This window comes from Nitratidesulfovibrio sp. (genome assembly GCF_040373385.1).
Taxonomy (GTDB): domain Bacteria; phylum Desulfobacterota; class Desulfovibrionia; order Desulfovibrionales; family Desulfovibrionaceae; genus Cupidesulfovibrio.
The window spans coordinates 7538-65208 of record NZ_JBDXXH010000001.1 but is presented as its reverse complement, the minus strand read 5'-3'; the positions used below and the strand labels follow the sequence as shown (position 1 = coordinate 65208).

Annotated in this window: 45 protein-coding genes and 1 pseudogene; 19 read left to right on the top strand and 27 right to left on the bottom strand. The window is 67.1% G+C overall.

The window, feature by feature from the left end:
• Positions 1-69 precede the first annotated feature (69 nt).
• On the top strand, positions 70-849 hold the full coding sequence (gene cobI / locus ABWO17_RS00260; protein WP_353114908.1) for a precorrin-2 C(20)-methyltransferase: 780 nt from the start codon (positions 70-72) through the stop codon (positions 847-849).
• A 104-nt stretch (positions 850-953) separates the two neighbouring features.
• Here the strand turns inward: cobI and ABWO17_RS00255 are convergent, their stop codons facing one another.
• The 8 genes from ABWO17_RS00255 to ABWO17_RS00220 form a co-directional block, all read right to left on the bottom strand.
• Entirely contained in the window at positions 954-2999 is a 2046-nt protein-coding gene (locus ABWO17_RS00255) for a methyl-accepting chemotaxis protein (RefSeq protein ID WP_353114906.1), read from the bottom strand.
• Between the two features lie 263 nt (positions 3000-3262).
• On the bottom strand, positions 3263-3940 hold the full coding sequence (locus ABWO17_RS00250; RefSeq protein ID WP_353115926.1) for an ABC-type transport auxiliary lipoprotein family protein: 678 nt from the start codon (positions 3938-3940) through the stop codon (positions 3263-3265).
• 50 nt (positions 3941-3990) lie between these two features.
• Positions 3991-4914: an MlaD family protein gene (locus tag ABWO17_RS00245; protein ID WP_353114904.1), complete on the bottom strand. Its 924-nt coding sequence runs from the start codon at positions 4912-4914 to the stop codon at positions 3991-3993.
• A 1-nt stretch (position 4915) separates the two neighbouring features.
• Positions 4916-5734, bottom strand: coding sequence for an ABC transporter ATP-binding protein (locus ABWO17_RS00240; protein ID WP_353114902.1), 819 nt, complete (start codon positions 5732-5734; stop codon positions 4916-4918).
• Position 5735: 1 nt separating this feature from the next.
• Entirely contained in the window at positions 5736-7040 is a 1305-nt protein-coding gene (locus tag ABWO17_RS00235) for an ABC transporter permease (protein ID WP_353114900.1), read from the bottom strand.
• Positions 7041-7421: 381 nt separating this feature from the next.
• Positions 7422-7694, bottom strand: coding sequence for a hypothetical protein (locus ABWO17_RS00230; RefSeq protein WP_353115924.1), 273 nt, complete (start codon positions 7692-7694; stop codon positions 7422-7424).
• 366 nt (positions 7695-8060) lie between these two features.
• Positions 8061-8492: a hypothetical protein gene (locus ABWO17_RS00225; protein WP_353114898.1), complete on the bottom strand. Its 432-nt coding sequence runs from the start codon at positions 8490-8492 to the stop codon at positions 8061-8063.
• 197 nt (positions 8493-8689) lie between these two features.
• The gene (locus tag ABWO17_RS00220; RefSeq protein WP_353114896.1) at positions 8690-8923 is read right to left on the bottom strand and encodes a hypothetical protein; all 234 of its coding nucleotides are present in this window, start codon (positions 8921-8923) and stop codon (positions 8690-8692) included.
• A gap of 181 nt (positions 8924-9104) precedes the next feature.
• Between ABWO17_RS00220 and ABWO17_RS00215 the strand changes: the two genes are divergently transcribed.
• The gene (locus ABWO17_RS00215; RefSeq protein ID WP_353114894.1) at positions 9105-9464 is read left to right on the top strand and encodes a hypothetical protein; all 360 of its coding nucleotides are present in this window, start codon (positions 9105-9107) and stop codon (positions 9462-9464) included.
• On the opposite strand, the gene ABWO17_RS00210 is transcribed toward ABWO17_RS00215, so the two are convergent.
• Positions 9461-10873, bottom strand: a complete 1413-nt coding sequence (locus tag ABWO17_RS00210; protein WP_353114892.1) for a sigma 54-interacting transcriptional regulator — start codon at positions 10871-10873, stop codon at positions 9461-9463. The genes ABWO17_RS00215 and ABWO17_RS00210 overlap by 4 nt on opposite strands.
• A 205-nt stretch (positions 10874-11078) precedes the next feature.
• Between ABWO17_RS00210 and ABWO17_RS00205 the strand changes: the two genes are divergently transcribed.
• The 4 genes from ABWO17_RS00205 (at position 11079) to ABWO17_RS00190 (ending at position 14821) form a co-directional block, all read left to right on the top strand.
• Positions 11079-11747 (top strand): hypothetical protein, encoded by a 669-nt coding sequence (locus tag ABWO17_RS00205; protein WP_353114890.1) that lies wholly within the window; start codon positions 11079-11081, stop codon positions 11745-11747.
• A 225-nt stretch (positions 11748-11972) separates the two neighbouring features.
• A complete protein-coding gene (locus ABWO17_RS00200) occupies positions 11973-12359 on the top strand; it encodes a Rid family detoxifying hydrolase (RefSeq protein WP_353114888.1) in 387 nt (128 codons plus the stop codon).
• A 294-nt stretch (positions 12360-12653) separates the two neighbouring features.
• On the top strand, positions 12654-13655 hold the full coding sequence (locus ABWO17_RS00195; RefSeq protein ID WP_502914843.1) for an HD-GYP domain-containing protein: 1002 nt from the start codon (positions 12654-12656) through the stop codon (positions 13653-13655).
• Positions 13652-14821, top strand: a complete 1170-nt coding sequence (locus tag ABWO17_RS00190; protein ID WP_353114884.1) for a GGDEF domain-containing protein — start codon at positions 13652-13654, stop codon at positions 14819-14821. The genes ABWO17_RS00195 and ABWO17_RS00190 overlap by 4 nt, the downstream gene beginning before the upstream one ends.
• A gap of 212 nt (positions 14822-15033) precedes the next feature.
• Here ABWO17_RS00190 and ABWO17_RS00185 read toward each other — a convergent pair whose 3' ends face one another.
• From ABWO17_RS00185 to ABWO17_RS00175, 3 genes are read right to left on the bottom strand one after another with little or no spacing between them, the layout of a single operon-like run.
• Positions 15034-18150, bottom strand: a complete 3117-nt coding sequence (locus ABWO17_RS00185) for an efflux RND transporter permease subunit (protein WP_353114882.1) — start codon at positions 18148-18150, stop codon at positions 15034-15036.
• Positions 18147-19475, bottom strand: a complete 1329-nt coding sequence (locus ABWO17_RS00180; RefSeq protein WP_353114880.1) for an efflux RND transporter periplasmic adaptor subunit — start codon at positions 19473-19475, stop codon at positions 18147-18149. The genes ABWO17_RS00185 and ABWO17_RS00180 overlap by 4 nt, the downstream gene beginning before the upstream one ends.
• Positions 19472-20488 carry a CerR family C-terminal domain-containing protein gene (locus ABWO17_RS00175; protein WP_353114878.1) on the bottom strand — a complete coding sequence of 339 codons (1017 nt, stop codon included), beginning with the start codon at positions 20486-20488 and terminating at the stop codon, positions 19472-19474. Before ABWO17_RS00175 ends, ABWO17_RS00180 begins: the two co-directional genes overlap by 4 nt.
• Before the next feature lie 800 nt (positions 20489-21288).
• Here ABWO17_RS00175 and ABWO17_RS00170 point away from each other — a divergent pair.
• The 6 genes and pseudogenes from ABWO17_RS00170 (at position 21289) to ABWO17_RS00145 (ending at position 26590) form a co-directional block, all read left to right on the top strand.
• Positions 21289-23235 carry an NADH-quinone oxidoreductase subunit 5 family protein gene (locus tag ABWO17_RS00170; protein ID WP_353115922.1) on the top strand — a complete coding sequence of 649 codons (1947 nt, stop codon included), beginning with the start codon at positions 21289-21291 and terminating at the stop codon, positions 23233-23235.
• Positions 23235-24082 (top strand): annotated as a pseudogene (locus ABWO17_RS00165) (respiratory chain complex I subunit 1 family protein). Before ABWO17_RS00170 ends, ABWO17_RS00165 begins: the two are co-directional and overlap by 1 nt.
• 15 nt (positions 24083-24097) lie before the next feature.
• Positions 24098-24571, top strand: coding sequence for an NADH-quinone oxidoreductase subunit B family protein (locus ABWO17_RS00160; protein ID WP_353114876.1), 474 nt, complete (start codon positions 24098-24100; stop codon positions 24569-24571).
• 125 nt (positions 24572-24696) lie between these two features.
• Positions 24697-25089 (top strand): NADH-quinone oxidoreductase subunit C, encoded by a 393-nt coding sequence (locus tag ABWO17_RS00155; RefSeq protein ID WP_035066792.1) that lies wholly within the window; start codon positions 24697-24699, stop codon positions 25087-25089.
• Between the two features lie 12 nt (positions 25090-25101).
• Positions 25102-26178, top strand: coding sequence for a hydrogenase large subunit (locus ABWO17_RS00150; RefSeq protein ID WP_196610833.1), 1077 nt, complete (start codon positions 25102-25104; stop codon positions 26176-26178).
• Between the two features lie 16 nt (positions 26179-26194).
• The gene (locus tag ABWO17_RS00145; RefSeq protein WP_353114873.1) at positions 26195-26590 is read left to right on the top strand and encodes a 4Fe-4S dicluster domain-containing protein; all 396 of its coding nucleotides are present in this window, start codon (positions 26195-26197) and stop codon (positions 26588-26590) included.
• Positions 26591-26859: 269 nt separating this feature from the next.
• On the opposite strand, the gene ABWO17_RS00140 is transcribed toward ABWO17_RS00145, so the two are convergent.
• Together ABWO17_RS00140 and ABWO17_RS00135 are read right to left on the bottom strand one after the other, a co-directional pair.
• Positions 26860-27495 carry a flavin reductase family protein gene (locus tag ABWO17_RS00140; protein ID WP_353114871.1) on the bottom strand — a complete coding sequence of 212 codons (636 nt, stop codon included), beginning with the start codon at positions 27493-27495 and terminating at the stop codon, positions 26860-26862.
• A 94-nt stretch (positions 27496-27589) separates the two neighbouring features.
• Positions 27590-27895, bottom strand: coding sequence for a putative quinol monooxygenase (locus tag ABWO17_RS00135; RefSeq protein WP_353114869.1), 306 nt, complete (start codon positions 27893-27895; stop codon positions 27590-27592).
• Positions 27896-28231: 336 nt separating this feature from the next.
• On the opposite strand from ABWO17_RS00135, the gene chrA reads away from it, so the two are divergent.
• Positions 28232-29449: a chromate efflux transporter gene (gene chrA / locus ABWO17_RS00130; RefSeq protein ID WP_353114867.1), complete on the top strand. Its 1218-nt coding sequence runs from the start codon at positions 28232-28234 to the stop codon at positions 29447-29449.
• Between the two features lie 147 nt (positions 29450-29596).
• On the opposite strand, the gene ABWO17_RS00125 is transcribed toward chrA, so the two are convergent.
• The 3 genes from ABWO17_RS00125 to ABWO17_RS00115 form a co-directional block, all read right to left on the bottom strand.
• Positions 29597-30637 (bottom strand): zinc dependent phospholipase C family protein, encoded by a 1041-nt coding sequence (locus ABWO17_RS00125; protein ID WP_353114865.1) that lies wholly within the window; start codon positions 30635-30637, stop codon positions 29597-29599.
• A gap of 298 nt (positions 30638-30935) precedes the next feature.
• Positions 30936-32405, bottom strand: a complete 1470-nt coding sequence (locus ABWO17_RS00120; RefSeq protein ID WP_353114863.1) for a phospholipase D-like domain-containing protein — start codon at positions 32403-32405, stop codon at positions 30936-30938.
• A 127-nt stretch (positions 32406-32532) separates the two neighbouring features.
• On the bottom strand, positions 32533-32958 hold the full coding sequence (locus ABWO17_RS00115) for a universal stress protein (protein ID WP_353114861.1): 426 nt from the start codon (positions 32956-32958) through the stop codon (positions 32533-32535).
• A 393-nt stretch (positions 32959-33351) separates the two neighbouring features.
• Here ABWO17_RS00115 and ABWO17_RS00110 point away from each other — a divergent pair, with 393 nt between their 5' ends.
• A complete protein-coding gene (locus ABWO17_RS00110) occupies positions 33352-35979 on the top strand; it encodes a sensor domain-containing protein (RefSeq protein ID WP_353114859.1) in 2628 nt (875 codons plus the stop codon).
• 260 nt (positions 35980-36239) lie between these two features.
• Here the strand turns inward: ABWO17_RS00110 and speB are convergent, their stop codons facing one another.
• The 7 genes from speB to speA all read right to left on the bottom strand — a co-directional run bounded on the left by speB (position 36240) and on the right by speA (position 44116).
• A complete protein-coding gene (speB, locus tag ABWO17_RS00105) occupies positions 36240-37109 on the bottom strand; it encodes an agmatinase (RefSeq protein ID WP_353114857.1) in 870 nt (289 codons plus the stop codon).
• A gap of 317 nt (positions 37110-37426) precedes the next feature.
• Complete coding sequence (locus tag ABWO17_RS00100; protein ID WP_353114855.1) at positions 37427-37636, bottom strand: hypothetical protein; 210 nt, start codon at positions 37634-37636, stop codon at positions 37427-37429.
• Between the two features lie 216 nt (positions 37637-37852).
• Positions 37853-39082: a carboxynorspermidine decarboxylase gene (nspC, locus tag ABWO17_RS00095; RefSeq protein ID WP_353114853.1), complete on the bottom strand. Its 1230-nt coding sequence runs from the start codon at positions 39080-39082 to the stop codon at positions 37853-37855.
• 86 nt (positions 39083-39168) lie between these two features.
• A complete protein-coding gene (locus tag ABWO17_RS00090) occupies positions 39169-39858 on the bottom strand; it encodes a hypothetical protein (RefSeq protein ID WP_353114851.1) in 690 nt (229 codons plus the stop codon).
• Positions 39842-40381, bottom strand: coding sequence for a hypothetical protein (locus ABWO17_RS00085; RefSeq protein ID WP_353114849.1), 540 nt, complete (start codon positions 40379-40381; stop codon positions 39842-39844). Before ABWO17_RS00085 ends, ABWO17_RS00090 begins: the two co-directional genes overlap by 17 nt.
• A gap of 173 nt (positions 40382-40554) precedes the next feature.
• Entirely contained in the window at positions 40555-41745 is a 1191-nt protein-coding gene (locus ABWO17_RS00080; protein ID WP_353114847.1) for a saccharopine dehydrogenase family protein, read from the bottom strand.
• A 451-nt stretch (positions 41746-42196) separates the two neighbouring features.
• A complete protein-coding gene (gene speA / locus ABWO17_RS00075; RefSeq protein WP_353114845.1) occupies positions 42197-44116 on the bottom strand; it encodes a biosynthetic arginine decarboxylase in 1920 nt (639 codons plus the stop codon).
• A 937-nt stretch (positions 44117-45053) separates the two neighbouring features.
• Between speA and ABWO17_RS00070 the strand changes: the two genes are divergently transcribed.
• The gene (locus tag ABWO17_RS00070) at positions 45054-46199 is read left to right on the top strand and encodes a GGDEF domain-containing protein (protein WP_353114843.1); all 1146 of its coding nucleotides are present in this window, start codon (positions 45054-45056) and stop codon (positions 46197-46199) included.
• Between the two features lie 195 nt (positions 46200-46394).
• Here ABWO17_RS00070 and ABWO17_RS00065 read toward each other — a convergent pair whose 3' ends face one another.
• Both ABWO17_RS00065 and ABWO17_RS00060 read right to left on the bottom strand, forming a co-directional pair.
• Positions 46395-47960, bottom strand: coding sequence for a leucyl aminopeptidase (locus tag ABWO17_RS00065; protein WP_353114841.1), 1566 nt, complete (start codon positions 47958-47960; stop codon positions 46395-46397).
• A gap of 362 nt (positions 47961-48322) precedes the next feature.
• The gene (locus ABWO17_RS00060) at positions 48323-49642 is read right to left on the bottom strand and encodes a malic enzyme-like NAD(P)-binding protein (protein ID WP_353114839.1); all 1320 of its coding nucleotides are present in this window, start codon (positions 49640-49642) and stop codon (positions 48323-48325) included.
• A 178-nt stretch (positions 49643-49820) separates the two neighbouring features.
• On the opposite strand from ABWO17_RS00060, the gene ABWO17_RS00055 reads away from it, so the two are divergent.
• Entirely contained in the window at positions 49821-51185 is a 1365-nt protein-coding gene (locus ABWO17_RS00055) for a TrkH family potassium uptake protein (protein ID WP_353114837.1), read from the top strand.
• Between the two features lie 36 nt (positions 51186-51221).
• On the top strand, positions 51222-51887 hold the full coding sequence (locus tag ABWO17_RS00050; RefSeq protein WP_353114835.1) for a potassium channel family protein: 666 nt from the start codon (positions 51222-51224) through the stop codon (positions 51885-51887).
• Positions 51888-52773: 886 nt separating this feature from the next.
• On the opposite strand, the gene ABWO17_RS00045 is transcribed toward ABWO17_RS00050, so the two are convergent.
• Entirely contained in the window at positions 52774-53652 is an 879-nt protein-coding gene (locus tag ABWO17_RS00045) for a DMT family transporter (RefSeq protein WP_353114833.1), read from the bottom strand.
• 346 nt (positions 53653-53998) lie between these two features.
• Between ABWO17_RS00045 and ABWO17_RS00040 the strand changes: the two genes are divergently transcribed.
• The gene (locus tag ABWO17_RS00040) at positions 53999-54652 is read left to right on the top strand and encodes a septal ring lytic transglycosylase RlpA family protein (protein ID WP_353114831.1); all 654 of its coding nucleotides are present in this window, start codon (positions 53999-54001) and stop codon (positions 54650-54652) included.
• A 467-nt stretch (positions 54653-55119) separates the two neighbouring features.
• Positions 55120-57318, top strand: a complete 2199-nt coding sequence (locus ABWO17_RS00035) for an EAL domain-containing response regulator (RefSeq protein ID WP_353114829.1) — start codon at positions 55120-55122, stop codon at positions 57316-57318.
• The last annotated feature ends 353 nt before the right edge of the window (positions 57319-57671 follow it).

Here is a 57671-nt window from a genome sequence, read left to right as displayed (position 1 = left end):
TCCTGCCCCAGGCTTGCCCCACGGCTTGCCGGACACGGACCGACCGCGCATAGCCCCAAGAGGTTTTTCATGCCCGCCTTCCACGATACTTCCCGGCCCGCCTGCGGCACCCTGTTCGGCATCGGCGTCGGCCCCGGCGAACCGGACCTGCTGACCCTGCGCGCCGTCAACGCCCTGTCGCGGGTGCACGTGGTGTTCGCCGCCGCATCCACGCGCAACGACTACTCGGTGGCGCTGGACATTGCCCGGCCCCATCTGCCCGCCGACGTACGCATAGAGACGCTGGGCTTTCCCATGACCCGCGACAAGGCAGCCCTGGCCGCCGCGTGGGAGGCCAACGCCCACGCCGTGGCCGACACCCTGCGCAAGGGCGAGGACGCCGCCTTCCTGACTCTGGGCGACCCGCTGATCTATTCCACCTTCGGCTACCTGCTGCGCACCCTGCGCCGGGTGGCCCCGGACCTGCCCCAAGACGCGGTGCAGGTGGTGCCGGGCGTCACCTCGTACCAGGCGGCGGCCGCCCGCACCCGCACCATCCTGTGCGAGGCGGACGAAACCCTGCTGCTGGTGCCCGGCGTAAACGGCACGGACAAACTGGCCGCCGACGTGGCGGGCGCGGACAACGTGGTGATCCTGAAGGCGTACCGCAAGTTTCCGGAAATCCGCCGGGTGCTGACTGACCAGGGCGCGGCGGAACAGGCGGTGTTCGTCTCGCGCCTGGGGCTGCCGGGCGAAGTCATATCCCCTACCCTGGCCGATGCCCCGGACGCGCCGCACTACCTGACCCTGCTGCTGGTGCCCAAGGCCCGCACCGGTGCCGATTCCGGGGACGATACCGGCGAGGCATAGCCTTTCCCGACTCCCCCCCCAATCCGCCATGAACGTCAACGGGCCGCCCGGCATAGCCGGACGGCCCGTCCCTTTGCATCAATATATAAGGCGCAGCGCGCCGCCTACCCCCGCTTCAGCTGCTCCACCAACTGCTGCAGTTCCTGCCCCATGCGGGCCAACTCGGCCACGGCCTGGGACGACTGCCCCATGACCTCGGCCGTCTCCGCCGCGATGCGGTTCACCTCGTCCGTGCCCCGGTTGATTTCCTCGCTGGCCGCGGACTGCTCCTCCGCCGCCGTGGCAATGGCCCGCACCCGGTCGGCGGTTTCCTGCACCACGTCCACAATCACCCGCAGCGCATCCCCGGCCATGGTGGCAAGCTCGGTGCTGCGGCCCACGGACATGGACGCTTCTTCCATGCCCCGCACGTTCTCGCGCGATGAGCCCTGGATGGCCCGCACGGCATCGCCCACCTCTCGGGTGGCGTTCATGGTCTTTTCCGCCAGCTTGCGCACCTCGTCGGCCACCACGGCAAAGCCGCGCCCGGCATCGCCTGCCCGCGCCGCCTCGATGGCGGCATTCAGCGCCAGCAGGTTGGTCTGGTCGGCAATGTCGCTGATCACGTTCAGAATCTGCCCGATGGACTCGGCCCGGTCGCCCAGTTCGTGCAGGCTGCCCCGCAGCAGGGCGGTCTTGTCGTTGACGTCCTCTATGGCCTCCACCACCGAATGCACGATGCCCTCGCCGTCTTCCGCCTGGCGGCGGGCCTTTTCCGCATTGTCGGCGGCAGACGAGGCGTTGCGGGCCACCTCCATGACCGTGGAATTCATCTCCTCCATGGCCGTGGCGGTCTCGCCCGTGCGTTCCCGCTGCACGTCGGCACCCCGGCTGGCCTGCTCGATCTGGGCGGCCAGTTCCTCGGATGCGGATCCCACCCGGTCCACGATGACCTCCAGCCGCGCGGCGGCCTGCTGCATGCCCTCGCTCTTGGCGCGTTCCGCCTCGGCGCGGGCTGTCTCGGCCTCGGCCATGGCGCGTCGGGCCTGCGCCCCCTGCTCCTCGGCCTCGCGGGTTTTCTGCTCCGAGGTGGCGATCATGTCCTTCAGCCGGTCCACCATGGTGCGCAGGGCATTGGCCAGCGTGCCTATCTCGTCGGACCGGGCCACGTCCAACTGCCGCGACAGGTCGCCCTCTGCCACGGCGCTGGCAAATTCCACGCCCTTGCCCAGCGCGTTCACGATGTTGCGCACGATGAAAAAGATCACCGTGCCCACCAGAAGCAAGATGATCGTTGTGGCGGCCACGCTCACGTTGCGGATGGCGGCCACCGGGTCGCTGACGTCGCTTTCGTCCACGGTAACGCACATGATCCACTTCGTGGATGGTTCTTCCGCGAAGTACGCGTACTTGGTAATTCCCTGCCACGGATAGGCGATGCTGCCCGTACGCTGGGCCAGCACCTTCTTGCCCCAGTCCAGTTCGCTGATGTCGGTCTTGAGGATCAGCGAAGGATCGGGGTGGGCGATGAGCTTGCCGCTGCCCGCCACCAGAAAGGCGTAGCCGGTCTTGCCGATCTTAATGGGATTGATGAATTCCTTGGCGTACCTGCCAAGATCCACCGAACCGTAGACCACGCCCGCCACCTTGCCGTCCACCTTGAGGGGCGCGGCCACCACGACAACCGGTGTGTTGGTGGTCATGCTCATGAGCGGCTCGGACACGGTGGCCTCGCCCTGCATGCCGCGCTTGAAGTAGTCGCGGCTGGCGCGGTTCTCCTTGCCCACGGATTCGTCCAGGTTGCTGGCCGCCACGATGCCGTCCGGCCCCAGCACGTTGACCACCTGATACACGTCATAGGTGGCCACCACCTGGCGCAGGGCCTCGTTGGCGCGCCGCACCGCAGCGGCCTTGTCGCCACCGGGGGGCACGCGCAGCACGTCGAGCAGAACGTTGCGGGTGGCCTGGGTGGCGATGTCATCGCGCTGGTCCTGCACGCGCCTGCCCAGTTCACCCATGGCGGCGCGCACCATCATTTCCGACTGGGCATTGATGGCCTGATGCAAGGCGTCTTCCGACACGGAGTACGACAGCCACGAGGACACGACCATGCCGACGAGCACCAGCCCCAGCGTCGGCACGAGGAAACGGTTGCGAAGATTCCAGCCCATGGACCACCTCGCCTGTTGCAGCCCTCCCCCGAGAGCGGCACAGCAAAACCAGAGGGTGCAAGCGTAGCACGCTGTCCATATTGGCGATAGTCCCACGCCGCAAAAAATACCGCGCGGGAAAAGGAACGGGGCCGGACACGCCCGGCCCCGATGACATGCGGAGATGGAGAGGGAATACAACGGCGGAAAAACCGGAAAGGTCGGCAGCCACGGCATCCCGACCCGGTGCGGAAACGGCGGAAACCGCCCGGCCGGGCACCGCGTCAGGAACGTGCGGCAGCCATGGCCTCAAGGCTCCAGGCGGTGGCCCGCGCCAGCACGTCGCCCATGGCCGTCTCGAAGGCTGCGGCCACCTGCGTCAGGGCGGACCCTGCGGCGGGGCAGTCGCGCCCGATGGCCGTAAAGGCCACGATGCGCCCGGTCTTCAGGTCCACCAGGCGCAGGGCCAATTCCACCTCGATCAGGGGCGCGGCCCCCTCGCCCATGCGGGTGTTGAAGCGGCGCAGGTCGGTCATCAGCCGGTAGTCGGGGTAGATGCCCGCCGATTCCTCTGCCGCGCCGTCCAGCCGTCCGTTGCGTTCAAAGGCTTCCACCAGCAGCCGCTGCACCAGGCGGGGGGCGGGGCTGGTCCACTTGGCCTCGGCGTACTGGCGCACCTCGCGCCCGGTCGCGCCCCCCAGCACCAGCACGATGCGGTCGGTATCCAGCATGCGGCTGGTTTCCGGCAGGGACACGGCCAGTTGCAGATGGATGGGACCGCCCGCGCCCGGGCCGGGCATGGCGGGGGACAGCAACAGGTGGGTGGGTGCGGGGCCGGGGTCCAGCACACGGGCGCAGCCGGGCAGCACCGCCAGCAGCAGGCCAAGCAGCGGCAGCCACAGCCACTGCCCCCGACGCGCGGAGCGGAACACGCCCGCAACGAATGCGCGCAAAAGGGACATGCACGGCGGGAACACGCACGAAACCGGCGGGCACGGGAAGGTGGCGGGCATCATCGGGCATCATACTCCGGTACGGGGTTGCCGAACAGGAAGCGGCGGGGGTCGCTTTCCACCTTGTGGGCCAGCCGATCCAGCGTGGCCATCAACTGACGCGCCTCGGCCAGCAGGCGGCGCATGTCTTCCAGCCCCTCGCCCGTGAATTTGGCCACGCCGGGCTCGGCGCGGGCCACCATGCCGTCCATGCGCCGGGCCATGTCGCCCACGGCGCGGGTGGAATCGCGCAGGTCGGTGCGCAGGTAGTCGCGCACATCGCCGGTGGCCCCTTCCAGCCCGGCGGATGCGTTGGCCAGGCGCCGGGTGGTCACGTCCAGGTTGCCGATGATGCGGTCCATGGTGTCGGCCCGCGCGGCCAGCCGCGCGGTGAGCACGTCCAGCGATTGCAGGGTCTGCGCCAGCGCCCGGCGGTTCTCGTCGTCGGCCATGCCCGCGATGCGCTGGACAAGTTCGCGGCTGTCGGAAACCACGGCGGGCAACCCGGCGAACAGGGCCTCCAGCCGCGAAAGCTGGGCGGGAATCACCGCCACCTCTTCGCCGGGGCTCGCCTTGAGCAGCGGGCTTGTGGCCGTGCCGCCGGAAATCTGCACCACGGTCACGCCGGTAATGCCGCGCGCCTCCAGCGAGGCCATGGAGTCTTCGCGCACGGGGGTATCGGCTGCGATCTCGATGCGCACCTTGACCCGGCCAGGGTCGGTGGGGCTGATGGTGATGGCCTTCACCGAGCCCACCTTCACCCCGTTGAACAGCACGTCGTTGGCCACGCTGAGGCCGGAAACGTGCCCGGTGAAATTGATGTCGTACTGCACGAGGTCCACGCCGCTGCCGCGCCCGGCCGTCCACAGGATGAAGGCCAGCGCCCCCACCACGGCCATGAGCGTGAACACCCCGACCAGCACGTAGCTTGCCCTGATCTCCATGTCATCTCCCTTGGGCCGGGGCATGCCCGGCATGCCCCGCGTGGCCCGACACTTCAGCCACACCGGCGGCCACGCGCCCGCGCGGCCCCGTGAAATATTCGCGCAGCCACGGGTGGTCCACCCGCAGCAACTCGTCGATGGCCCCCACGGCGTAGATGCGCCTTTCGGCCAGCACGGCCACCCGGTCGCACACGGCATACAGCGAATCCAGGTCGTGGGTGACCATGACCACGGTCAGCCCCAGCGCATCGCGCAGGTCCGCGATCAGCGCGTCGAAGGACGCCGCGCCGATGGGGTCGAGCCCGGCCGTGGGTTCGTCCAGGAACACCACCGCCGGGTCCATGACCAGGGCACGGGCAAGCCCCGCGCGCTTGCGCATGCCGCCGGAAAGTTCGGACGGATATTTCAGCGCCGCCTCGGGCGCCAGGCCCACCATGCGCAGCTTCAGGGCGGCCACGTCGTCCATGGTTTCGGGCGACAGGTTGGTGAATTCGCGCAGGGGCACCTTGATGTTCTCGATGACCGACAGCGACGAGAACAGCGCCCCGTCCTGAAACAGCACCCCCCACTGGCGGCGCACGGCACGCCGTGCGCTCTCGTCGGAATGGGTGATGTCCACCCCCAGCACGCGCACATCGCCCGCCTGGGGGCGGCGCAGGCCAAGGATGGTGCGCAGCAGCACGGATTTTCCCGAGCCGGACCCCCCGATGAGTCCCAGCACTTCGCCGGGCCGCACGTCCAGGTCCAGGTTCTCGTGCACCGTCAGCGAGCCGAAGCGGTTGGCGATGCCGCGCAGCGAGATTATGGGAGTGTCCGTCACCCTACACCCCCAGCGACATGAACAGGATGGCGAAACCCGCGTTGGCCACGATGACCAGGAAGATCGATTCCACCACCGCCTGGGTAGTCAACCGCCCCACAGATTCCGCGCTGCCGGTCACCCGAAAGCCCTGGAAGCACCCCACAATGCCGATGATCAGCGCAAAGAACGGGGCCTTGACCAGCCCGGTCACGAAGTTGGCCAGCCGGGTGATCTCCAGGAAGCGCACGGCGAACGCGCCGGGCGAGATGCCCAGTGACAGCCACGAGGCCACCCCCCCGCCCAGCACGCCCATGAAATCGGCAATGAAGGTGAGCACCGGCAGCATCAGCACCAGGGCCACCACGCGGGGAATCACCAGCACCTCCATGGGGTCCAGCCCCATGGAGCGCATGGCGTCCACCTCTTCGTTGGCCACCATGGCCCCGATCTGGGCGGTGAACGACGAGCCGGAACGGCCCGCCACGATGAGCGCCGTCAGCAGCACGCCCAACTCGCGCAGGGTGGAAACCTCTATCAGGTTCACCACGAACACCTGCGCGCCGAAGCGGGTGAACTGCTCCGACCCCATGTACGCGGTCACCAGCCCAATGAGAAAGGTCAGCAGGGCCACGATGGGCACGGCCTGGATGCCCGTCTGCTCCATGTGGTGCACGATGGACACCCAGCGCAGCCGCCATGGCCTGACCGCTGCGGCGGCCAGCGAGACCAGGAACATGCCCAGAAAGCCCGTGATGGCGCGCACCTGCTCCAGTTCCTCGACGATGGACGCGCCAATGGCGTTCAGCGCGCCCAGCACCGGGGATACCCGGCGCGCGCGCGGCACCGCGGAAATGTCGATGGCCCGTACCCGGTCCAGCAGCATGGACTGGCCGGGGTCCGGCACATGCCACACCACGTGCGCCCCCGCCGCCGCCATGCTGGCCGCAGCCCGGCACAACAGCTGCGCCCCGGCGGTGTCCAGGCGGGATACCTCGGTCAGGTCCAGATGCACCACGGAGGCATCGTCCTGCACCGCGCAGGTGTCACCCACCTCGGCACAACGGCGCAGCAGCCGGGCGGTCATGCGGCCGATGGAGGCCACGTCCCACACTCCGGAAAAGGTGAGCACCTGTTCGCGCGCGCCGGAACCCGCCCCATTGTCCGGCCCGTTGGTCGTCCCATGGCCCGGGCCGGGCTCCGTGCACGACGCGGCGGGCGTGCAGGCCAGCCGCGGCTCGTGCGGCCCGGCGTGGGCGTCCGGGTCGGGACGCCGGTAGTCGCCCTTGAGGGTAGGTTCTCGGAACGGAGGAGCGGTTTCGCGCATGCGACCAATCTACCATGCCCCATGGGCCGCGCCAAGGGCACCGGACGCGGCCGGTCCGGAACGATTCGGATGGGGCCGGATGGGGCCGGACGGGGCCGGATGGGGCCGGATGGGGTCGGCGCTGTGAGGGGCTGGTTCGACAGGACGGACGTCACCACGAACGCGACTGCGAAAGCGATGCGGGACACATCCGGGTGGGGGGAGCAGGGGAAAACGGAAGGCAGGCAAGGAAGGCATGCGGCGGCGCAGGACGCCTCCGGAAAGCGCGACAAGCACGGAGAGCCGCGCGGCCAGGGCCCGCACGCACCATGTGAAAATCCGACGGCGACTACCTGACGGCAGCTACCTGACGACGGTTACCCAGGGCAGGATGTGACGGCGCTATTCCACGTCGTCGTCGTACCACTCGTGCTCGTAGCCGTCGGTGAGCTTGTAGCTGCGCACCTGCAACAGCAGCTCGCCATCCCTTTCGCGCACCGTGCCCACGACTTCCACGTGGGCATTGATGTGCGCCGCAAGGTCGGCACCGGCACCGCGCGGAACGATGTGGAACTCGGTATCCCCGGCAGCCACGGCCACCTTGGCGGCCATGTCGTCGTGCCCCTTCAGGGTGAGCGGCACGATGTACCCCTGAACAGTCTTGATGCCTTCCATAGTATTCACGAATGACTCTCGCACGGACGGGAAAGGGTCCGCCTTTCGGACCCACACAACATTGCGAAATATTACCCCTTTCCCAAAAACGCAAGCGTTTGGCAGGAAATGACGTGCAAATTTTTTCGCCGCAGAAAAATCACGCGCTATTTCAATATGGTACGCGCCCCGGCGGGCATGCATTCCGGGGCTGCCATGGCGTATTCGCCCGTGCCATACCGCGAGCCGGGGGTATTCCGCGCCTGCCGGAACCGGATCGGCCTGCACGGGGCAAACCGGCGCGAGCCGACCGGAAGCCGCCGGACGGGATTCGCGGCCCAGCTGCTCCCGTTACGCCCAGTTCCGATTAGATGCGTTTAGATGCGTCTAGATGCGCTTGCCGAGGTCAGCGGTATCCACGCCGTACAGGTGCGATGCCTGCGGCGCGGATTCCCCGTTGTCCTCGTCAACCACCGAATACCCGGTAACATCAAGGGTGAAGTAACCGTCCTCGATCTGGTTGGCGACGCCCGTCACCACCACTTCCAACCCGTCCAGTTCCAGGTCGGTGACGCCGCGCAGCAGAAAGATGCGGTCGTCCATGGTTTCCAGCAGCGGGCCGTCGTCGGTGACCACCACCACGCCGGTCACCACCACCTCGGGGGTTTCCGGCCCCATGGTCATGCCCGCCGCGCGGGCCGTCGATCCCGCAAGCATCCCGTTCGCCAGCAGCACCAGCAGCAGCGTGGCCACAACCGCCCGCAACCCGCCGCGCACGCGCAACCCGCCACGCACCCCTTCCTTCATCCGCGCCTTCATGATCCTGCCCTCTTTCTTGCGCCCTGTCCGTGCGCGTCATCATCCGTGCGCACCGAAAATCCACGCCCCTCGAAATTCACGACGCCACCGTCTTCGGCCCATGGGGCCATCCCGCCACATGGTCGACGCGACCACGCCCGGCTTCTTGCGCCACGCCGCCGCTCGCCTTCCGATCGGCCCGGCATTCCCCGGAACTCCTACCCTGCCCCGTCCACCACCGCGAAGTCGCGTACCGTGAACAGCAACCGCCCGTCGCGCGCCGCCAGCCAGCCCGTGGCGGTCACCTTGCGGCGACACAGATCCAGCAGGGCCGGATGCTCGGCCACATTGCCCACCACCAGCTCGCGCTCGCGGTCGTCGGCAATGAGCACTCCGGCCACCTCGAAATCCTTGCCCCAGGCATCCGGCAGCACATACCCGGTGACGGACATCAGGGATTCACCCTCCCGCCCCTGCGCACCCTGCGATCGGGCATCGGCAATGCCCACGACATCAGCGGACTTCCCGGAGTCCTCGGGAAGCCCACCGCTCGGAATGGGAACGAATCGTCGGGGTGCGGCGGCAACGGAAGCCGTACCGCTTCGCCCCTTGGTCGGATAGTGCCGGGAATCCATGCCCAATGCCGAGCACTTTCCGCGCCATATCGGCAAGTTGGCGCTCTTTCTAGATTTTTTGCATACGCGCTTTGAAAACAGGAACTTTGGGTTCCCACATTTGCGAGTTGTGCGTTCACCGCACCGCAAAACATCACGTAACCCGCCATTCCATTTTGCAATTTGCTATCGCAACATACTGTATAACAAAGAAACATGCAACAAACGGAACCAAAAGTTCTTAAAATACGAAAACAGAACTTTTAATTCTGTTTTTTACGCAACCCACCCCAAAACACCGCGCGCCGATGGTGGAAAATCTTCCACCATCGGCGCGCGGCGCGTGCGTACCATGACCGGGCACTCCGAAATTCCCTAGGGGCGCAGCTTGTAATCCTCCTTGCGCAACCCGTGCCGGGTCATCAGCTTGTGCAGTTGCCGGGTGGTCACCCCGGCCAGCGCGGCGGTGCGCTGCACGCTGCCCCCGCACTGGGCCAGCGCCCGCTCCAGGTAGGCCCGCTCGAACACGTCCACCGAACGGCGGCGCGCCTCGGCCAGGGGCAGGGTGGTGTCCACCGTGGCCAGCCGCCCCCCACCGCCGGGGCCGAAGAATTCCGCCGGAAAACTGTCCGGCGTCAGCACGGTGCCGCTTTCCAGAATGCAGGCCCGCTCGATGAGGTTTTCCAGTTCGCGCACGTTGCCCGGCCAGTCGTAGCCCATGAAGGCGTCGATGACCTCCGGATGTATGGATCTTATATCCTTGACCATCTGGGCGTTGTAGCGGCGCACGAACAGTTCGGCCAGCAGCAGCAGGTCTTCCTTGCGTTCGCGCAGGGGCGGCACGTCCACGGGAAACACGTTGAGCCGGTAGTACAGGTCGCGCCGAAAGCGCCCCTGCGCGCACAGGGCGGCCAGGTCCTCGTTGGTGGCGGCGATGACGCGCACGTCGGCGCGCAGCACCGCCTCGCCGCCCACCCGCTGGTAGGCCCGGTCCTGCAGCACGCCCAGCAGCTTGATCTGGGCCGACTGGCTGACGGTGCCTATTTCGTCCAGGAAGATGGTGCCGCCCTCGGCTATCTCGAACTTGCCCGGTTTCTTGCGCACCGCGCCGGTGAAGGCGCCCTTCTCGTGGCCGAACAGTTCGCTTTCGATCAACGTGTCCGGGATGGCCCCGCAATGCACGCTGATGAACCGCCGCGTGCGCCGGTTGCTGTGATTGTGGATGAGCCGGGCGATGAGGCTCTTGCCGGTGCCCGTCTCGCCCGTGAGCAGGACGGTGCTGCGCGTGCCCGCCACCAGCCGCACCTTGTCGAACACCTCGCGCATGCGCGGGCTGTTGGTGTGGGCCATGTCCACCGCATCGCCCGCCCAGTTGCGGTCGCGCAGGTAGTCCAGTTCCGACCGCACCAGCGCGGATTCGTGCAGCTTCTGGGCGACAAGGCGCACCTCTTCCTCCAGCAGGGGATACGGCAGGTAGCCCCCGGCCCCGGCCTGCACGGCGTCCACGGCGTGGCGCACGGCATCGGCTTCGGCCAGCACGATGATCTCGGCGGAAGGCACCCGGCGCTTCACCTCCCACACCGCCTCGTGCAGCACGCGGCGCGAGGGCTCGCGCCCTTCCAGCAGCAGGCCGAGGTCGATCATCACCATGTCCAGCGCGCGCCCGGTGGCCTGGGCCAGCGCCTCTGCCCTGGTGCGGCAGGGAATGACCGTGACGTCGCCGGAAAAGCTGGCGCGCAGCACGTGCAGGGCGTCTTCGTGGGGGGTGACGGCGAGCAGGTATTTCATGCGGTCCTCGTTGCCCTTTCGCCTATGGGAAGCCGGGCCGGAGCGCAACCCCCGCGAAGGACGCCGCCTGTCTGACCCGACATGCCATTTGCAATTCTTTACATTCACCGCGCGAATTCATAGACTGCATCAATGAGAAATCCGGATACGGCACGGCGGGCGCTTGGGCACCATCGCGCCTGTCCGCAGGCCTTCGGAGGTTCGCATGTTCTCTCGCTGTTTCCCCGGACAACCTTCCGCCGCTGCCATGTTTGCCCGTCAGCTTCTGCTGCCGGCCACCCTGTTACTGGCGCTGCTGGCCGCTGCCTTTGTGCCCGGCGTGGTCCGCACGGCGCACGCAGCCGACGCGGACACCGTCATCGGTGCCGTGGACGACGCCATGCGCCAAGCCGACCGGGCGCGTGACGCCTACGACCGGGTCCGCTCCTCTGGCGACCGCGACTCCATGGCGCGCTACGAGCGGGAATGGCGCGACTCAGAATACAAGCTGGAAGACACCCGCATCGAAAACCTGTCGCGCGAATCGGGCATGTCGCCCTCGCGCATCCGGTCCATGCGCGAATCGGGCATGGGCTGGGGGCAGGTGGCCAAGGAGGCTGGCGCACACCCCGGCTCGCTGGGGGTGGGGCACTCCAAGGGCAAGAAGGGCAACTGGAATCGCGATGATGACCGGGACCTGTACCGCGACTATTACCGAGACCGCCAAGGCAAGGACGCACATGCCGATGACGGTGACCGGGACGGCAAATCTGGCAAGGGCGTGAAGGACAAGGGTGATAGGGGCAGCAAGGCTGGCAAAAGCAGCAAGGGCGGCAAGCATGGAGGCGACGACTACCCCGACGACGGCAAGGGGAAGGGAAAGGGGAAAAAGTAGCCACCGGAACTGCCGGGTACCCCACGCAACTCCCGGCGGTGATGTCCTCCAGATGCTGATTTGCCCTGTCTCCGCCCCGTCGTCGCCCTGTCGCCGCCAGAGCGCATCCCTCCGGATGTCTTTACAAGCACGCGGCCGCGCGGCTAGGCTGCGTCATCGTCCCCCGTGCACCCGGCGGCCCGCCGCCGGGACCATTCCATCACCCCGCATCGCAGGAGCGCGCCAATGGCCCAACGCACCGCCATCATCCCCGCCGGAGCCCCCGCCCCGGTCGCCCCCTATTCCCCCGGCCTTGCCTGCGGAGGGCTGCTGTTCGTTTCCGGCCAGTTGCCCGTGGACCCGGCCACCGGCACCTTCGTGGAAGGCGACATGGGCGCGCGCGCCCGCCAGTGCCTGCGCAACGTGCAGGCCGTGGCCCAGGCTGCGGGCGCCGACCTTGACCGGGTGGTCAAGGTCACCGTGTTCCTCACCGACCTGGCCGACTTCGCGGCCATGAACGCCGCCTACGCCGAATTCTTCATCGCGCCCTTCCCGGCGCGCTCCACCATCCAGGTGGCCGCGCTGCCGCTGGGTTCGAACATCGAGATCGAGGCCATCATCGACCTGCCGTAACGGCAGGATACGGCCAGATCCCCGCGCGTTCACGCTGCACGGCGCGTCCGGTCCGCCCTTCGGGGCGGCTGCCGGGCGCGCCGCCCGCTTTCCGCCCCCCATCCAGCCGCAGCCGCCGCCCGCTCGCGGGCACCCATCGCCGCCGCCACGACATGGGGACGCATGGACACCCCACGGCCACTCCTGAGGCGCTCCATGGCGCCCTCCGGTGCGTTCGGAGCAACCCGTGCGATGCGGTCCACTTTTTCCGGACAATCGCGGTTTCTCCCCGCCCATCCCCATTGACCTCATCCGATGATGGGGATATCTCCAGCTCATGAGAATGATTTTCAACTTCGCGGCGCCAGACCGGATATCCGGTCTGGCGTACCGTCGGGGAGTACCCGCTTTCGCCAGCAAGGGGGACGAGCCATGCTGAGCACCCTGCTGCACCAGTTCGCGGAATCCCTCGGCAACGCCATAGATGCCAAGGATGCCCACACCCGCTCACACTCGGAGGAGGTGGCCCTGGCCGCCTTTCTGCTGGCGCGGGCCATGGGTTTTTCACCGGCGGACGCCGACCGCGTGCACGTGGCCGGGCACTTGCACGACATCGGCAAGATCGGCGTGCCCGACGCTGTGCTGCTGAAGGCGGGCACCCTGACCACCGAAGAATGGGAACACATGCGCGCCCACCCGGTCATTGGCGCGCGCATCGTCAGCCCGGTGGCGGACCTTGCCGACGAAGGCGTGGCCGCCATGATCCTGCACCACCACGAACGGTGGGACGGCCGGGGCTACCCGCACGGCCTGCACGGCGAGGCCATACCCCTTGGGGCGCGCATCATCGCGCTGGCGGACAGCCTGTCCGCCATGCTCCAGCACCGCCCCTACCGACCGGCCATGCATTTCGAACAGGCAGAGGCGGAACTGCTGCGCTGCTCCGGCAGCCAGTTCGACCCCGCCGTGGTGCGGGCCTTCATGACCGTGCGTGACGAACTGCACCAGGCCTTCAGCACGCCACATCCGCCACGATCCGAGTTGGGCGGCATTGCCTCCATCGCCGTGGCCAGTTGCTGCCGCCACACCCTGGCACCGCGTGATGCCGCGCCCGGCGCATGCCCTGGCCCCGGCACCCCCCTGCCGCCCGCAACATCCGCCGCCCCGGCGGCCACGCCCAACGGCCCTGGCGCGGCGGGCACTGCCGAATCCGCCCGCCGCAACGACACCACCGTCCCACGGAGCGCCACATGGGAAGACACGTGGGAAGACGGACGCGCCACGCTGCGCGGCCTGCTGATCCCGGTGCCCGCATGAACAACACCCCTTCCTGCAATGTCGGCACCCCCGGTGCCGCTGGCTCTGTTGGTTCCGCAGATACCGCCCGCGCCAATGGCCGGACCTCCTCCGTGGGGCTGGCCGGACTGGTCACGCCCCGCTGGCTGCGCCGCCTCATCGACGCCTTCTGGCGCGGCGTGGATGCGCTGAACCCCCGCACCCGGCTGGCCATCGCGCTGTTCATGGTGGTGGTGGTACCCGCCGGGATACTGCTGCACCACCTGGAATCGCAGGGCCGCGCCGTGCTGCCGGGGTTGCCCCGGGCGCTGCCCCTGTCGGTGTTCGACGACGTGGTCCTGGCCGTGGCCCTGTACCTGGCCGGTGCGCTGGTGCTGTGCATCCCCATGGCCGGATTGATCTGCCGCTTCGTGCTGATGCGCGACATCCGCGAGATCAACACCTTCTGCATGGCCCTGCGCGAAGGGCGCCAGCCCCGCCCGCTGGCGCTGCCCAACGAGCAGGAGGACGAGCACGACCTGATGCGCCTGAAGCGCAACCTGGAATGGATGGCCCACCTGGTGGCCAGCCGCGAACGGCACCTGATGGCCCGCCTGGAGGCCACGGACAGCCGCGCCCGGCACATGGAGGAACTGGCCGTGCGCGACGCGCTGACCGGCCTGTTCAACCGCCGCCACTTCGAACGGCGCCTGGCCGAACTGGCCGCCGATGCCCGGCTGCGACCGCCCTTTCACCTGATGCTGGTGGACTGCGACCGCTTCAAGACCGTCAACGACACCCACGGGCATGCGGCGGGCGACGAACTGCTGCGCCTGCTCGGCGACGTCATCGCAGAGGCGGTACGCGCGGGCACCGACACCCCCTGCCGCATCGGCGGCGACGAATTCGGCATCCTGTTCGCCTGCCCGGACGAAAATTCCGTGCGCGCCGTGGCAGAACGCATCCGCCACCGCTTCTCCCAGTGCCAGAACCACGGCTGCACCCTGAGCATCGGCATTGCCCGCTACCGCCAGCAGGGCGAGGGCCGCGCCGACGCCGCCTGCCAACTGGCCCCGGTGACCGACGCGGGCAACGCCGCCAGCGCGGGCGAAGGCGCACCCCTGGCCGTGCAGGCCATGGTGGCCCGCGCCGACGGCGCCGTGTACGCGGTAAAGCGACGGGGCGGCGACGGCATCGCCGTGCGGTAGGGGGATCGGCAACCCGTTCCGCGACAACGTCTCCCCACCGCGCATTCCCGCACACCGCCCATTTCCCCAGACAGAAGCCCCCCGCCGATGCGCGCATCGGCGGGGGGCTTTGTCAAGATCACAGTCAGCGGCGTGCCTGGTACACGGCGTGGTTGATCGGCAGAATCCCATGCCCGCAAGGCAGCCCGTAGCGGCGTGCCCGACAGCCCGGCCTACGCCTGCGGCTGCGTCGCCGCCCGTTCGTTGCCCAGCGCGCGGCCCATCCTGCGTTGCAGCCAGCGGCTCAGCTTGTCCATGTACATGTAGTACACCGGGGTGATGTACAGGGTCAGCATCTGCGACACCATCAGGCCGCCCACCACGGCAAGGCCCAGCGGCCTGCGCTCCTCGGCGCCCGCGCCGAAGCCCACGGCGATGGGCAGCGCGCCCATGAGCGCGGCCATGGTGGTCATCATGATGGGCCGGAAGCGCACCAGACAGCCGTGGAAGATGGCGTCCGCCGGGGCGCGGCCCTCCACGCGCTCGGACTCGATGGCGAAGTCGATCATCATGATGGCGTTCTTCTTCACGATGCCGATCAGCATGATGATGCCCACGAAGGCGTACAGGTTCAGGTCGTACCCGAAGAACATCAGCGTCAGCAGCGCGCCCATGCCCGCCGAGGGCAGGCCCGAAAGGATGGTCAGCGGGTGGATGAAGCTTTCGTACAGGATGCCCAGCACGATGTAGATGACGAACACCGCCAGGCCCAGCAGCACGGTCATACCTTGCAGCGAATTCTGGAAGGCCTGCGCCGTGCCCTGGAACGAGCCCACCACGTCGGCGGGCAGCAGGGGCGAGGCAACCTGCTCCACCTGGGCCACGGCATCGCCCAGGGCCACGCCGGGCCGCAGGTTGAACGACACGGTCACCGATGGCAGCTGGCCGGAATGGTTCACCGACAGCGGCCCCACCCCCTCGCTCAGGCTGGCCAGGGTGTCCAGCGGCACCAGCATGCCGGAATTGGCCCGCACGTACAGAAGCGGCAGCACGGATGCATCACGCTGGTATTCCGGCAACAGTTCCAGCAGCACCGCATAGTCGTTGGTGGGCGCGTAGATGGTGGAAACCTGACGCGAACTGAAGCCCGACTGCAACGCCTCTTCCACCCGCTGGGCCGAAACACCCAGCGCCGCCGCCTTGTCGCGGTGGATGGTCACGCGCACCTCGGGGTTCTTCAACTGCAAGTCGCTGGTCACGTCCTGCAAGCCGGGCAGGGTGCGCATCCGTTCTTCCAGCAGGGGGGCCACCCGGTACAGTTCGTCGGTGTCCGGCCCCTGGATGGTGTACTGGTACAGGCTCTTGGTGGTGCGCCCGCCGATGTTGATGGACGGCGGGTTGGACACGAAGGCCTGGATGCCGGGCAGGGTGTTCAGCCTGGGCCGCAGCCGCTGGATGACCTGTTCCGGCGTTTCCTTGCGCTCGTGGCGGTCCTTCAGCATGATCACCAGCCGCCCGGCATTGCCGCCAAGGTTGGGGCCGCCCGGCCCCACGATGGAGGTGAACGAGGCGATGGCCGGGTCTGCCGCCAGCACGGCGTGCAGGGCGGTCTGGTTGCGCACCATGGCATCGGACGAAATGGACTGGTCCGCCTCGGTGAAGCCGGAAAGCTGGCCCGTGTCGCCGCTGGGCAGAAAGCCCTTGGGCATGGTCACGAACAGCCATGCCGTCAGCCCCAGCACGCCGAGGGACACGAGAAAGGTCATGAAGTGATGGCGGGTGGTGACGCGCAGGCTGCGCTCGTAGATGTGCAGCAGCCCATCGAAGAACGCCTCCAGCGCGTTGTAGATGCGCCCGTGGCGCTCGGCGCCGTGCGGCTTCAGGAAGCGGCTGCACAGCATGGGCGTAAGCGACAGCGAGACCACGCCCGAAAGGCCGATGGCTACCATGATGACCACCGAGAATTCGCGGAACAGCCGCCCCACCACCCCGCCCATGAACAGCACGGGGATGAACACCGCCGCGAGGGAGATGGTCATGGAAATGATGGTGAAGCCGATTTCCTTCGACCCATCCAGGGCCGCCTGCATGACCGGCTTGCCCATTTCCTTGTGGCGCACGATGTTCTCGAGCATGACGATGGCGTCGTCCACCACGAAGCCCACGGCCAGGGTCAGGGCCATCAGCGACAGGTTGTCCAGGCTGTGCCCGAACACGTACATCAGGGCGAAGGTGCCCACCACCGACATGGGCAGGGCCAGGCTGGGGATGACCGTGGCCGACAGGCTGCGCAGGAACAGGAAGATCACCAGCACCACCAGGCACACGGTGAGCACCAGGGTGAACTTCACGTCGTCCACCGATTCGCGGATGGTCTGCGAGCGGTCGTACATCACGTTCAGCTGCACGGACGCGGGCAACTGCCGCTCAAACGAGGGCAGCAGGTCCTTCACCGCGTTGACCACGGCCACGGTGTTGGAACCGGGCTGGCGCTGCACGGCCAGCACGATGCCGCGCGTATCGTTGAACCAGGTGAACTGCTTGTCCTGCTCCACGCTGTCGATGATCCGGCCAAGCTCGCCCAGGCGCACCGGCGCGCCGTCGCGCCAGGCCACCACCATGGGCCGGTACGAGGCGGCGTCGAACAGCTGCCCGCTGGCCTGGATGTTGCGCGAGGTATGGTCGCCTTGCAGGGTGCCGGTGGGCAGGTTGACGTTGGAATCGGAAATGGCCTTGGCCACCTCGTCCAGGCCAAGGCCGCGCGTGGCCAGGGCGCGCGGGTCCACCTGGGCGCGCACCGCGTACTTCTGCGAACCGTACACCTGCACCTGGGCCACCCCGGCCACCATGGAGATGCGCTGGGCCAGCATGGTGTCCGCGTATTCGTTCACCTGCGACAGGGGCAGGGTGGGCGAGGTGAGCGCTATATACAGGATGGGCTGGTCGGCGGGGTTGACCTTGCGGAAATAGGGCGGCGTGGTCATGTCGTCGGGCAGGCGGCGCGCCGCCTGCGAGATGGCCGACTGCACGTCCAGCGCGGCCGCGTCGATGTCGCGGTCGAGGGCGAACTGGATGGTGATGCGCGTGCGCCCCAGCGTGCTCGACGAGGTCATGGAGTCGATGCCCGCGATGGTGGCGAACTGCCGCTCCAGCGGAGTGGCCACGGCGCTGGCCATGGTTTCCGGGTCGGCCCCGGAAAGTTCCGCCGTTACCTGAATGGTGGGAAAGTCCACGTTGGGCAGGTCGCTTACCGGCAAGTTGCGGTAGCCCACCACCCCGAACAGGAACATGGCCAGCATGACCAGGCAGGTGGTCACCGGCCTGCGGATGAAGAACGCCGCGATGTTCACTGGCGCGCCTCCGCCGGGGCAGTGCCCTTGGCGCCCGCCTCTGTCGATTCACCGGATTTCGCGGCAGACTCGCCCGGCTTTGTCGGCTGCCCGTCGGAAGCCGCCCCGGCGGAGGCTTTTTCCTCCACCACGGCACCGGGGGTCAGGCGCAGGTGGCCGTCAATGACCACCCGCTCGCCCGCGGCCACGCCCTCCTCGATCACCACCTGGCCGTCATGGGCAAGGCCGGTGCGCACCTTGCGCAACTGCACGGTGTTGTCCTGCCCCACCACGTAGGTGAACAGCCCCTGGCTGCCGGTCTGCACCGCCTGCGCGGGCACCACCACGGCTCCGGGCACCTCGCCCAGTTCAACATACACATCCACGAACTGGCCGGGCCACAGCACCCGCGTTTCGTTGGCGAAGGTGCCGCGCATGCGGATGGTGCCGGTGGCGGTGTTCACCGTGTTGTCCACGAAGGCCACCGTGCCGCGTGCCGCCACCTCGTCCCCTCCCCCGCCGGAACCGGGCACCCGCGCCTGTACCGGCACGCCCCCGGCGGCCATGCGCGCACGCGCGGTGGCCAGATGCATCTCCGGCAAGGAGAACCCCACATAGATGGGCTCTATCTGGTCGATGACCACCAGCACCGTGTCCGCCCCGGCGCGCACCATGTTGCCCAGGTCCACCTTGACCTGCCCGGCGCGGCCCGACATGGGCGCGGTGATGGTGGTGTACGAAAGCTGCACCCTTGCCGTTTCCACCGAGGCCTCGTCGGCGCGCACCGTGGCGCGCAGCGAATCGGCGGAGGAACGGTACTGTTCGTACTGGTCGCGGCTGACGTAGCCGTCGGCCACCAGCCTTTCGAAGCGGCGCACGTCCTCGTCGGCCTTGGCCAGCAACACGCGATCGCGTTGCAGCCGGGCCTCGGCCTCGTTCAGCGCCGCCTCCAGCGCGCGGCGGTCCACCGAGAACAGCAGGTCGCCCTTGCGCACGTCCTGCCCTTCCCGAAAGTGCACCCCCACGATCTGGCCATCCACGCGCGACTTCACGGACACCGTGGCATACGGCTCCACGTTGCCCACGGTGCGCACCACCACGGGCAGGTCGCGCTTTTCGGCAAGGGCGGTGGCCACGGGCACCGGGCGTTTCTGAGGCTTGGCCCTGGCGGCGTCGTCCCCGCCGGAACACCCGGCCAGCAACACCAGCATGACAGCCAAGACTGACAGAATGGGCAGAATGGGCAGAACGGGCAGGTGGACCGCCGCGCGCCGGGCGTGCGCGACGGAAGACGGGCCAGCGGGGCGGGGCCGGACCTGGGATCTGGATTGGGCGTCGATGTTCATGCGGGGTTCCGTTGGCGGCTGGGAGTGGGGGGGATGGGTGCGGCGCTCGACGTGGCGCTGTCGGGGCTGCCGGTACTGTCTGTGTTGTCTGGGCTGTCTCTGAAATCCGGGCTGTCTCTGAAATTTGGGCATTCGGGGCGGGCGGCACGCAGCCGCTCGCGCAGGGCGGCGATGCCCGCCAGCGAAAAGGCGGTGATGTGCTCCTCCAGTTCGTCCAGGCTGGCGGCATCGTACGAAATTTCGGGGTACAGCAGCGGAATGACGTTACGGGCGAAGTGATGGTGCAGGCTCTGCCCCACCACGCTCAGCGCGCACAGGGCCACGGCGCGGCTGCGGTCCGGCTCGCCCAGCAGTTCGCGCACCGTTTCAGCCAGATAGCGCGCGCGCGTGCCGATGACCTTGCCCACGATGTCGCCGATGACCCCGGTGGGGTCGGTCATCTCGCGGATGAGCAGCCGGTTGTACCATTCCGGGCGGCGCGAGCCGCGCGTGCGGTGCAGCTGCGAGCGGATGAAGGCACGCAGCCGGGTTTCCGGGTCCGCCGGTGGGGATGCCGCGCCGGAAATTTCGCCGGGGCCGGGCATGGGCATGGGCATGTCCGATGGAGCCAGCGGAACAGGCAACGGCGGTTCGGGAAAGGGTTGCAGCAGCACCGCGCGGTACAGGCCCTGCTTGTCGCCGAAATGGTATTTCACCAGGGCCACGTTGACGCCCGCGCGACGGCATATCTCGCGCAGCGAGGCCCGGTGAAAGCCAAGCTCCGCAAAGGTCTCGCCTGCGGCGGCCATGATGCGCGCCCGGCTGTCCGGCGTCTGGCTGCCCTGATCGCTGGCGGCGGCAGGCGGGTTGGCGGAATCGGGGCTGGCGGGCACGCTCTGGAGAGGTGGATGCGCCAGTGCCTGCGTCGGCACCTGTTCCGGCACCCGTTCCGGCAGGGTCACGGTCCGTGCAGCCTTGCGCTGTTGGCGCCCGGGGAGGACAGGATTTTTCTGGGCAGGCAAGGCGTCGGGCATGAGGCATCCGGGCAGGCGTGGCCACGGGCGGCCACGGCAAAAGAGGAAGCGGCCCCGATCCGGCGAAGCGGAGGCTGCGGGCCAGGCGCGGACCCGCCAATGCGGGCCGGACAGCTCCGGTCTTTTCCGGAGGGCGTTCGGCCTACTTAAACGAGTGTTTAATAAAGTCAATAGGCCGTCAACATCTTGTAATAAAAGCTTATCAAAACTGCCACACGCACCGTCACGCACTCCCTGCCGCTTGTGCCCGTTCGCCACATGCTCCACCGGGCGCATGTTCGCCCTGTCGCGCGGGCGCCATGCCCCGTTCCGCCCTCCGCGCCGCCCGTACCAACAACGGCGCTGCCGCGCGCGGCGCCACGCCTCCGGTGGCCCCTCGACGAATCCGGGTCCCGAAACGCGCGCCGCTACCACGCAGCCATCCGGCACCGCCGCCAATTCTTCCCTCCGGCCCTTCCCGCGCGGAGACCCCGCAGCAGGCAGGAAGAACGACCAACGGCACGGCTCATGCGGCGTAACGCCCATCCCGAAGTGTCCCCGCGCCCGCGACATTGCCCCATGCTAGCGCAAATAAAAGCAATGCTCACATTTGAGACACACGCTAATTCCTACCTGCCAATTAGACTGTGTGACCAACCACCTGTACTATTTTACAATTCCCTTGACGTTTCCGTATTGCCGGGACATAGAATCCGTGCGGGAATCCAAGGGCCCATGCCTGTAGGGGCATGCAATCCGTGAGCGGCGACATCCACCCGGAAGTGTCGCAGCTCTCCTTTGTCCTTTGTTACGAGGTGCGTATGCTGGACACCCTTGTCTTTGGAAGCGTCGTGTTTCCACTTTTAGCTGCCCTGGCGGTCTATTTCGTCAGGGGCGACGCCGCGCGCAACATCATCGTCCCGGTATCGGTGGCGATAACTGCCGCGGCGGCGGTGGGACTGGCGAGCCTTGGCTCGTTCTCCTACTCGCCCCAAGCCATTCTTGGCATCAGCCTCAACGGCCTGATCACCGTCCTTGATTTCGCCCTGCTCGGCTTCATTTTCCTCATCGCGCTGCGCATGGGCCATCTGCTCATCATGGGCATGACGGCCTTGCAGGTGCTGGGCATGGTCTATCTGGACTTCTTCCTGATGGACCACGGCACGCAGGTCACCGGCTTCTACGCCGACAGCCTGTCGCTGACCATGGTGCTGATCATTTCCATCGTGGGGGGCCTGATCTGTTTTTACGGCCTTGGCTACATGAAAGAGCACGAGGAGCACCTGCACCTCGCCAAGAGCCGCCAACCGCGGTTCTTCTTTTTCATGCTGCTCTTCCTGGGCGCCATGAACGGCCTGGTGCTGGCCAACAACCTGTCGTGGATGTACTTCTTCTGGGAAGTGACCACCCTGTGCTCGTTCATGCTCATCGGGCATGACGGCACCGACGAGGCCAAGACCAACGCCACCCGCGCCCTGTGGATGAACATGGCGGGCGGCGTCGCCTTTGTGGCCGCGCTCATGTTCCTGCAGAAGAGCACGGGCACCCTTTCGGTGCAGGACATCCTGGCGCGGTCCGCCGCCCCCGGCATGAAGACCGCGGCGCTGCTGCTGCCCATGGCCTTCCTGTGCTTCGCGGGCTTCACCAAGGCCGCGCAGGTGCCCTTCCAGAGCTGGCTGTGCGGCGCCATGGTGGCCCCCACCCCGGTTTCCGCCCTGCTGCACTCGTCCACCATGGTCAAGGCGGGCGTGTACCTGGTCATCCGCATGGCCCCGGCCTACCAGGGCACCATGCTTTCAGCGGCCATCGCCATCTTCGGCGCGTTCACCTTCATCGCCACCTCCGCACTGGCCGTGGGGCAGAGCAACGGCAAGAAGGTGCTGGCCTATTCCACCATCGCCAACCTGGGCCTGATCATCGCCTGCGCGGGCATCAACACCTCGGCCGCCATCGCCGCCGCCGTGATGCTGATCATCTTCCACGCCATCTCCAAGGGCCTTCTGTTCCTGTGCGTGGGCGCCATCGAGCAGAAGATCGGCTCGCGCGACATCGAAGCCATGCGCGGCCTGTTCAAGGTGATGCCCCGCACTGCGGTGATCACCGTCATCGGCATCGTGACCATGATGCTGCCGCCCTTCGGCATGCTGCTGGCCAAGTGGATGGCCCTCGAATCCGCCGCCACCGCCACCGCTGCCATGCCCCCGCTGGTCATCATGCTGGCTCTCGGCAGCGCCCTGACGGTGCTGTTCTGGGCCCGCTGGGCCGGCGTGATGCTGGGGTCCACCATGCCGGGCGAAAACCCGCCCACCGAACACCAGCCCTTCTCGGTGCGCCTGCCGCTCTTGCTGCTGGTCTGCGGCGCCGTGGGCCTGTCGCTGCTCTCGCCCTTCGTCTACAGCATGCTGGTGGCCCCGGCCACGGCCCTGTACGCCAAGGCATCTGCCTACACCGTCACCATGGGCGTGTTCGAGAACAACGCCGGGGTGTTCGCGGTGTACCCGCTGTTCCTGCTGCTGGGCGTGGGCTTCATGTATGCCCTGCGCGCGGCCCGGAAGGTTGGCCCCGAAGCGGCCAGCCTGCCCTACATGGGTGGCTCGCAGCGGGTGGAAAACGGCAAGATCGGCTTCAACGGCCCCATGAACGGGTTCGTGGAAACCGCCGCGGGCAACTACTACCTGGAAGCCCTGTTCGGTGAATCCAGGCTGTCCAAGTCCATCAACGTGATCGCCATCGTGCTGCTTGCGGTCATGCTCGGGGGGGTGCTGTAATGCTGACGTTCATCGCCGCTCTCATCGGGCTTGCCCTCACCCCGGTGGTCGGGGGCCTTCTGGCCGGTGTTGACCGCCGCGTCACCGCACGCCTTCAGTCCCGCTTCGGGCCGCCCATCCTTCAGCCTTCTACGACGTGCTGAAGCTGCTGGGCAAGGCGCCCATGGTGGTCAACTCGTGGCAGGTCATGTCGGCCTACATCTACGTGATGTCCTCTGCCCTGGCCGTGCTGCTGTTCTTCATGCAGGGCGACCTGCTCTTGCTCTTCTTCGTCATGACCATCGGCGCCGTGTTCCAGGTGGTGGGCGCGCTGTCCGTGCCCTCTCCCTACGCCCAGGTGGGCGCACAGCGCGAACTGCTGCAAATGCTGGCCTACGAGCCGCTGATCATCGTGGTGTTCGTGGGCATTTCCATGGCCACCGGCAGCTTCAAGATCGCCGACGTCTACGCCATGGACAAGCCGCTGCTGCTCAGCATGCCTTTCCTGTTCATCGCGCTGGGCTACGCGCTGACCATCAAGCTGCGCAAGTCGCCCTTCGACATCTCGGCCTGCCACCACGCCCACCAGGAACTGGTGCGCGGCGTGCTGACCGAATACTCCGGCCCGCACCTGGCGCTGCTGGAAATCGGCCACTGGTTCGACGTGGTGCTCATCCTCGGCCTGTGCTCGCTGTTCTGGCACACCAGCATCGTGGGCATGCTCGCCCTGCTGGTGGTGACCTACGCGGCGGAAATCCTGATCGACAACATCTGCGCGCGCATGACCTGGCCGTGGATGCTGAAGAACGTGCTGGGCGTGGGTCTTGTGTTGTCGGTGTTCAACCTGCTCTGGCTCTACGTCAGCTAAGGGGAGGAGGCGATAATGGGTCTGCTTGAAAACTGGATCAATAAGGGCCGTCTGAAGTCCCCGTGGGTCGTCCATTTCGACTGCGGGTCGTGCAACGGCTGCGATATCGAGGTGCTGGCCTGCCTTACCCCCGTCTTCGACGTGGAGCGTTTCGGCATCATCAACGTGGGCAACCCCAAGCACGCCGACGTGCTGCTGGTTACCGGCACGGTGAACCACCGCAACAAGAAAGTGCTGAAGAACATCTACGACCAGATGCCCGATCCCAAGGCCGTCATCGCCATCGGGGCGTGCGGCACGTCGGGCGGGGTGTTCCGCGAGTGCTACAACGTGGTGGGCGGCGTCGACAAGGTCATCCCGGTGGACGTGTACGTACCCGGGTGCCCGGCCAAGCCCGACGCCATCATCGACGGCGTCGTCACCGCCCTTGACGTGGTGAAGGCCAAGCTGGGCCTTGGCGAGATGCCCAAGGTGACCGTCATCGACTAGGCCGCACGGCGGGGTGCCCCGCCGACGTCCGCGCCGTTTCCCCGCACTTTCGCGGGCGGGACGGGCGCGAACCCTCAAGCGCCGGAAGGACCGGCGAGCCCCTCAACGGGGCAACGAGGACAGCAATGCCCACGCACAGCGAAATACTGAACGCAACGCCCATCGCCGCGGATGCCGTGGTCGCGCAGGCCAGGAGCATGTTCGACCAGGGTTACCGCCTGGTCACCATGTCCGTGGTGGACCTTGGCGACGGCAACGTGGATATCTTCTATCATTACGACCTGAACAACGAGATGACCCACTTCCGGCTGACCCACCCCAAGGACCAGCCCGTGCCCAGCATCTCGCCCGTCTACTTCGCCGCGCTGCTCGTCGAAAACGAATCGCGCGACCACTTCAACCTGAAGTTCGACGGTCTGGTGCTGGACTTCAACCGTACGTTGTACCTGGATGACGAGATTACCTCGACCATCTCGGCGCCGTTCTGCAAGATCTCCACCATCCAGAAGAAGGATTAAGAGGTAGGTCTCATGTCCCGCACCATCATTCCTTTCGGTCCGCAGCATCCGGTTCTGCCGGAACCCCTGCACCTGAAACTGGTCGTCGAGGATGAAACCATCGTCGAAGCCGTGCCCGCCCTGGGCTACGTGCATCGCGGCCTCGAAACCCTCGCCAGCATTCGTGACTACAACCAGATGGTCTACATCGTGGAGCGGGTGTGCGGCATCTGTTCGTGCATCCACGCCATGTGCTACTGCCAGGGCCTTGAAACCATGATGAACGTGGAAGTGCCGAGCCGCGCCAAGTACCTGCGGGTCATCTGGTCGGAACTGCACCGTATCCACAGCCACCTTCTGTGGCTGGGCCTGTTCGCCGACGGTTTCGGCTTCGAAAGCCTGTTCATGCAGTTCTGGAAGATTCGCGAACGCGTCATGGACATCAACGAAGCCACGGCGGGCAACCGCGTGGTCATCTCTGTCAACGTGGTGGGCGGCGTGCGCCGCGACCTGGACAAGACCCAGCAGCGCTGGATCCTCGACGAGCTGGACAAGCTGGAAAAGGAACTGCGCCAGCTGATGAAGACCATGCTCGACGACTACACCGTGAAGAAGCGCACCGTGGGCGTGGGCGTGCTGACGGCCCAACAGGCCCTCCAACTCGGCGCGGTCGGCCCCACCCTGCGCGGCAGCGGCGTTGCCCAGGACGCCCGCCAGCTTGGCTACGCGGCCTTCGACGAACTGGACTTCGAGCCCGTCACCTCGCCCGAGGGCGACAGCTGGGCCCGTTCCAAGGTCCGGTTCATGGAAACGCTGCAATCCATGGATATCGTGCGTCAGGCCATTTCGCGCCTGCCCGATACGGAACTGGCCGCCAAGGTTCCCGGCAAGCCCACCGGCGAGGTGGTCTGCCGCGTCGAACAGCCGCGCGGCGAGTTGCTGTACTACCTGAAGGGCAATGGCTCGAAGAACATGGAGCGGGTGCGCATCCGCACCCCCACCTTCGCCAACATCCCGCCGCTTCTGGCCATGCTGCCCGGCGCGCAGCTTGCCGACGTGCCCATCGCGGCCCTGACCATCGACCCGTGCATCAGCTGCACCGAGCGGTAAGCAAGGAGACCTGACCATGTACATGCTCAGCAACGTGCTGCGGAACATCATGGGGAAATACTCCACCCGGCTCTACCCGTTCGAGACGCGGCCGGCGTTCGAGGGGTTCCGCGGCAAACTGGTAAACAACATCCACGACTGCATCTTCTGCAAGAGCTGCCAGATCAAGTGCCCTTCGCAGTGCATCACCGTGGACCCCAAGGAAGGCAAGTGGGATTGCGATCCCTTTGCCTGCGTGTACTGCTCGGTGTGCGTCGATGCATGCCCCACGCACTGCCTGTCGATGGAAAACAACCATCGCAAGCCCTCGCCCGGCAAGTTCGTGGTGAGCCTGCAAGGCACGCCCAGAAAGTCCAAGAAGGCCGACAAGAGCGGCGACAAGCCCGCCGAGGCTGCCGCTCCCGAAGCCTAGCTGCATACCCCGCGCGTCTGGCACGGCGAATGCCGGACGCGTGGCTGCCTTGAGAGCTGACCGGGAAGCGGGGAAAACGACCCGGAACAGAAGAGGCGTGGCGCAAGCCACGCCTCGCTCTGTTCCGAAGTGTGGAAAAATCAAGAAGAGGCACGGCGCAAGCCACGCCCCGCTCTGTTCCGGAATGCGAAAGAATCAACAGGGGGCCCGGTGAAAACCGCACCCCCTGTTCCGTCTCTTGCCGTGCCCTGCCGCCCTCTGGCCGCAGGCTACCCGGCTTCGCCGCCCGCCTTTTGCCGCAGGGCCTTGCCGTCGTGCCATGCCTTGCCCACCACGTCGCCCATGGACCAGTAGCGGTTGTCGGGCATGGTCAGCAGCATGGGCCGCAGCCGCATGGGGTCGGGCGCGCCGTCACCGTCCAGGCAGTCATCGGCGCACCACGCCCCGGCAATCTCGCCGATGAAAAAGGTGTTGCTGGGCAGTTCCACGGCGGTATGCACCCGGCATTCGATGCACAGCGGGCATTCCCGTATCAGCGGTGCCGCGTCCAGATGGCCGTGGAACAGCTCGAACAGGCCGGACTTGTCCACGCGCGCGCCGGAGGCCAGGCCCGTGTAGTCGGTCACCGCCGCCATGTCCACGGTGGGAAAGTTCACGCTGAACTGCCCGCTGGCGGCGATGGCGCCGTGGCTGTGATTGCGCCGATTGATGGCCACGCCCAGCATGGGCGGCTGGTGGTTGACCCGCGTCAGCCAGGCCACGGCCATGAAATTGGGCCTGCCATCGGCCATGCAGCCCACGATGGTCTGGGCCATGGGCACCACGAAGGCCTGGGGACCGATGTCCACCCGGCCTGCGATGGTCCTGGTGAGGGTAGCGGAAACTGTCGGCACGTCGTTCGCCATGGGGGGCCTCCTCCCCGTCAGGGGATACGGAAATGGGGGATGCGGGGATGCAGGTGGGACCGTGACGCCGCGGCCCGGCGGGATACCGTTCCCGCTACTTCACCAGCCGCCACAGCCGCACGTCGGCGGGGCCTTCGAAAACCTCTGCCGCCGCCGCACGGAAGGCCAGCAGTTCCGGCGTGGCCAGGTGCGCGTCCAGGGTTGTCCTGGACGTCCACTGTTCGATGAAGGTGAAATTGCGCGGTGCGTCCAACTGCTGTTGCGCCTCGTAGCGCAGCATGCCGTCATGGCGCTGCGTGGCGGCCACGATACCGGCGATGAGTTCCGCCGCGCGGGCCTCGCTGCCGGGCCGGGCGGTGAGCATGGCGGTGACGGCCACGGGAGAATCGGTTTGCGACATGATCTGTGCTCCTTGCACTGCCTTGAAGGATGTCTCCGCGTGATGTCGCACCACCGCGCGGATGATGGCGACAGTCTTACCCACTGGGACACTTTCGGCAAGTACGCACAAAAAAGATACCGAAGCACACGCCGGAACCCGTCACGAAATTTCCGCTACCCGTGGCGTTCCCTTGTAAGTGACCGCTTACAAGGCTAGGATACCGACGGACAGCAGCGTTTTCAGTCCACATCATGGTAGAATGTCGCCAGAAATGGCGGCCGGTCAGGGGGCGGGAGTGCACGCCCCGATCATGTGGCATACTGCAGGGCACTCATCCGAAACAACGAGGTCACCGTGTCCGAAACATCTCTGGACGCCCCGCCGCAGCCCGGCGCGGGCAACCCGCCCTCCCTGCGCGACCTGTTCCTGACCTTCATGCGCCTGGGCGCCACGGCCTTCGGCGGCCCCGCCATGCTGCCCGTGGTGCGGGCCATGGTGGTGGAACGCAAGGGCTGGATGGACGAGGCCACGTTTCGCTCCGGCGTGGCCCTGTGCCAGGCGGTGCCGGGGGCCACGGTGATGCAGGTGGCCTCGTACGTGGGGCTGCGACTGCGCGGCACGCCCGGCATGCTGGCCGGGTTCTTCGGGTTCACCCTGCCCGCGTTCCTGATGATCACCGCGCTTTCGGCCATGTACTGGAAGAATCACGAACTGCCCGCCGTCATGGCCGCGTTCATCGGGCTGAAGGCCGTCACCGTGGCGCTGATGGTGTCCGGGCTGCTTGATTTCGGCAAACGTTATCTGCGCATGGGCATGGACTGGGTGATCGGGGCCGGGGTATGCGGACTGACCCTTTTGGGCGTCCACCCCATCGTGCCGGTGCTGGCGGCGGCCGCCGCCGGGGTGGTGGTGTACCGCGATGGCGATGCCGCACCCTCCGCGCGGGCGGGCGGCGGTCCCGGCGCTGCCGTCCGGCCCGGTGCCCTGGGCGCCTTGCGCGGCGTGCTGGCGGGCCTGGCGGGGGTGGCCGCGGCCCTGGCCGTGCTGGCGGCCCTGCGGCCCGACCTGTTCGCCCTGGCCGTGTCCATGCTGCGCACCGACCTCGTGGCCTTCGGCGGGGCGCTGGCGGCCCTGCCGGTGATGCGCCACGAGGTGGTCCACCTGCGCGGCTGGATGAGCGACGCCGCCTTTCTGGACGGCGTGGCCATCGGCCAGGTGACGCCCGGCCCCATCATCCTCACCGCCGCGTTCATCGGCTGGCAGGTGGATGGCCCGGTGGGGTCGGTGGTGGCGGGGCTGGCCATCTTCACGCCGTCGCTGTTCTTCATGCTGGGGGCGGAACGGCTGGTCTCGCGCATCGAGCATTCGCGCATCTACCGCCGGGCGGTACGCGCCACGCTGGCGGGGTTCACCGGGCTGCTGGGGTACCTGGCCATCAGCGTGGCCCAGGCCCTGCCCCCCACGCCGCTGCCCGCCGTCATCGGCGTGGCCGCCTTTGCCGCGCTGCGCGCCGGGGTGGACGTGCTGTACGTGGTGGGCGCAGGCGCGCTGGCCTCGTGGCTGCTTGGCTGACCCTCCGTCCGCATTCCGTTGCGGCCCGTGCCGCCCCCTCTTCCCCGCTGCCGTACGGCAGCCCCCCGCCTCACGCACGTCCACGCACGCGAAAAGGCGGCGGGATCACTCCCGCCGCCTTTTCGCGTGGTCAGAAAAACGGGCCGCTCAGGCCGCCCGGCACGGCACCGGCAAATAGGGCAGATCCACCAGCCGCTCGTCCAGCGGAAAGCGTGCGCCGCCCGGCCTGCGCGCCACCATGGGCTGCACGCCCCGGCACACGTCGCGGGCCTCGGCCAGGTGGTCGCTGCCGATGGGGTCGATGCCCGTCACCGCCGACCCGTACGGGTCGCGCAGCACGTCCACCACGGCCCGCACGCTGACGTCGATCATGTCGCGCAGGTAGGCCCGGTCCGCCGCGTGGGGCATAACCCGGTGCACCAGCCCCAGCGAACGCCGCCACGACTGCTTGCCGCTGACGGCCAGGCTGCTCCGGAACAGCCGCTTCTTGAAGGCGAAGGGCCAGTGCCCGCCGTGCGTGGCCTGCAACAGGGTGCGGTCCGCCGCGCCGTTGGGCAGGCGGAACAGGCTGGCGGCCTCTGCCGCGTCCCATTCCACCATGCGGTCGGCCTGCATCTCGACGTACACGTGGCTCAGCTTGCCGGTGCCGGGGGTGCCCCCCAGCAGCGTGGGCACGTAGTGATTGTGGGCCACGGTGTCGGCGGCAAGGTGCGCAAGGTAGCCGCAGGCGTAGGCATGCAGGCGCGGAGTGTCCGCCGCCTCGTACAGGGCGTGGCCGGTGCTCCAGTTGTGGCTGTGGCCGGGGGTGACGGTGCAGCCCTTGCCGATGAAGATGTCGGCGGAAAGGCTGCCGTACAGGAAGGCATCCGGATGGGCCAGCAGGGCCGAACCCACGGCGGCGGGCAGGAGCGAGGCGTTCTGCAGCAGCCAGTGCGCGGCCACCATGTGCACGCCCGGCCCCCAGGCAAAGGCCGCGTCGGGCAGCAGCACCACGGCCAGCATTGCCAGCACGGCGCAGCACGCCAGCGCAGAGCGGGACGAAACGCCCGTTCCGCGCGCGCGAGTCGCCCCGATGCGGGGGATGGCATGCGTGGCGGGGGAAAGGCTTGAAGTGGCGAAACCGGTATCGGAGGCGCCAAGGCCGCGCGGCATGCCGCACGAAACCTGGCGCTGAAGAGACGTATTCATTCCGAAGACTACCTTCCGGGAAAACTGCGTTGCGACCCCCCTAGTAATCCCCTGGCCGGGGGTGTCAACCCCGCGCCCGCCCCCCGCGAAACGGCTGGCACCGCCGCATCGTACCTGCGCAATAGGCTGCCATCATTGCATTCCACAGGTCGGCAAAACCGGCACGCGGCGCATGCTTCTGCGGCCCCCATCCTGCCGTTTCGAAAAACGCCATGATGCCGGTGGGCTGCAAAACCCGTCCGGCACGCGATGCTGCATGATTTTCCGTGGCAAAGCGGGTACCGACGGGGCTCTGCCCCTACAGGTAAGGAGAAAACAGCCAGCACATCGCATCGCGCAGGCGCACCGGCATGCTGCGGGCAGTCAGCGATTCGGGCGTCACCTCGTCCGACACGGCGCGCACCGCCTCGAAGTGGTGCCCCAACTGGCGGGCCACGGTGGTGTCCAGCACCTCCACCGTCAGCTCGAAGTTCAGGCGCAGGCTGCGCGGGTCGATGTTGGCCGACCCCACGTGGGCGTAACACCCGTCGATGAGCAGCAGCTTGGTGTGGCAGAACGGCGGCGGCTGATAGAACACCCGCACTCCGCTTTCCAGCAGCGAGGGCAGCAGGTTGCGGGTGGCCCAGTGCACGAAGGGCAGGTTGTTGCGGACGGGCAGCACGCAGTGCACCTCTACCCCGCGCAGCGAGGCGGCGCGCAGCCCGCTGATCAGTTCGCGCGAGGGCAGGAAATAGGGCGTCATGATGTGGATGGATCGCTCGGCCCCGGCCACCACGCCCGCCAGCAGGTCGTGCACGCGCTCGGAGCCGAAGCCGGGTCCGTCCAGCACCATGCGGCACAGCGAATCGCCGCAGGGTTCCTCGCGCACCTGCGGGCCGGGGGCGTATTCGCCGGTGACGAAGCCCCAGTCACGCAGAAAGGCTTCCTGCAACTGGGCCACGATGGGCCCGCTGAACAGAAAATGCATGTCGGTGACGCAACGGGTGCAGCCCTGCGCGGCCATGTGGTTCTGGGCGATGTTCATCCCCCCGGTGAAGCCCACCTTGCCGTCGCACACCAGCACCTTGCGGTGGGTGCGCAGGTTCACCGAAAGCTGCGGCGGCACGAGATGCGGCGGCAGAAAGCGTTCCACGCGCACCCCGCGCCGGGTCAGCCGCCGCCAGGCGCGCGGCCAGTGGTACAGGCAGCCCACGCCGTCCACGATGACCCGCACGTCCACCCCGCGTGCCACGGCGTCGGCCAGGGCATCCACGAAGCGCTGGCCCGCGTCGCCGGTGCCGAAGATGTAGGTGGTCAGAAAAACGCTGTGCTCGGCATTGTCGATGGCGTCGAGCATGGCGGGGTAGGCCTGCTCGCCGTTATGCAGGGGCTGCACGTGGTTGCCCCCGGCCAGGGGGCGCCCGGTAACCGCATAGCCCACGCGGGCCAGCCGCTCGTAGCGCGGCGGCACGATGGTGGACGGCATGGCCCCCGGCGGCTCGTTCCGGGCCGGGCCGCCGTGCAGACGCCCCCCTTCGCGCAGGCGGCGGGTTTCCGATTCTTCCAGCAGGCGGGCGGCGCGGCTGTGCACGCGGTTGATGCCGAACAGGAAATAGAGCAGCGGCCCGGCCACGGGAAAGGTAAGGCACACGGCAATCCACCCCAGCGCCGCACGCGGGTCGCGCTTGTACAGCAGGGCGTGGCCCGCCGCATACACGGAAACCCCGTACATGGCGGGAATGAGCACCCATTGCAGGGTGACCAGGGTGACCGCCGGGAAGGGGGTCATGCCGCACCCCGCAGGGGCCGGACGCGGGCAAGGTGCCTGATGGAGAGGATGTCGGGACCGGGGGTAAAGGGGGCGCGGCCCGGCCCGCGCGGCACAGTGGGGGCGGTTCGAACCATGACTTCGCGGCCTAGCGGACGACCAGCACGGGCACCTTAGCCAACTGAAGCACCTGATGGGTGACGCTGCCCATGATCATGCCGCCCAATTCGCCCAACCCGCGAGAACCCATGACGATGGTGTCGCACCCTTCCTCGTCGCAGACGCGCACCACGGCCCTGCCGGGGGCACCGTCCACGATGCGCACGGAATTGGGCACGCCCAGTTCGTCCAGCAGGGCGCGCGGCTCGGCCAGCATGGCTTCCGCCTCCTGGGTGCATTCACGCACCAGTTCCTCGCGCGGCTCGCCGCCGATGAGGGCGGGAATTTCGCCAAAGCTGTGCATAAGCACAACGTGCCCCGTGCCACCGCAACGAGCCAGGTTCACCGCGTGGCGCAGGGCCAGGCGGGCATGCTCCGAACCATCCATGGGAAGCAGTATTCGTGCATAGGGCATGACGCGGACTCCTTCGTGCTGTGCGCGCCAGTGGCGTCGCGTGGGCGCACCCCCCGCTGTCGCCCACCGGGCCGGGCGCGGCATGCGCGGACGAATGCCCGCGATCATGCAGAACACGGCGGTACAAGGCATGGCAAGGGAATGCCGATGCATGCACAATGGCACGACTGGCGCGACCTGTGCAACCCCCGCCCCGCCCCCTCCCCTGCATCGCCCACATTCGGGTCGCCTGCCCGCATTCGTCGTCCGCGCAGTCATGTGACGGGCAGCCGGTCGGCGGATGGACAGGCACAGAGGAGGGGTACGCGTCAGCCTCTTCCGGCCCCCCGCGCTTTCTGGTATGGCATGCCATCTGGACATCCACGTGCGCCGTGCTTTCAAGGGGGGTTCCGAATGACGGACGACAGGACGGGCGACAGGCGGGACAGGAAACAGGAACAGCACGCCACCGGTGGGGCAGTTGGCGGGGTGAGGGCTGGCGACGACGCGTCCGCCGGCAAGATGCCCGGCCTGCTGCGCGCCCTGCTGGACAACCCCATGGTGGCCATGTTCCTGCGCGACGGCCAGGGCCGCTATCTGGCCGCCAACCAGTTGTACGCCGACCTGGCCGGAGTGCCCGGCAAGGACATGGTGGGCCTTTCCCCGCACGACATCTTTCCCCATGCCGTGGCCAGCGCCCTGCTGGACGAGGACCGGCGCGTGGCCGCCGACGAAACCCCCATGCTGTGCGAGCGCATGCTGCCCGACGACGCTACCGAGCGGGTGTTCCGCGTGGCCAAGCTGCCCCTGCCGCCCGAGGTGGCCGGGGCAGGTGCCGTGCTGGGCCTGGCCTTCGACGTCACCGCCCTGGTCCAGGCCGAAATAGAAGAAGAGGTGCGCCAGCGCACCGCCGCGCTTGCCGAAAGCACCGCCCGCTTCCGCGCGCTGTTCGAACTGGCCCCCGACGCCGTGTACGTACGCGGCGAGGGCGGCCGCATCGTGGACTGCAACCGCACCGCCGAACGCATGTCCGGCCACCCGCGCCAGGCCCTGCTGTCCCTGCGCACGGCGGACCTGCTGCCCCCGGACATCGAGGCCCGCATCGACAACCTGCTGGCCGGAAGCCCCCTGCCCGACGCCACCCCGGCGGGACCGCCCACAGTCCCGCACGAATCCTGCCCGACCGGCGGCTTCTGCATGGAGGGGGTCTGCGCCACCGCGCAGGGCAGCCACGAGGCCGAGGTGAGCGTGGAGCCCCTGCCCCTGTCCCTGCTGCGGGGCGAGGGCATGGCCGCACTGGTGGTGGTGCACGACATTTCCGGCCGCCGCGCCGCCGAACGGCAGGCGCGGCTGTTCGAACGGGTGTTCCGCAACGCGCTGGAAGGCATCTGCATCACCGACCCGGAAGGTACCATCGTGGCGGTGAACCCGGCCTTCACCACCATCACCGGGTACCCGGCGGAAGAAGCCGTGGGCGCGACCCCGCGCATCCTCAAGTCGCACCACCACGACAGCGCCTTCTACGAGGACATGTGGCGCACCCTGGTGGAGGATGGCCGCTGGGAAGAAGAAATCTGGAACCGCCGCAAGAACGGCGAGGTCTACCCCGAGTGGCTGAGCATCAGCGCCATACCCGGCCCCACCGGGCGCACCGAATACTACGTGGCCGTGTTCCACGACATCACGGAACTGAAGGCCAAGGAATCGCAGATCCAGCACCAGGCCCACCATGACGCGCTCACCGGCCTGCCCAACCGCGCCCTGTTGCGCGACCGGCTGGGCATGGCCATCAACGGCGCCCGGCGCGAGGGCCGCAAGGTGGCCGTGCTGTCGGTGGACCTGGACAACTTCAAGCAGGTCAACGACAGCCTGGGCCACATGGTGGGCGACATCTACCTGCAACAGGCCGCCGAGCAGATGCGCCAGATGGTCCGCCCGCAGGACACCCTGGCCCGCGTGGGCGGCGACGAATTCGTCGTGGTGCTGCAGGACGTGGAGAACGAACGCGACGCCGCGCAGGTGGCCGAACGGCTGCTGGCCCGGTTCACCGACCCGGTGCGCGTGCAGGAACACGAACTGTTCGTGGGCGCCAGCGTGGGCATAGCCCTGTTTCCCGACGACGGCGACGACCCGGACACCCTGGTGCGCAACGCCGACATCGCCATGTCGCGCGCCAAGGAACAGGGCAAGCGCCGCTACCACCTGTTCACCCCGGCCATGAACGAACGCGCCGTGCGCCGCCTGTCGCTGGAAGGCGACCTGCACCGCGCCCTGGCCGCCGGAGACATCACCGCCCACTACCAGCCGCGCGTGGACCTGAACACCGGCCTGATCACCGGCATGGAGGCCCTGGCCCGCTGGACCCGCGCCGACGGCAGCCAGGAACACCCGGCGGAGTTCATCCCGCTGGCCGAATCCACGGGGCTCATCGTGCCCCTTGGCGAGCACATGCTGCGCCTGGCCTGCGCCAGAACCCGCGCCCTGTGCGATGCCGGGCACGCCGACCTGCACGTGGCCGTGAACCTTTCGCTGCATCAGTTCCGCCACCGCAACCTGGTGGGCATGGTGGCCGACGTGCTGGCCGAAACGGGCCTGCCGCCGCACCTGCTGGAACTGGAAATCACCGAATCCACCATCGTCACCGACGCGGACCACACCATCCGCAAGCTGAACCAACTGGCGGAAATGGGCATTGCCCTTTCGGTGGACGACTTCGGCACCGGCTACTCCTCGCTGTCCCAGCTCAAGAACCTGCCGCTGACCTCGCTGAAGATCGACCGTTCGTTCATCCGCGACATCCCCGACGACCCCAACGACGCGGCCATCGCCGCCACCATCATCACCATGGCCGACAGGCTGGGGCTACGCGTGGTGGCCGAAGGGGTGGAAACGCCGGAACAGCTCAACTTCCTGCTGCTGGAAGGCTGCCACGAGGTGCAGGGATTCCTGTTCAGCCGCCCCCTGCCGCCGGAAGAGTTCGCCGCGCTGCTGGTACGGGGCAGACGACTGACCGTGCCCCGCGACGGGGGCGGCACCATCTGACCGGGGATGGCCGGTGGAGGGGGCGGCCCTGCTGCATCAGCACCGCCCCCGCACCGTCCCCATCCCGCCCATGCCATCACACCACGAACGCCCCGGCCCGGAAACATCCGGAAGCCGGGGCGCTGTCGTTGTTGGGTGCGGGTAGGACGTGTGCGGGTGGGACGCGGGCGTGCGGACGTCCGGCCCCACGACATGCGGCAGAAGGCTGGCCCCCGCGCGAGAACCGCGCGCGGAGAACAGGGACGGAAGAGGAATCCGGCTCAGCGGCCCAGCCGCTGCACCAGCCCCATGATGTCGTACACCAGCCGCGCCGCCGCAAAGTCCGCCGCGTGAAAGCCCAGCATGGGGGCCAGTTCCACCACGTCAAAGCCCAGCACCTGCCGCCCGGCCATGGCCAGTTCCAGGCAGCGCCGGGCGTCGTACCAGCCAAGGCCGCCGGGCACCGGAGTGCCGGTGGCGGGCATGATGGAGGGGTCCAGCCCGTCCACGTCGAAGGTCACGTAGATGCGTTCCGGAAAGCCCGGCGGCAGCAGCGGGTCGGGGATGCCGTGGCGGGCCAGCGCGGCGGCGTCCAGATGGCCGATGCCCAGCGCGGCGCGGCAGTCCACTTCTTCGCGGCACAGGGCGCGCACCCCGATCTGGAACAGCGGCAGGCCAAGGTCGGCCACGGCGCGGCGCATCACCGCCGCGTGGCTGTAGGGGGTGCCGCCGTAGCTGTCGCGCAGGTCGGCGTGGGCGTCGAACTGGATGACCCCGAACCTGCCGTGCTGGCGGTGCAGCGCCCGCAGCGCCCCAAGGGTGACGGTATGCTCGCCGCCCAGCAGCACGGGCAGCCCCCCGTGGGACAGGGCCGTGGCCGTGGCCGCCTCGATGCGCGCCAGCACCGCCTCCGCCCCGCCGGAACAGTCCACGGCGGGCGCGGTGTGAATGCCAAGCTCTGCGGGCACCGATTCGCCGTCCCACAGTTCCAGCTGGTCCGACGCGGCAAGGATGGCGGCAGGCCCCGCCGCCGTGCCCCCGCCGTAGGAAACGCTGTCTTCGTAGGGGACGGGGATGACATGAAAACGCGCCCCGGCGGGCGCGGCATTGTCCAGTTCAGAGGCCAAGAAACGCCCTTCGGCGTGCCGCATGGCAAGCTCCGGTAACGCCTTCCCGCGCGGGGAGGCGGCTGTTTGCCCATCCGCGCGCCATGACACCCCTGACATGCCGCGCGGCCCTTCCAACAACGCCGCCCATCGGGGGGCGGCAGCCGAAACCATGAACCGAAAAGCGCGTGCCGGGCCGCGATCTGCGGCACATGGGCACGGCACGCAGGGTCCGCGCCAGACCGCGCCCGCCCCCACGGGCCGCGCACATCGTACGGACCCCACGGATCGTACGGGCCGCAGGAATCGCACGGGCCGCGCACGTCCGCTCACGTCAGCGCGGGGCTCTCGCCCCCGGCAGGCTAGGCCACCAGGGTGCGCGCCCCCTCCACGTCGAAATACGAAAACCACAGGAACCGGCGCAGCCGCACGCGGGCCGGTTCGTCCCAGCGCAACCGCTTTACCGACGGGTCCAGCCACACCACCACGCCGTCCACCATGTGCCGGTGAAAGGCGGGCCGCATCCATTCCGGGGGTTGCCCCACGCGCACGGCGGGGGTTCGCACGGGCATGATGCGCGATGCTCAGCCGCAGCCACGCGCCGCCTGCATGTACACGATCACGTTGCCGCCGTCCGACAAAATGCGCTCCCGCGCGTTGTCATCGATGTAGATCATGGCTGCCTCCGGGGCGCATGGCGCCCGCATGGACACATGCTAGGCATTGCCGAACGCAGGCGCAAGCACCCCCGAAAGCCGCACGGACTGGCGAACCGCATGCCCGCCGCATCAGGACAGGCGGTACTTGAACGCCTCGTACCCGAAGGAGCGCACCACCTCGCGCCGCGCGCCCCGCCCGACGGCATCGCCATCCGCGTCTGCCGACCGGTAGCGGGCAATGGCGGGCAGTTGCAGCCCGTTGAAGGTGGTGGTCTTGACCATGCTGTAGATGGCCATGTCCAGGAAGGCCAGCCGGTCGCCGGGTTGCAGGGGCGCGTCGAACGAGTATTCGCCGATGACATCGCCCGCCAGGCACGACTTGCCCGCGAAACGGCAGGTCCACGCCTTCTCGCCCGGCAGGCCGGAACCGATGCAGCCGGGGCGATAGGGCATTTCCAGCACGTCGGGCATGTGCGCGGCGGCAGAGGTGTCCAGAATGGCAACGGGCATGTCGGCCTGCACCACGTCCAGCACGGTGCACAGCAGCACCCCGGCGTTCAGGGCCACGGCCTCGCCCGGCTCGATATACACCCGCACCCCGTACTTCTGCTGCATGCGGTCGATGCACCGGCACAGCAGGTCAAGGTCGTAGCCGGGACGGGTGATGTGATGCCCGCCGCCGAAGTTCAGCCATTTCATGCGCGAAAGATGCGCGCCGAACTTCGCCTCCACCGCGTGCAGGGTGCGGTCCAGCGCGTCGGCGTCCTGCTCGCACAGGGTGTGGAAATGCAGGCCGGATATGCCGTCCAGCGCGTCCTGGCCGCGCGCCGCCGCCTCGGCCAGGGCGGCCTCGAAGTGGTGGGGCCGCACCCCCAGGCGCGAACCCGGCGAGCAGGGGTTGTAGATGGCCACCGCCCCTTCCGAGTGCTCCGGATTGATGCGCATGCCGCACTCGATGGGCCGCCCCGCCGCCGCCACCGCCGGGCGAAACCGGTCCCACTGCGCGAACGAGTTGAACACCAGATGATCGGCCAGGGTCACCAATTCGGCCATGTCCGCAGCGCTGTACCCGGCGGCAAAGGCGTGCACCTCGCCCCCGAATTCCTCGCGGCCCAGCCGCGCCTCGTGCGGGGAACTGGCGCAGGTGCCGTGCAGCACCCCGCCGTGCGCGCGCGACAGCAGCGGAAACAGGCTCCACATGGCAAAGCCCTTCAGCGCCAGCAGCACCTTTGCCCCGGTGCGGCGCTGCACCGTGTCCAGAATGGCGGCATTTGCCTCTATGCGGGCCTCGTCCACCACAAAGCACGGGGACGGGAAGCGGGTGGGGTCGAGCTTGGCGAGATAGGCTTGGTCCATCATTCTGGGGGTACTCCTTGCAAAAGCGGAATGCGGGATGCCTCGGTGTAATATGGACTTCTGTCGGCAGCGCGGAAGCCGGAAAACGTTTACACCCCACCCGTGGCGATGGGGCGCATGCGCCCCATGAGCAGGGGGACGCGCCTCTGGCTTGCCGGGTCGGGCGGCAGGTAGCCGGGCAGCGCGTCCAGAAAGTCGTCATCGGCCAGCAGCGCGGCAAAGGCCGCAGCAAGGTAGCCGCGCACGGCTGCGTCCGCAGCCTGTACCTCGCCCGCGATATCCGATCGGCCATCCAGCACGGCCACCAGGTCTTCCATGTCGTGGCTGGTGAGGTAATCGCCGTTGCCCCGCCCCCGAAAGGCTTCCAGCTTGGTGGCCAGAAAATACGCCGGGGCGGCCACCCGCAAGGTCACGCCGTCCACGGTCATGCGCACGGCATGGCGCAAGGCATCGGCGTACCAGCAATTGGAAAAGCCCAGAATGGCATCGTCCGTGGGCATGGCGTCGAGCACCAGCGCTCCGTGTCGCCAGCGGCACACCACATCCATGTCCTCCGCGAAGCCGCGTGACCGCAGGCGGTCGGCCACGCGGTAATAGTCGTGGCGCGTGGCCGCCTCGACAATGACGTCCACATCCAGCGTGGGACGTACATCCGGGGCCGCCGGGTCGGTCAGCAACAAGGCCACGCTGGCCCCGCCGACGAAGGCCACTTCGTCCGCAAGGTCGCCCAGCAGGCGCGCGGCGTCCAACACATGGCCGATGTTACGCAGTCGGCGCATCATCGCTCCGCAACATGCCTTTCAGAAATTCAGCCGCCCGCTGCTGTTCACGCGCCCGCCCGATGCGGATGGCGTCGAGCAGGCTCAGGGCGTCGTACAGGCGGGTATTGCGCAAGGCAACTACCGGTACTGATTTATACAACGGCGACAGAGACACGCCCCGATGGTCCCCTTCCGGATACGGCCAGACATACACCGCTTCGGCTCCCGAATCATGCAGGAGTTCTCCCTTCAGTGCGGGCGCGGCAAAAGCCGTCGGCACCCCGCGCGTCACCGTGCCGATGTCTGGAGGAAAGGCGTACTTCACGCCATGCACCAGAAATTCCTCCAGCGCGGCGCGCACGGGCTTTCGCCTGTTCTCATCGTACAGCCGGGCTTGCGCGGCACGCCTGATGGAACTGTGGACCATGGACATGCTCATGCCCAGCGCCACGCCCAACTGGTCGTAGGTCCAGCGGGTACGCCGCGCCACCGAAAGCTTGAGCATGACGAGTACATCTTGCGGGAGCAGGTTCATGGACATTCCATATTCTAGATTCTAGAATGCCGCAAGGCCCCTCCTGAAAATCACCACCATGCTCCCCCATACCCGCTGCCTGAACAAGGACCGGGGGACCGCACGCGCGGCCCCCCGGAATTCATGCTGCTCACTGTGCCGAGACAATCGGCATTCTGAGGGCAAACTACCCAGAATGTCTATTTTTCAACCACAACCCACGGCAAGCCGTGCTTGTTCAGGGCGTCCATGAACGGGTCGGGGTCCAGCTGCTCCATGTTGTACACGCCCTTGCCGGACCACTTGCCGGTCATCATCATCATGGCGCCGATCATGGCGGGCACGCCAGTGGTGTACGAAATGGCCTGCGATCCCACCTCGCGGTAGCATTCCTGATGGTCGCACACGTTGTAGATGTAGACGGTCTTGGGCTTGCCGTCCTTCACCCCCTGCATCAGGCAGCCGATGCAGGTCTTGCCCTTGGTGCGCGGGCCGAGGGATGCCGGGTCGGGCAGCAGCGCGCGCAGGAACTGGATGGGCACGATCTTCTTGCCGTCGTGCTCCACTTCGTCGATGCGGGTCATGCCCACGTTTTCCAGCACCTTCAGGTGGTTCAGGTAATTGTCCGAAAAGGTCATCCAGAACCGGGCGCGCTTCAGGCCATTCAGGTTCTGCACCAGCGATTCCAGTTCCTCGTGATACATGAGGAAGCACTTCTTGGCGCCGATGCCCTCCGGAAAATCGTAGTTCATGGACCACGACAGGGGATCGGTTTCCACCCACTCGCCCCGTTCCCAGTAGCGGCCGCGCGCGGTCACTTCACGGATGTTGATTTCCGGGTTGAAGTTGGTGGCAAAGGGGTGCCCGTGGTCGCCCGCGTTGCAGTCGATGATGTCGAGCACGTGCACCTCGTCCAGCAGGTGCTTCATGACGTAGGCGCAGAACACGTTGGTCACGCCGGGGTCGAAGCCGCTGCCCAGAAGGGCCATCAGCCCGGCCTTCTCGAAGCGCTCCTGATAGGCCCACTGCCACTTGTACTCGAACTTGGCCTCGTCCAGCGGCTCGTAGTTGGCGGTGTCCAGGTAGTGCACGCCGGTTTCGAGGCAGGCGTCCATGATGGTCAGGTCCTGGTACGGCAGGGCGATGTTCAGCACCATGTCCGGCTTGTACGCGCGGATCAGCGCCACCAGCTCGGGCACGTTGTCGGCGTCGACCCGGGCCGTTTCAATGGTGCGCCCGGTGCGGGCCTTCACGTCTGCGGCGATGGCGTCGCACTTCGACTTGGTGCGGCTTGCCAGCATGATTTCGGAAAATACGGAGGGAACCTGCGCGCACTTGTGGACGACCACGCCGCCCACGCCGCCAGCGCCGATGATGAGGACACGTGCCATGACGCACTCCTTTGCGCACCCCGCCCGCCCCGAGCACCCATGCCCGGAAACGCGCGACCGCGCGACACTGCTGTGGTTATCCCGAACGGCCAGCCCCACACCATGGGGCGGCCCCGCTTGTTGCCTGCATGCGCCGGTGACCGGCGTCAGCATACCATGCGATCGGCATGGCATGCATCAAGGGTATCCTGCTTCGATGGGGTGCGGAGCCTTGCGCTTCACGCCTTTAGCGATTTCCGCAAAAGCACTACCACGCCCATGGCGACAGTGCGATTTCGTCTTATCGCACCGCGCTATGCCTGCGGCGCCCGCTTCCGAAAGAGGCATCTTGTTCGCTGGCGAGGAAGGCGAGCCGTTCATGCAGGGAGTGTACTCTTATCGTACTCGACCGGAATGAAAGGCGACGCCTGACGAAGCCAGCGGGCAAGAGGCCCTTTCGGAGCGGGTGCCGTTAGCGTTCGAAGTAGGTGTACCCCCGCAACCCATCCTCATACGCCTGCATCACCCGGTACCGGTCGGAGGGGGTGATGCGCCCCTCGCGCACGGCCTGTTCCGCCGCCTCGCGGATGTCGTCGATGATGCGGCGGGGGTCGTATTCCACATACGACAGGATGTCCGCCACGGAATCGCCGCGCAGTTCGCGCACGAATTCGTAGCTGCCGTCCTCGTGCACGCGCACCGAAACCACGTTGGTGTCGCCCAGCAGGTTGTGCAGGTCGCCCAGGGTTTCCTGATACGCCCCCACCAGGAACACGCCGAGGTAGTATTCCTCGCCGTCCTTCAGGGGGTGCAGGTCCAGGGTGCCCTTCACGCCTTGCGGGTCGATGAAGTGGTCGATGCGGCCGTCGCTGTCGCAGGTGATGTCGGACAGGATGCCCTGGCGCGAGGGCAGCTCGTTCAGGCGGTGCAGGGGCACCACCGGAAACAGCTGGTCGATGGCCCACGAATCGGGCAGCGACTGGAACACGCTGAAGTTGCCGTAGTAGATGTCGGCCAGGGCCACGTCTATCTCGGCAAGATCCTTGGGGACGTGCTTCAGCTTCTGCTTTTCCTGGGCGATGCGCTTCATGATGGCCCAGAAGTAGCGTTCGCCAAGGGTGCGTTCGCGCAGGGTGATGCGCCCGGTCAGGAACTGCTGGCGCACTTCGTCGCGGTAGTACACGGCGTCGTTGTAGCATTCCTGAAGGTTGCGCAGGGTAAGACCGGCCAGCGCCTCGCGCATGTTGCGCACGGGCTCGGGGCAGTCGTCGGGCAGGATGTCGGGCAGGTTGCCTATCTCCACGCGGCTCACGTCCAGGATGTTGAACAGCAGCATGGAGTAGTAGGCCACGGTGGCGCGGCCCGATTCGGTGACGATGTGCGGATGGGCGATGCCTTCCTCGTCGAGGATGTTCATCACCGCTTCGATGATGTCCGCGCAGTATTCGTCCAGGCTGTAGTTGCGGCTGCTCACGTAGTTGGTGTGCGAGCCGTCGTAGTCCACGGCTAGGCCCCCGCCAAGGTCCAGATAGCCCATGGCCGCGCCTTCGGCCACCAGGCCGCCGTAGATGCGGCAGGCTTCCATGACGGCAGCGCGGATGTCGCGGATGTTGGGCACCTGCGACCCCAAGTGATAGTGCAGCAGCTGGAAGCAGTCGAGCATGTCGTGGTCCTTCAGCAGGTCCACCACGTCGACGATCTGGGCCGTGGTCAGGCCGAAGGTGGAGCGCTCGCCGCCGGAATCGGTCCAGTGGCCACCCGCCTTCACGGACAGCTTGGCGCGCACGCCGATGAGCGGGCGCACGCCAAGGCACTTGGCGCGTTCGAGAATCAACGGCAGCTCGCTGGCCATTTCCAGCACGAAGAAGCACTTGTAGCCCATGCGCACGGCGTGCAGGCCAAGGTCGATGAATTCCTCGTCCTTGTAGCCGTTGCAGACAAGGCAGGCCTCGTGGTCACGCAGTTGCGAGACGGCGGCGATGAGTTCGGCCTTGCTGCCCACCTCGAGACCGTGGTGGTAGCGCGAACCGAACTGGGCGATCTTTTCGACCACCTGCTGCTGCTGATTGACCTTGATGGGGAAGATGCCCCGGTATTCGCCCTTGTAGCCGAGCGACCCGATGGCCTTGCGGAAGGATTGGTGAAGACTGGTGATCTGGGAATCGAGAATGTTCTCGATGCGCAGGAGCACCGGCATGTCATAGCCGCGCTCCCGCATGCCCCGGATGATTTCCGGGATGCTTACGGCAGGACCGCGGTTGTCTCCGAAAGGATAGACCACGACATCACCACTCTGGGCGACATCGAAGTACCCGGCACCCCAATTGCGGATGCCATAGAGCTCAGCGGAGTCTTCGACACTCCACTGTTGCAGCGTACGGTTTCTTGCCAATTCCCGAACCTCATACATACCCCGTTTACAGGTGCATGCCACGGCGCCGCCTTTACGGCGGGCCGACCAGAGCCTCTCTCTTGCCCTCGTGCGCGGGTGCAGGGCAGGGGCGCGCACGCGTTGGAAGAGTGGCACTATCTATTGGCAGCGGGGGGCCTTGTCAACGGTATTTTCCCCCTTTTCGCACGAACGTCACAGAGTCCTGCAATCATTGAGCGTGCATGACGGGGCATGCGCTCCCGGTGGGCGTTCCACCCATTTTGCGGTAGGGCATGACGTGAGGGAAGACTTGCCGCTGACAGGGCGGGCAACGCTGTGGTATGGCGGGGCTGTGGCATCGTGAAGGCAATATCCAGCAAGGACTAAAGGCCAGGCCGAATTCCGCCGTAAAGAGGTGGCTGGTCGGCACTTGGTTGGCTTGCCGCAGGGGTGCCAATGGCCTGCCAAGCCGTTTGGCTGGTCAATCCGGTTGAGTAGTCCGACGAGGCAGTCCACCTGGACAGACTGGCTGGTCAATCTGACTGGACAGGCCGGCTGGTCAATCCGGCTGGTCAATCCGGCTGAGCAGGCCGACGAGTCAGCCCCCTTGGGCAGCCCGGCTGTTCGGTCGCAGGATTGGCCGTTGCATTGGCCACCTTGCCGGCCAGCAAGTCAGTTGCCCGACCACCTGCCCCGCAGCGGCCCGCGCCCCCGGCGACGCCTTGCGGCCAGACTTCACGACTGCACAGTACTCAGGTTTCATTCCGGTAGGCGCGCGTGCGGCACGTTTGGGGAAACGTGCGGGGAGGCCGCCACTACCGGCCCGCCCGGCACCGCCCCTTGCGTTTTCCCGCACGCATGGACACGCCAGCCCGACCTTCGCCCCGGTTCCGGATGCCGTGGTGCGTTGCGGGCATGTGCGGCCTTGTCCGCCCCCATTGTTGCACGAGAGGCACCAGTGCTCGAAAAGAACAGGTTGCACCGCTGCATGAACGCCCTGCTGGCCAACGGCCTGCAGGACGACGCCGACCCGGAGACCGCGCGCGTCACCGGCGTGGCGAACCTGTTCTATGGCGTCACCGCGCTGTTCTCTTCGGTAATGGGGGTGCTGGATTTCATCCAGGGCCAGAACACCTTCACCCTGTTCCTGCTGGTGATGCTGGGCCTTGCCCTGTTCGGGCTGTTCTGGGTGGGCCGCACCGGACGCCACGTACTGCCCAGCACCACGCTGGTTCTGGCCCTGTTCTGCCTGTCGCTGTACATGGTGTCCCATGGCGGGGTGGAGGGCAGCGGCTTTGTGTGGCTGTTCATCTTTCCGCCCGTGGTCATGCTGACCTTCGGCCTGTCCGTCGGCATACTGCTGATGAGCGCCCTGCTGCTGGGGGTGGGGGCCATCCTGTTCCTGCCGGGCGATCCCTTCCTGTACGCCGACTATTCGCAGGCCTTCCGCATCCGCTACATTGTGGCCCTGCTGTGCTGCGGCATCTTCGCAGGGCTTGCGGAATACACCCGCCGCCACACCCAGCGCCTGCTCATCCTGCTTACCCAGCAACTGGCCGAAAGCGCCCGCACCGATGAACTGACCGGCCTCGCCAACCGCCGCGCCCTGTGTGAACGGCTGGAATACGAGCAGGTGCGCGCCCGCCGCACCGGCAGGCCGCTGTCCATCGCCATCTGCGACATCGACCACTTCAAGTCGGTAAACGACTGTTACGGCCACCAGTGCGGCGACCAGGTGCTGCAATCGGTGGCCGGGCTGCTGCACGACAACCTGCGCCACCAGGACACCATCTGCCGCTGGGGCGGCGAGGAATTCCTGCTGCTGCTTCCGGAAACCGACGAGGCCGGGGCCGCACGGCTGGCCGAAAAGCTACGCGGCCAGGTGGAAGCCATGGAGTATTCCTACCACGGCATCCCCGTCAGCGTTACCCTGTCCTTTGGCGTGCACACCTGCGGCCCGGAAGGCGACATCGACTACCACATCCGCAAGGCCGACCAGAAACTGTACCTGGCCAAGGAACAGGGCCGCAACCGGGTGTTCGCCGGGGAAGTACCCGACATCTTCCTGCCCGAGGGGTTGATGCTGGACGAAGAGGAAGCCTAGGGACAGTTGCCAAATTGTCTTTCCGCCCTTTGGCTTCGACCCGAAGGGCGCGAAGCGTGGCCGTTGGGCGAGCCTGCGAGCCATACGGACATCGTGCGCAACACGGTCAAACTGCCCAGCCCATCACAACGAATGCGGGCCGCAAAGGTTTCCCCCTCGCGGCCCGCTGGTCGTTTTCGGATGCGGCGTCCGGCGCTACACGCCGCCGCGCACCAGTTCCAGCAGCGTGCGCACCGCAAAGCCGGTGCCGCCGCCGGGGCAGATGGAGCTTTTCTTGGCGGTGTAGGCCGGACCGGCAATGTCCAGATGCGCCCAGCGCACGCCCTTGTCCACGAACTGCTTCAGAAACAGCGCCGCGTTGACGGCCCCGCCCTCGCGCGGGCCCACGTTGGCGATGTCGGCCACGTCGCTCTTCAGGTTCTCGAAGTACATGTCCCACAGCGGCAGGGGCCAGAAGCGGTCGCCCACCACATCGCCCACGGTACGGATGCGCCCCGACAGTTCGTCGTCGTTGGCGAACACCGCCGCCACGTCCATGCCCAGCGCCACCACGCAGGCCCCGGTCAGAGTGGCCAGGTCCACCACCACCTCGGGGGCGTATTCGCGCTGCGCCCAGGTCAGGGCGTCGCACAGCACCAACCGCCCTTCGGCGTCGGTGTTGAGTATCTCCACCGTCTTGCCGGACAGGGTGGTCACGATGTCGCCGGGGCGGGTGGCCCGGCCATCGGGCATGTTCTCGGTGCAGGGCATGATGCCCACCACCCGGCGGGGCACGTCGGAACGACCCAGCGCCTCGAACAGGCCAAGGATGGCCGCCGCGCCCGCCATGTCGCCCTTCATCTCGTGCATCTTGGCGGCGGGCTTCAGGCTGATGCCGCCCGTGTCGAAGGTGATGCCCTTGCCCACGAACACCAGCGGCTTCTGGTCCTCGGTACCCTTGGGAGCATGCTCGATGACCACCAGCCGGGGTTCCTCCTCGGCGCCGCGGAAGACCGAGGCAAAGGCCCCCATGCCCATCTCCACCAGTTCGGCGCGGCCCAGCGAGCGGGCCTGCATGCCGTACTTCCTGGCGATGGCCACGGCCTGCTCGGCCAGATGGCCGGGGGTGACGAAGTTGGGCGGACCGTTGACAAGGTCGCGCGCCAGGGCCACCCCGGCGGCGGCTGCCTCGCCCCGGCGGGCGGCGGCGTGCAGGTCGTCCGGCACCGAGGCTTCGGCGCACAACAGGGCCAGCCAGCGCGGCTCGAAGCGGGCGTCTTCACCGTTTTCGGAACCGGCGTTCCCGCCCCCGTTGCCAGCACCGTTGGTCTTGAACCGATCGTAACGGTACAGCCCCAGCAGCGCCCCGCACACGGCCTCCTCGACGGGGGACCATGCAGGGGCCGCATCGCCAGCCTCTGCCACGCGGGCCAGGGCCACCGCGTCAATACTCACCGTCTCGATCTTCAGTTCGCGGCAGCGGCGCAGGGCCGCTCCCGCCGCCACGCGCAGCCCGGCAGGGGCCGTGGCCGCGAACGCCTCGCGCTTGCCAAGGCCCGCCGCGATCACACGCGGCACCGCCAGGGCCGGGTGCCCGTGGAACACGGCAACCTCGTCCTTCTTGCCCCGAAAATCGCGCACCGCCGGGGCAATGCCCAGCCACGGCGCTGCCTCCAGCAGTTCCGGCACCACGTCCGCAAGGGCGTCGCCCTCGAACAGGAACACGATCACCGCATCCGCGCGCCACTGGGCAGGACCGCCCACCTGAAAGCGAATGTCCACGTCACACCTCCATCACGCGCCTCTCCGGCGACATGGCAATTCTTGAAAATTAAACCACCGGGGGCTTCCACGCAACGGCACCGGCGGCAAAAAGCCACCGGTGCCCAACATAGCATGTCTTGGCCGGAGAGGCATGCGATGCCCGCTCCCAAGCACGCTTGGCGTTACCGGGCGCATGCAAACCAGGATTTTTGTTCGCTGGCGAGGAAAACTAGCCTGCCATGAGGGAGTGCGGCAGCCGTTAGGCGAGCTTGCGAGCCTTACGGATGGCGACCGCACCGCATACTCTTATCGTATTCGACCGACATGGCAGGCGAAGTTTGACGACGCCAGCGGGCAAAAGGACGGTTTGCAGTACCCAACTAAAAATCCAAGCCGTAGGTATTAATAAACTGCCCGATGCGGGCACGCGCGGCCTGCATGCGCTCGCGCAGTTCCACCTTGTAGGCGGCCAGGTCCAGTTGGCGGCGCGCCACGCCGGTGCGCATGGCGGCTTCGGCCACGGCCGGGGCCACCCATTCGATGACGCGCGGGTCCAGCGCCTTGGGGATGATGTAGTCCACCCCGAACGCCAGTTCCGAGATGCCATAGGCGGCCAACACCTCGGCGGGCACGGGCTCGCGCGCAAGGGCGGCCAGGGCGCGGGCCGCGGCCAGCTTCATTTCCTCGTTGATGGCGCTGGCGCGGGTGTCCAGGGCGCCCCGGAAGATGAACGGAAAGCCCAGCACGTTGTTGATCTGGTTGGGGTAGTCGGAGCGCCCGGTGGCCATGACCACGTCGGCGCGGGCGGCCCTGGCGTCTTCGTACGAGATTTCCGGGTCGGGGTTGGCGCAGGCGAAGATGATGGGGTTCGGGGCCATGGAGCGCACCATGTCCTGGGTGACCATGCCGCCCACGGAAAGGCCCAGGAAGCAGTCTGCCCCGCGCATGACCTCGGCGAGGCTGCCGTGGTCCCGTTCCTGCGCGAATTCCAGCTTCTGGGGGTTCAGGTCGGTACGGCCCTTGTTGATGAGCCCGCGCGAATCGAACATGAACACGTTCTTGCGCTGTACGCCGAGCGATTCGAAAAACCTGGTGCAGGCGATGGCCGCAGCCCCCGCACCGCTGATGACCAGCTTGACGTCCTCTGGCTTGCGGTTCGTCAACTCAAGCGCGGCGATGAGCCCCGCGCCCGAAATGATGGCCGTGCCGTGCTGGTCGTCGTGGAACACCGGAATGTCCATCTGTTCGATGAGCGTCTGTTCCACCTCGAAGCACTCCGGCGCCTTGATGTCCTCAAGGTTGATGCCGCCGAAGGTGGGTTCCAGCATCTTCACGAATTCGATGATCTTCTTGGGGTCTTTCTGGTCGATGGACAGGTCGTACACATCCACGTCCGCGAAAATCTTGAACAGTACGCCCTTGCCTTCCATCACCGGCTTGCCCGCCAGCGGCCCGATGTTGCCAAGTCCCAGCACCGCCGTGCCGTTGCTGACCACGGCCACAAGGTTGCCCTTGTTGGTGTAGTCGTAGCCCAGCGACACGTCTGCGTGGATGGCACGGCACACCTCGGCAACGCCGGGGGTGTAGGCCATGGAAAGATGCTTCTGGGTGGCGCAGGGCTTTACGGGAACCACCTCGACCTTCCCGGCGTGGCCGCAGGAGTGGTAGCGTAGCGCCTCTTCCTTGGTGAACAGGGCCATGAATGCCTCGCTTGTCGTTGACGGTGCGGTAAAGGGAACGGACGCCGCGCCCGGCAGGTTGTCTGCCCGAGGCCGACTGCATGTCCTCACGTCCGGGCAACGTAGTGCAGCGGCGCATCCATTGCAAGCCGCGCCGCGTCCTGCTTGCCGCGCCGAACGAACCGGGATAGTTTCAGGAATGCTCCGCCGTCGCCTGTTCTCGCCCCTCATCCTGCCGGTGTACTCGTTCGCGGCCACCATACTTGCCGGGGCCGTGCTGCTGTACCTGGACATCAGTCATGCCCCTTCGGCGGACGAGGCCGGGATATCCTTCGTGGATGCGCTGTTCACCGCAACGTCCGCCGTCTGCGTCACCGGGCTGACCGTTGCGGACACGGGCACCACGTTCAGCCTGGCCGGGCAATGGATCATCCTTGCGCTCATCCAGCTTGGCGGCCTTGGCATCATGACCTATTCCAGCCTACTGGTGTTCCTGCTGCGGCGGCGCGTGTCGCTTACCGACAGGCTGGCCGTGGGCCAGGCCCTGATGCACGACCCCTCGTTTCATCTGGGGCGATTCCTGTACCGGCTGGTGCGCACCATCCTGTGCATCGAACTGGCGGCGGCATGCCTGCTGTACATCTTTGCCCCGCAGGGCATGGGCGCGTTCGGCGCGCTGTTCCATGCCGTGTCGGCCTTCTGCAACGCGGGCTTCGGCCTGCGGCCCGACAACCTGATGCCGTGGCAGGAACACGCCGGGGTCAACCTGGTGATCATGTTCCTGATCGTGGTGGGGGGCATCGGCTTTTCGGTCATCGACGAACTGCTGGGGGCCGCGCGGACGAAACTTTCCGGCAGGCCCTATCGCCCCCTCAGTCGTCACACCAGGCTGGTGCTGACTACCACCGCTTTTCTCATCGTGGCCGGGGCCGCGCTGATCTGGCTGGCCGAATACCTCAGCGACTACACCGGGCTCAGCCCCACCGGGCTGGTGCTGCCCGCCTTCTTCCAGTCCGTCACCTGCCGCACGGCAGGCTTCAATACTCTGGACATCGCACGGCTGACCGACTTCACCCTGATGGTGATGATCTGCCTGATGTTCGTGGGCGGCTCACCGGGGTCGTGCGCGGGCGGCATCAAGACCACCAGCTTTCGGGTACTGGCCGGGTTCGTGGAAATGCAGTTGCGCGGCAGGCGACAGAACGTGCTGCTGGGCCGCGCCGTGGACACGCCCACCCAGACCAAGGCGCTGACTCTGTTCCTGTTCGCCATCATCGTTGTCACCGTGGGCACCATGCTGCTCAGCCTGACCGAGGGCGGCATCAGCCCGCACACCCATGCCCGGTTCCAGCAACTGGACCTGATGTTCGAGGTGGTCTCCGCCTTCGGCACCGTGGGCCTGACCACCGGCGTCACCCCGCACCTGAGCGTGCCCGGCAAGATTTTGATAACCCTGCTGATGTTCATCGGGCGTATCGGCCCCGTCTGGCTGCTGGCCACCTTGCAGCATTTGCAGAGCGAACCCAAGTTCCGCTGGCCCGAGGTGGACTACCCCATCGGGTAGCCCACACTTGCTGGCGACGCATCCGGGAGCATCCCCATGGTGAATGTGGCGAAGAGACTGGAAATCGGCATCGTGGGCCTTGGCAAGTTCGGCCTGCAACTGGGCCGCACCCTGACCGAGATGGGCCATACCGTGGTGGGGCTGGACACCGGCGAGAGCCGCGTGCGCCTTGCCCAGGACGTGCTGGCGCAGGTCTACCAGGCCAACGCGGCAGACATCGCGGTATTGCAGCAACTGCGCTTCCAGGACCTCGACATCGTGTTCGTGAGCGTGGGCGATTCCATGGAAACCTCGCTCCTGGTGGTGCTGAACCTTCAGGAGCTTGGCGCGCGCAAGATCGGGGTCAAGGCGGCCTCCATCGAGCACCGCAAGGTGCTCACGCGGCTCGGCGTTGACCTGGTGATCCTGCCGGAACACGACGTGGCCACCCACGTGGCCCACCGGCTGGCCAACCCCGGCATGCTCGACCTGCTGCCGCTGGGCGGCGGGGTGCTGGTGCAGGAACTGGTGGTGGACAAATGGGCCGGACGCACCCTGATGGACCTGAAGCTGGTCAACGACCACGGGGTCATGGTGGTGGCCGTGAAACCGTTAGGCAGCAAGGAATACCGCTTCGTACCGCAGGCGCACGAAACACTGGACCGTGGGGATGCGCTGGTGGTCATCGGCAAGCAGGATGATGTGTTGCGGCTGGTGCCGTAAGGGGTGCGCGGGGCGGGGCGATAAGGGGGATTGGGAGAGGGAGCGCAGTGATGGGCACGGCCTCTACGAAGACACGCCAGCCCGTTTGACCACGCCCGATTTCGTTATGCCTCCGGCGGGCAGGAGGTGTTGTAACGAACACCCCCTGCACCCCCGCGTTCCAGGGGCTCCGCCCCTTGGAACCCCAAGTCGTCACGCACCGCATTCCTGTGCCGGGCAGCTTCCCTCCGGCGCAGACGCCTCCGGGTGATCTGCCCGGCGGAATGCGATGTGCGCGAATCTCCCGCTACCTCTATCCCACTTGGGCGCCTTGCCCACGCCCTCGTTGCGACGCATGTGCCGCCGCCAAGGCTCGGCGTCACACGCTTCTACGCGCGGCACTTTTTCGTTGAGCATGATGACGGACAATGCCCAAGGCTTGGCCTGCTGCGTTGGCGCAAGCAGCGAACGACCATTGTTTGTTGGCCTCCCTTTCGATCAATGCGCCACCCCATACGCACCTTGTGCGGTGTTGCGCGCCGCAGCCGGAGATCGCCGCCGAGGCCTTGCGAGGCGGAAGCTCCGGCGTCGCGGATGTGCGCCGTATGCGAACCGAGGGGAAAGGCACCCTCGCTACGCCGTAGCGACGAGAGCTTTGCGCACATTCGCATTCCGTCGGGCAGATCACCCGGAGGCGTCTGCGCCGGAGGGAAGCTGCCCGGCACAGGAATGCGGTGCAGGATACGTCGGGGGACCAGGGGGCGGAGCCCCCGGAGCGCGGGGATGCAAGGGGCCGCCGCTCTGCGGCCCCTTGCCCGCCGGAGGCATAACGAAATCGAGCGGGGTCAACAGGGGGGGCGTGTCTCCGTAGAAACCGCACCCGACAGGGCACAACCCCTCTTAACCGCTACGCCCTGTTCGTAATGAACACCCCGCACGTCACCAGCGCGGCCCCCAGCAGCAGCGACACGGGCAGCGCCTCGCCCAGCATGGCCCAGGCGCACACTATGGCCGTCAGTGGCACGAAATTGATGAACACCCCGGCCCGTCCCGCGCCTATCTCCTTCACCGCCTCGTAGAACCAGGTGAATCCCAGCACGGTGCCGAACACGCCAAGATAGGCCGCAGCCACCCACAGCCCCACCGGGTACCTCGGCAGTGCCGCCCACAGCCCTTCATACAGGGCGAAGGGCAGCAGCATCACCGTGCCCACCGCACACGACCAGGTCACCGCCGCCAGCGGCGACAGTGCGCGCATGACCACCTTGCCCAACAGGGAATACGCGGCCCAACTGGCCAGGCAGCCCAGCAGCGCCACATCGCCCCACGACAGGGCCGACGAGAACAGCGTCAGCGGGTTGCCACGGGTGATGGCGATGACCGCGCCGCCCACGGACAGCAGGATGCCCGCCAGCTTGCGGCGCGACAGCGGCTCGCCCAGAAACAGCGCCGCGCCCACGGCGATGGCGATGGGGTTGTTGGTGACGATCACCGCCGCCCGGCTGGCGGGTACGGTGGCAAGCCCGGTAAAGAACAGGGCGTTGTAGGCAAACACCCCGGTGGCCCCCAGCAGCAGCACCCCGGTCCAGCCGTGCATGCCGAGCGAGGTCAGGCGGGGCAACGCCCCCTCGCGGCGGCGCACATACCAGAACAGCAGGCCCGTGGCCATGGCAAAGCGCAGAAAGGCGGCGGAAAAGGGTCCGGCATGGGCGGCGGCGATGCGCCCGGCAACAAAGGTGCCACCCCAGAACACGGTGGCCAGCATCAGCTTGGCATACAGCAGCATGAACGACTCCCGCGTGCAGGAAAAGGCGCGGCGGCGCGGGCGCACGATGCGCGGGGCACGTCGCGGGAAGGATGACAGAAAATAACGCAGCAACACAGCTCACCCGCACTGTGGCGCGACAGCATGTTACCACAGTATTGCCCCGTAACGTGCCGGGATTGCGGCACGTTGACACGTGCGGCGATATACGGGAAAAACATGGTACTGTCGAGGTGCTACCCCCAGGGTTTGCCCGGCAGCCCGTTGCACGACGGGACATACCGAACGTTGCCCCAGAGCCGTGTCCTTGCGCCGGGCAGGACACGACCCGCCACGACCTTCCGTGGCACGCAACCGCAGGAGGCCCATGACCCGACGCCACCCCCTACGATACCTGACGACCATCCTGATGTTCTGCGCGCTGCTGGCCGCCTCGCTGCCCGCAGCGGCCAGCGAGGCACCCGCCAAGCGCGGGCGCGCCTCATGGTACGGCGACGACCTGCACGGCAAGAAGACCGCCAGCGGCGAAGCCTATGACATGAACGCCCTGACGGCCGCGCACAAGACCCTGCCCCTTGGCACCGTGGTCCGCGTGACCAACCTTTCCAACGGCCGCTCCGTGCTGGTCACGGTGAACGACCGGGGGCCCTATCGCGGCAACCGCGACATCGACGTCTCCTACTCCGCCGCGAAGCAACTGGGCATTGTCAGGCCGGGCAGCGCCGCCGTGCGCATCGAGGTGCTGGGCGATGCCAAGGGCCGCCCCCTGGACCCCGACAGCGCCTATTTCGTCCGCATCAGGTCGTACGCCAGCAAGGCCGAAGCCGAACGGCTGGTCCGCAAGCTTGAACGCGAGGGCGAAGCCGCCGCGCGCGTCCGTACGCGCACGGAAAACGGTCGCAAGCGCTGGATGGTCTGCGTGGGGCCCTTCCGCGACTTCGACGACGCGCGCGCCCTGCGCCGCCACCTGATGCAGCGCCACGCCGACATCGACATTGTGGCCGACCGCGCCCGCGACTGATCGCCCCCACCGTCACCGCTGCCGTCCACTCGCAGCCACCAGCCCGCGGCAGCTGTCCGCCGTCGCCGGTGTGGGGTCTCCGTTCGCGTCCGCCGTGTCCGCCCGTCCGGCTGCCCGCGCAGGACCACTGGCCAGCGACCTGCCCCTGTCTGGCCCTGAGCTGGCCCTGAGCTGGCCTCCGCCCCCCTGCCTCGCCGGGCACGTTGCCGCCACGGCTCCGTGCATGAACGGGCAGGCGCGGAAACGCCGTCCGCACACCTCTGCCCGGCCCCGCGCCATCTGCATGCGGTCACAAACCTGCATCCGCAGGCCACGCCCTTGTCCCGCAAGGCCGTATCTCCATCGGGCCGTCATGCCACCGCCGTGCAGCGGCCATTTTTTTGTGGATAAATTCCCCGCTGCTTGGCAATCTGGAATGAAACATATCGCCAACCACATCAGCGCAAGCCACAGGAAAAAGCCGCCCCATGCTCCAGCGCCCCCCCCGCATCCTGACCATCGACGACGATGTCAACGTCCGCTCGAACCTGGTCGCCTACCTCGAAGACAGCGGCTTTGACGTGATCGAGGCGGAAAACGGCCGCCGCGGGCTAGAGGCGTTTGCCGAACACGCGCCCGACCTCGTACTGGTGGACCTGCGCATGCCCGTCATGGGCGGCATGGAAGTGCTGGAGCGCCTGCGCGAGGACGCGCCCGAGGTGCCCGTCATCGTGGTGTCGGGCGTGGGCGTGCTGGAAGAGGCGGTGGAGGCGTTGCGCCACGGAGCGTGGGACTACGTGACCAAGCCGGTCACCGACATGCGCGTGCTGGAACACGCCGTGAACAAGGCGCTGGAGCGCGCCCGCCTGCTGGAGGAACGCAAGCGCTACCGCGAGCACCTCGAACTGGAGGTGCAGGAGCGCACCCGCGAACTGCGCGAAACCAACGAGCGCCTGGTGGAATACCAGGCGCTACTGCAAGAGAAAAACCAATTTCTTGAAGCGCTTGTGGAAAGCATGCCCAACCCGGTGTTCTACAAGACACTGGAAGGCACCTACATCGGCTGCAACCGCGCCTTCAGCCGCCTGATCGGCCGCAAGCCCGAAGACATCGTGGGCCGTTCGGTGACCGAAATCCTGCCGCAGGAACTGGCCTGCCTGGTGGATGAAACCACGGGCAGCCTCCCCTCGCCCGAGGACGAAGACGGTGCCGGCTACTCGTGCATGATCGACCTGCGCGATGCCGCCGGCGAGGATCGCGTGCTGGTGCTGTACAAAAGCTATTTCCGCGACCGCACCGGCCAGCGCGCGGGCGTGGTGGGCACCTTCCTCGACGTCAGCGAGCTGAAGCGCAAGGAAGCGCAGATCGTCCACCAGGCCACCCACGACGAGCTGACCGGCCTGCCCAACCGCATGGGGCTGCGCCAGCGCATGGAGGATCACGCCCGCAAGGGCGGGCCGGATACGCGGCTGGCGGTGCTGTATCTGGACATGGATAATTTCAAGACCGTCAACGACAGCCTGGGCCATGCCGTGGGCGACGAACTGCTGCGCGCCGTGGCGGGCCGCCTGGTGGGCATGGCCCCCCGGCGCGACATGGTGGCGCGCCTTGGCGGCGACGAATTCGTGATGCTGCTGCCCCTGGCCCCGACCAGCATGGGCGAAGGCGACGGCGAGGTGGCCGAGGCGGAATCGACCCGCATCCAGGACGCGTTCACCCGCCCCTTCAACGCCGCCGACCACGAACTGTACGTGATGCCGTCCATCGGCATCAGCGTTTCGCCCGACGACGGGCGCGACCCGGCCACCCTGCTGAAGAACGCGGAAATCGCCATGTACCGCGCCAAGGAACAGGGCGGCGCGCGCTTTCGCCGTTTCACCCAGGCCATGAACGACGACGTTACCCGGCGCCTGGCCATCGAAAAAAGCATTCGCAAAGGGCTGGAAAACGACGAATTCGTGGTGTTCTACCAGCCGCGCGTGGACATCACGACCGGTCAGGTCACCGGCATGGAGGCCCTGGTGCGCTGGGCCCGGTCCGATGGCACCATCGTACCGCCCCTGGAATTCATTCCCGTGGCCGAAGACACCGGCCTTGTGGTGGCGCTGGGCGAACGGGTGCTGCGTGACGCCTGCATGCAGACCCGCCGCTGGACCGACGAACTGGGCCCGCTGCGCATCGCCGTGAACATCTCCGCCCGGCAGTTCCAGCCGGACCTGCTGGACCGGGTGCAGGCGGCCCTGGTCGAATCCGGGCTGCCGCCCTCGCAACTGGAACTGGAAATCACCGAAACCACCATGATGCGCGACCTGCCCACCTCCGTGTCCATTCTGGAACGGCTGGCGGCGCAGGGCATCTCCATCGCCATCGACGACTTTGGCACCGGGCATTCCTCGCTGTACTACCTGAAGAATTTCCCCATCGACACCATCAAGATCGACCGTTCGTTCGTGCGCGACGTGCCCGGCGACGAGGGCGATGCCACCATCGTTTCCACCATCGTCACCATGGGCCGCAACCTGTCGCTGAACGTGGTGGCCGAAGGCGTGGAAACCGATGACCAGCTGGACTTCCTGCGCGCCCACGGCTGCCGCGAGGTGCAGGGCTACTACTACAGCAAGCCCCTGCCCGCCGCCGGTTTCGCGGACTGGATGCGAGCGGTCCTGGCTTCGGGCGGACGAACGTAGGGAACGCCGCGAGCAGATCCAAACAAGGGGACCGCGAGCAGCCGCAAATGAGGCAGGCCGCGAGCGGTCCTGGCTTCGGGCGGGCGAACGTAGGGAAAGCCGCGAGCAGATACAAACAAGGGGACCGCGAGCAGCCGCAAATGAGGCAGGCCGCGAGCGGTCCTGGCTTCGGGCGGGCGAACGTAGGGAAAGCAGCGAACAGATACAAACAAGGGGACCGCGAGCAGCCGCAAATGTGACAGGCCGCGAGCGGTCCTGGCTTCGGGCGGACGAACGTAGGGAAAGCCGCGAGCAGATCCAAACAAGGGGACCGCGAGCAGCCGCAAATGTGACAGGCCGCGAGCGGTCCTGGC

Coding starts and splice junctions, on each gene's coding strand:
- cobI (WP_353114908.1), top strand. CDS start 70: ATGCCCGCCTTCCACGATACTTCCCGGCCCGCCTGCGGCACCCTGTTC.
- ABWO17_RS00255 (WP_353114906.1), bottom strand. CDS start 2,999: ATGGGCTGGAATCTTCGCAACCGTTTCCTCGTGCCGACGCTGGGGCTG.
- ABWO17_RS00250 (WP_353115926.1), bottom strand. CDS start 3,940: ATGTCCCTTTTGCGCGCATTCGTTGCGGGCGTGTTCCGCTCCGCGCGT.
- ABWO17_RS00245 (WP_353114904.1), bottom strand. CDS start 4,914: ATGGAGATCAGGGCAAGCTACGTGCTGGTCGGGGTGTTCACGCTCATG.
- ABWO17_RS00235 (WP_353114900.1), bottom strand. CDS start 7,040: ATGCGCGAAACCGCTCCTCCGTTCCGAGAACCTACCCTCAAGGGCGAC.
- ABWO17_RS00230 (WP_353115924.1), bottom strand. CDS start 7,694: ATGGAAGGCATCAAGACTGTTCAGGGGTACATCGTGCCGCTCACCCTG.
- ABWO17_RS00225 (WP_353114898.1), bottom strand. CDS start 8,492: ATGAAGGCGCGGATGAAGGAAGGGGTGCGTGGCGGGTTGCGCGTGCGC.
- ABWO17_RS00220 (WP_353114896.1), bottom strand. CDS start 8,923: ATGTCCGTCACCGGGTATGTGCTGCCGGATGCCTGGGGCAAGGATTTC.
- ABWO17_RS00215 (WP_353114894.1), top strand. CDS start 9,105: ATGCCCAATGCCGAGCACTTTCCGCGCCATATCGGCAAGTTGGCGCTC.
- ABWO17_RS00210 (WP_353114892.1), bottom strand. CDS start 10,873: ATGAAATACCTGCTCGCCGTCACCCCCCACGAAGACGCCCTGCACGTG.
- ABWO17_RS00205 (WP_353114890.1), top strand. CDS start 11,079: ATGTTCTCTCGCTGTTTCCCCGGACAACCTTCCGCCGCTGCCATGTTT.
- ABWO17_RS00200 (WP_353114888.1), top strand. CDS start 11,973: ATGGCCCAACGCACCGCCATCATCCCCGCCGGAGCCCCCGCCCCGGTC.
- ABWO17_RS00195 (WP_502914843.1), top strand. CDS start 12,654: ATGATGGGGATATCTCCAGCTCATGAGAATGATTTTCAACTTCGCGGC.
- ABWO17_RS00190 (WP_353114884.1), top strand. CDS start 13,652: ATGAACAACACCCCTTCCTGCAATGTCGGCACCCCCGGTGCCGCTGGC.
- ABWO17_RS00180 (WP_353114880.1), bottom strand. CDS start 19,475: ATGAACATCGACGCCCAATCCAGATCCCAGGTCCGGCCCCGCCCCGCT.
- ABWO17_RS00175 (WP_353114878.1), bottom strand. CDS start 20,488: ATGCCCGACGCCTTGCCTGCCCAGAAAAATCCTGTCCTCCCCGGGCGC.
- ABWO17_RS00170 (WP_353115922.1), top strand. CDS start 21,289: ATGCTGGACACCCTTGTCTTTGGAAGCGTCGTGTTTCCACTTTTAGCT.
- ABWO17_RS00160 (WP_353114876.1), top strand. CDS start 24,098: ATGGGTCTGCTTGAAAACTGGATCAATAAGGGCCGTCTGAAGTCCCCG.
- ABWO17_RS00155 (WP_035066792.1), top strand. CDS start 24,697: ATGCCCACGCACAGCGAAATACTGAACGCAACGCCCATCGCCGCGGAT.
- ABWO17_RS00150 (WP_196610833.1), top strand. CDS start 25,102: ATGTCCCGCACCATCATTCCTTTCGGTCCGCAGCATCCGGTTCTGCCG.
- ABWO17_RS00145 (WP_353114873.1), top strand. CDS start 26,195: ATGTACATGCTCAGCAACGTGCTGCGGAACATCATGGGGAAATACTCC.
- ABWO17_RS00140 (WP_353114871.1), bottom strand. CDS start 27,495: ATGGCGAACGACGTGCCGACAGTTTCCGCTACCCTCACCAGGACCATC.
- ABWO17_RS00135 (WP_353114869.1), bottom strand. CDS start 27,895: ATGTCGCAAACCGATTCTCCCGTGGCCGTCACCGCCATGCTCACCGCC.
- ABWO17_RS00125 (WP_353114865.1), bottom strand. CDS start 30,637: ATGAATACGTCTCTTCAGCGCCAGGTTTCGTGCGGCATGCCGCGCGGC.
- ABWO17_RS00120 (WP_353114863.1), bottom strand. CDS start 32,405: ATGACCCCCTTCCCGGCGGTCACCCTGGTCACCCTGCAATGGGTGCTC.
- ABWO17_RS00115 (WP_353114861.1), bottom strand. CDS start 32,958: ATGCCCTATGCACGAATACTGCTTCCCATGGATGGTTCGGAGCATGCC.
- ABWO17_RS00110 (WP_353114859.1), top strand. CDS start 33,352: ATGACGGACGACAGGACGGGCGACAGGCGGGACAGGAAACAGGAACAG.
- speB (WP_353114857.1), bottom strand. CDS start 37,109: ATGCGGCACGCCGAAGGGCGTTTCTTGGCCTCTGAACTGGACAATGCC.
- ABWO17_RS00100 (WP_353114855.1), bottom strand. CDS start 37,636: ATGCCCGTGCGAACCCCCGCCGTGCGCGTGGGGCAACCCCCGGAATGG.
- nspC (WP_353114853.1), bottom strand. CDS start 39,082: ATGATGGACCAAGCCTATCTCGCCAAGCTCGACCCCACCCGCTTCCCG.
- ABWO17_RS00090 (WP_353114851.1), bottom strand. CDS start 39,858: ATGCGCCGACTGCGTAACATCGGCCATGTGTTGGACGCCGCGCGCCTG.
- ABWO17_RS00085 (WP_353114849.1), bottom strand. CDS start 40,381: ATGTCCATGAACCTGCTCCCGCAAGATGTACTCGTCATGCTCAAGCTT.
- ABWO17_RS00080 (WP_353114847.1), bottom strand. CDS start 41,745: ATGGCACGTGTCCTCATCATCGGCGCTGGCGGCGTGGGCGGCGTGGTC.
- ABWO17_RS00060 (WP_353114839.1), bottom strand. CDS start 49,642: ATGGCCCTGTTCACCAAGGAAGAGGCGCTACGCTACCACTCCTGCGGC.
- ABWO17_RS00055 (WP_353114837.1), top strand. CDS start 49,821: ATGCTCCGCCGTCGCCTGTTCTCGCCCCTCATCCTGCCGGTGTACTCG.
- ABWO17_RS00050 (WP_353114835.1), top strand. CDS start 51,222: ATGGTGAATGTGGCGAAGAGACTGGAAATCGGCATCGTGGGCCTTGGC.
- ABWO17_RS00045 (WP_353114833.1), bottom strand. CDS start 53,652: ATGCTGCTGTATGCCAAGCTGATGCTGGCCACCGTGTTCTGGGGTGGC.
- ABWO17_RS00040 (WP_353114831.1), top strand. CDS start 53,999: ATGACCCGACGCCACCCCCTACGATACCTGACGACCATCCTGATGTTC.
- ABWO17_RS00035 (WP_353114829.1), top strand. CDS start 55,120: ATGCTCCAGCGCCCCCCCCGCATCCTGACCATCGACGACGATGTCAAC.